The sequence below is a fragment of the Micromonospora sp. NPDC049645 genome, from assembly GCF_040675155.1.
GTDB lineage: Bacteria > Actinomycetota > Actinomycetes > Mycobacteriales > Micromonosporaceae > Micromonospora.
This window is the reverse complement of sequence record NZ_JBFAOI010000002.1, coordinates 1-57671: the sequence shown is the minus strand read 5'-3', so window position 1 is coordinate 57671 and position 57671 is coordinate 1. Positions and strand designations below refer to the sequence as shown.

Genomic DNA, 57671 nt, shown 5'->3' with positions numbered 1-57671 from the left:
GTACGGAAGCGCTCGAAGCGGCGTCGGGCCTCCTCGGCGACCCGGGTGCCCGGATGCCGCTCCACCGCCTGCCGGGTGCCGGTGACGACCTCGGGCACCGCCTGCACCAGCCACACCGGCCCCTCCAGCAACGTCCGGAGGTGAAAGCGGCGCTCCGCCCGCGCCAGCGAGTCGACCAGCAGCGAGATGGTGGTGCCCATCAGCCCGGCGAGCAACGACTCCACGCCGGTCGCCGCGTTGGTCAGGTCCAACGTCACGGAGAGCGAGACCGACAGCAGGATGCCGACCAGCGCGACCGGGTCGGTGTGTGTTAGCAGTCGGACGAAGCCGCCGGGCGACCCGGCCCGGTCAGCGCGGGGTCGGCGGAGCAAATCGGCCATCGAGGTACCTCCCGGGCGCCGGCTGACGTCAGCGTACGACGGGCCGACAACGAGGCCCCCGGTACGATCCGGCAGTGCCTGAGCTGCCCGTACCGCTGCCCGTTGTCGCGCCGGGCCACCCGGCGGCCGGCATCGCCCAATGGGTCGACGCGGACCCGCTCCGCGGCCTGGTCGCCCGTTTCGGCGGCACCTGGCCCGACGGCGACCTCACTGAGCTGCTCCGCTTCCTCGACGACTTCTCCGCCCGCCACTGGGACTTCCGGGGTGGCCGGGAACGGCCCGACGCCCGGGAGCCCGACCTCGACCCGGACACCGCCGAACTGGTGCTCGACGCGGCTGCCGCGCTCGGCCTGATCCATCCGGTGCCGCCGGCCCGGTCGGCGTACGCCCACCTGGTGGTGCTCGGCGGCCTGGCGCACGCCTGCGTGCGCCGCGTCGGGTATGCCGCGCACCTGCTCCGCGCCGGCCTACCGGTCAGCGGCGAGGTCGCCGTCCTGGGCAGCTTCCGGCAGTTGTCGGACTGGGAACGCCGCACGCTGGCCGACGCGGGCCTACCGGCCGACGACACCGAGGTGGACGTGCTGGACACGGCGGTCCGCCGGGTGTTCGGGGTGGCCGCCCCGGCGGAGCAGGATGGTGTCGACGCCGGCCACCCGCACCACTCCTGGTCGTCGCGGACCTACCGACCGGACGGGCTGCCGCCGATCCGGGTGCTGGCCGCGCCGTCGAGCGAACCGGACCGGCGGCGCGCGCACACCGCCGACACCCAGCGGTTCTGGGCCGGCCACGTCCGGCTCGCCCCGGGCGACGAGGTGCTGATGGTCACCGCGCCGATCTACGTGCCGTTCCAGCACTGCGACGCGCTACGCACCCTGGCCGTGCCGTACGGCTGCGCCATCGAGACCGTCGGGGTGGACCCGACGCTGGCCGACCTGGCGGTGCTGCCCGAGCAGACCCTCACGCCGGGGCGCTACCTCCAGGAGATCCGGTCGGCGATCCGCTCGATGCGCGCCCTGCACCACCACCGCTGAGCCCGACTCAGCCGGCGGTGTCGGCGACCGCCCGACTCAGCCGGCGGTGTCGGCGACCGCCCGACTCAGCCGGCGGTGTCGGCGACCGCCCGACTCAGCCGGCGGTGTCGGCGACCGCCTGGCTCAGCCGGCGGTGTCGGCGACCGCCTGGGCGAAGACCTCGGAGCGGTGCTCGAAGTTGCGGAACCGGCCGTAACTGGGCGCGGCCGGGGACAGCAGCACCACCCCACCGGCCGGGGTCACCTCGCGGGACAGCCGGACCGCGTCCACCAGGTCGTCGACCAGCTCGGTACGCACCTTCGGCAGGCCGGCCAGCACCTCGACGATGCGGGCGCCGCTGTCCGGGATTCCGATCACGGTCAGCTCCCGCTCGGCCAGGTGCTCGGCCAACGGCGTGTAGTCCAGACCCCGGTCGTTGCCCCCGACGATCACCGTCAACGGCCGCCCGTCGTACGCGTCGATGGCGTGCATGGCCGCGTACGGGCTGGTGGCCAGGGTGTCGTCGACGAACGTCAGCCCGGACGGGTCGATGATCTCGGTGAGCCGGTGCGCCAACCCCTGGAACTCGGCGACCGCGACGGCCAGGTGGTCCTTGTTCGCCAGCACGTCCACGCCGAGCGCGTCGAGCACGGCGAGCGCGACGCAGAGGTTGCCCTCGTTGTGCCGGCCGACCAGCGGCAGCACCGCACGCGGGAAGAGCGGCTGGTCGCCGACGTGGAACCAGAGGGTGCCGTCGGCGCCGGTGGCGACGTGGAAGGTGTCGGGGCGACCGGCCCGGACCGCCGGCAACTCACCCAATTCGTTGGCGAGCCGGGGGTCGCCGCCGTTGACCACGATCGTCTGCGGGTCGTGGGCGAGCAGGTTGAGCTTGTCCCGGTAGTACTCCCGTTCCCCACCGTGCGCGTCCAGGTGCTCCGGGAAGAGCGCCGTGACCACCGCCACCCGGGGCGAGTCGGTGAGATCGCTGCACTGGTAGCTGGACAGCTCCAGCACGTACAGCTCGGCCTCCGGCAGGTCCAGGGTCGGCACGCCGATGTTGCCGCCGAAGACGTTCGGCCGGCCCATCGCGCTGAGCAGGTGACTGATCAGGCTGGACGTGGTGCTCTTGCCCTTGCTGCCGGTGACCCCGACGGTGCGCGCGGCATGGTCGGCCATCCACAACGCGGTGCCCTGGGTCACCATGATCCCGCGGCGGCGCAGCTCGACCAGCCACGGGTGGGTCTGCGGCACGCCCGGGGAGCGGACCACCACGTCGGCGGCGGCTAGCCGTTCGAAGCCCGCCTCCCCGGTGACCAGCGGCGCCGCCTCGGCCAGCGGGCCGTCCCAGGGCAGCGACAGGAAGTTCGAGCTGTCGTCGACGGCGACCAGCTCGGCCGGGCCGTGCGCGGCGATGGCGGTCACAGCGGCCCGGCCCTCCCGACCGGTGCCCCAGACGGCGACGGTACGTCCGCGCAGGTCAGAAAGACGCACGGGGCTCTCCTCGGGGGTCAGGGCGGCGGCTGGGCGGGCCCGGTCCGGACACGGCCGGACGAACCAGGGCCTAGTATGGCGTGTGCCCAACGAGCAGCTCCGGCGGATGGACGCCTTCACCTTTCCGTCCTACTCGATCGACTTCGCCACCGGCGAGGTGTTGTTCGACTACGCCCTGACCGGTCCGGCCGGTGAGCAGCGGTTCACCGAGGTGATCACGCTTCCACTGCCGGCGGAGCCACCGTCCGACGAGACGGTGGCGACCCTCAACCGGGTGCTTGAGGTGCTGCACCTCGTCGCCGGGGTCAGCTACTACAAGGCCGCCGCGCCACCCCGGCTGGTGCTGCCGGCGCCGCTGGGCGCGGCCACCGTCGACTACGTCACGGCCGTCTACACCAAGGGCCTCGCCGAGTACGCGTACCGCAACCAGCTGCCGCACGTGCTCCAGCTGCGCCCTGAGGTGCCGGCCGGCACACCGGCGACCCCCCGGGTGTACGACGACTCGGACCGTCGCCCGCTCTCGGCGGTCGGCGGCGGTAAGGACTCGATCGTCAGCCTGGAGGCGCTGCGCCGCGCCGAGTTGGACCCGGTGCCCTTCTCGGTCAACCCGAACCACGTGATCGTCGCGGTCAACGAGGCGTCCGGGCTGGTCCCGTTGGCCGCGCGGCGGCGCATCGACCCGGTGCTGTTCGACCTGAACGCGGCCGGCGCGCTGAACGGGCACATCCCGGTGACCGCCATCAACTCCCTGATCGCGGTGGCCACCGCCGTGCTGCACGGGCTGGGCCCGGTGGTGATGTCCAACGAACGCTCGGCGTCCGACCCGAACCTGTTCTGGGACGGCCACGAGATCAACCACCAGTGGTCCAAGGGCGTCGAGGCGGAGGGGCTGTTGCGGGCGTCGCTGGCCGAGCACGCCGGCCTGACCGATCCGTACTTCTCCCTGCTGCGCTCACTGTCCGAGCTGCACATCGCCCGGCTGTTCGCCGAGTTCACCCGGTACGACGACGTGGTGACCAGCTGCAACGCCGCGTTCAAGCTGCGCGACGCGAGCGCGCGCTGGTGCCGGGACTGCCCGAAGTGCCGGTTCGTCTTCCTGGCCATGGCGCCGTTCATGCCCCGGGAGCGGGTCACCCACATCTTCGGCGGGGACCTGCTCGCCGACCCAGGGCAGATCCCCGGCTACCGCGAGCTGTTGGGCGTGGACGGGCACAAGCCGTTCGAGTGCGTGGGCGAGGTCGAGGAGTCGGTGGTGGCTCTCGGCCTGCTCGCCGAGCAGGACCAGTGGCGCGACGCACCGGTGATCCAGGCCCTGGTCGACGCCGTCCCGGAGACGGCCTGGTCGGCGGTGGCCACCTCGGACGTCTTCACCCCCGGTGGCCCCAACCACATCCCCCCCACCTACGCCAAAGCCCTAAACACCCTCACCGCCTAACCCCGCCCCCTTCCGGGGTCGATCATGGAGTTGTGGCGGGCGTTGTGCCCCTGATCGCACCTTTTGTGAGGCACCACAACTCCATGATCGACCGGGGCTCGGGGCGGGCCGGGGGCGGGGGCGGGGGCGGGTAGGGCTTTACGGGGTTCGGACTGCGTCCAGGGCCAGCAGTGCCACGTGTAGGGAGAGGGCGGCCTCTACCGAGTCGAGGTCCGCGTCGAGGATGCGGGCGATGCGGGCCAGCCGTTCGTAGAAGGCCGGTCGGGACAGGTGGGCGGCGGCAGCGGCTGCGGACTTGTTGCGCCCCTGCTCCAGGTAGGCGCGCAGGGTGTCCAGCAGCCGCTCCCTCGGGTGCCGGGCGTCGTACTCCAGCAGGGTGCCGAGTTCGCGTTCCACGAACGTCTGCAACCGGGGTTCGTCGCGCAGCAGGTGCAGCAGGCCGGCCAGCCCGACGTGCGGGAGCCGGAAGATCGGCAGGTCGCGCTGGTCCCGGCGGGCCGCCTCGGCGATCTGCCGTGCCTCGACGAGCGACCGTCGGGCCTCGCGCAGGGTGCCCACTCCGGAGCCGGCCGCCACGATCACCCCACCCGTGCCGGTAGCCCGGGACGGGTCGGCCCCGGCCGCCAGCCGGGACGGATCGACGCCGGACGGCGTCCGGCCCGAGCCGGCGTCGAGGCGTACCCGTCGAAGTGCGCCGGCGAACGCGGACAGCGCGCGGTCCTCGGCGGCCGGGTCGGGCAGGGCCAGCAGCGCGCCCACCGAGTTGTCGTCGACGGCGCTGGTCAACGCGGTCAGCTTCGCCTCCCGCAGGGCCTGGCCGACCGCCTCGGAGAGATCCCGTAGCCGGGCCTGAGCGGCCTCCGGGCCGACCTCCCCGGCGGGGTCGTCGGCGCGGTGCCGGACCATCACACCGACCAGGTGCCGCCGGTCGAGCAGCACGCCGAGCGCCTTGGCCCGCAGCGCCACCTCGTCCACCGGGCGGGAGTGGTCGAGCAGCGCGGTGAGCAGGGTGCGGTGGATCTGCCGTTCCAGGCCCTCGGCGTCGCGGCGGATCAGCCGGCCCAGCGCGAGGGTGGACGCGGCCCGCTCGATCAGGATGGTGAGCCGGGTGGGCGGGCCGGCTGTCGGTTCGACGGCCCGGGTGCTGGGCACGTCCCCGCTGGCCGGCCAGCGCAGCAGCAGTCGGCCCCAGTCCTGCCCCCGGGCGCCGACGGTGGTCACCAGCCAGCCGTTGTCCGGGTCGTACGCGGTCCGCCCGGCCGGCCGGATCCGCCGGGAGTGCTGCTCCCAGCCGTCCAGCAGCAGCTCCGCGCTCTCGCCGGCCGGGTCGTACCCGAGCACCTGCCGGGACAGGTTCTCCAGCACCACGGGGCAGCCGGACAGCTCGGCGGCCTGGCGGATCACCTCGGTGGCCTCGGCGCCCTCGACGGAGAGGTCGTTGAACCGCTGGTGGATCTCCTCGGTGGCGCGCAGCTCGGTGAGCTGCGCGTCGACGATCAGCGCGTGCACCGACTCGGTGATCCGGACGAACGGGGTGGCCCGGCGCAGCTCCACCAGCGGCAGTCCGCGCCGCTCGGCGGCGGCGGCCATCACCCGGGGCACGCCGGTGACGTACCGGCGGCCCAGCTCGACGACGAGCCCGGAGACCCCGACGTCGGCGAGGTCGCCGATGAACGCGCGCAGCCCGGCGTCGTCCGCGGGTAGGCCGATGCCGGTGGTGAGCACCAGCTCGCCGCCGCCGAGCAGGGTGGCGATGTCCGGCACCTCGGCGACGTGCACCCAGCGGACGGGCCGGTCCAGCCCTTCGTCCCCGGCGACCACGCGTGGCGCGCCGTGGCGGACCGGGTCCAGGGCGAGGACCTCACGGACGGTAGGGAACACGGCCGCCACGCTACCGTCCGTGACGTCGGATCTCGAAAAGCCCGGCGACGGCGCGGGCTCAGTCGACGCCGAACTCCATCGCGGCCCGGTCGAGCGCCGCGTCCTCGGCCGAGGCGACGCCCCGGGAGGCGATGGCTTCCGCGCCCCCCTGTGGCATCGCGCCGATGAGCCCGGTCGAGGCGGCCTGGGCGGCGCCGATCATGCGCTGCGGGGTGCCGCCGCCGACCAGACCGAGGGAGGCGTACTGCTCCAGCTTCGACCGCGAGTCGGCGATGTCCAGGTTGCGCATGGTGAGCTGGCCGATCCGGTCGGACGGGCCGAACGCCGAGTCCTCGGTGCGCTCCATCGACAGCTTGTCGGGGTGGTAGCTGAACGACGGGCCGGTGGTGTCCAGGATCGAGTAGTCCTCGCCCCGGCGCAGCCGCAACGTCACCTCGCCGGTGATCGCGGTGCCGACCCAGCGCTGCAACGACTCGCGCAGCATCAGCGCCTGCGGGTCCAGCCAGCGGCCCTCGTACATGAGTCGACCGAGGCGGCGGCCCTCGTTGTGGTAGTTCGCCAGGGTGTCCTCGTTGTGGATGGCGTTGACCAGCCGCTCGTACGCGGCGTGCAGCAGCGCCATCCCGGGCGCCTCGTAGATGCCGCGGCTCTTGGCCTCGATGATCCGGTTCTCGATCTGGTCCGACATGCCCAGGCCGTGCCGGCCGCCGATGGCGTTGGCCTCCAGCACCAGGTCGACGGCGCTGCCGAACTCCTTGCCGTTGATGGTGACCGGGCGGCCCTGGTCGAAGCCGACGGTGACGTCCTCGGTCGGGATCTCCACCGTCGGGTCCCAGAACCGGACCCCCATGATCGGGTTGACCGTCTCGATGCCGGTGTCGAGGTGCTCCAGGGTCTTCGCCTCGTGCGTGGCGCCCCAGATGTTGGCGTCGGTCGAGTACGCCTTCTCGGTGCTGTCCCGGTAGGGCAGGCCGCGCTCCAGCAGCCACTCCGACATCTCCTTGCGCCCACCCAGCTCGGTGACGAAGGCGGTGTCGAGCCACGGCTTGTAGATGCGCAGCATCGGGTTGGCCAGCAGGCCGTACCGGTAGAACCGCTCGATGTCGTTGCCCTTGAAGGTCGAGCCGTCGCCCCAGATCTGGACGTCGTCGGCGACCATCGCCCGCACCAGCAGGGTGCCGGTCACGGCCCGCCCGAGCGGCGTGGTGTTGAAGTACGCCCGCCCGCCGGTGCGGATGTGGAAGGCGCCGCAGGTCAACGCGGCCAGACCCTCCTCGACCAGGGCGGCGCGGCAGTCGACCAGGCGGGCGACCTCCGCGCCGTAGCTGAGCGCACGGCCGGGCACCGAGGCGATGTCGGGCTCGTCGTACTGGCCGATGTCGGCGGTGTACGCGCAGGGAATCGCGCCGTTGTCGCGCATCCACGCGACCGCGACCGAGGTGTCGAGGCCGCCGGAGAAGGCGATGCCGACACGTTCGCCGGTGGGCAGGGAGGTGAGAACCTTGGACACGGGGAAAATTATGCAATAGAACGCATGGCCATGCAAGCTGAAGTGGTCTACTCGCCGCCGAACGGCGGATCGTCGCGCCCCAGCTCCCAGAACGCCACCGCCGCGGCCGCGGCGACGTTCAACGAGTCGACCCCACGGCGCATCGGCACGACCACCCGCACGTCGCTCGCGGCCTGGGCCGCCGCGGTGAGGCCGGGCCCCTCGGCTCCGAGCAGCAGCGCCGCCCGCTCACGCTGCGCCGGGGTCAACCGCTGGATGGGTACGGCGTCCGGCGCCGGCGTCATGGCGAGCACGGTGAAGCCGGCGTCGCGTACCTGATCCAACCCGCCGGGCCAGCGGTCGAGCTTCGCGTACGGCATCGCGAACACCTCCCCCATGCTGACCCGGACGCTGCGCCGGTACAGCGGATCGGCGCAGGACGGCGACAGCAGCACCGCGTCGATACCGAGCGCGGCGGCGCCCCGGAAGACCGCGCCGAGGTTGGTGTGGTTGTTGACGTCCTCCAGGATCACCACCCGACGCGCGGCGGCGAGCACCTCGGCCGCCGTCGGCAGCGGCCGGCGGTGGAACGACGCCAGCACCCCCCGGTGTACGTGGAAGCCGGTGGCCCGTTGCAGCACGTCCTGTGTGGCGGCGTAGACCGGCGCGTCGCCGGTGTCCAGGTCGGCGAGCTGGTCGACCCGCTTCGCGTCGACCAGGTACGACCGGGCCGGGTAGCCCGCGCGCAGCGCCCGGCGCAGCACCAGCTCCCCCTCGGCGATGAACAGGCCGTGCGGCGGCTCCCAGCGGGTGCGCAGCTCGACGTCGGTGAGCGCCCGGTAGTCGGCGATCCGGTCGTCGTCGGGGTCAGTGATCTGGTGGACGGGCACCCGACGATTCTGCCGGACGCGGAGGATCGCGCTCCGACGCCCGCTCATCGGGGTGTTTTGTCCGAGGAAGAAGGGGAATGACCGGCGGAGCACCGGACTCGACGGGAAGGACCAGCCAGGTGAGCGCAGACCACACGGCGCCGGGCGAAACGGGCGCGCTGCCCCGGCACCCGACCGTCGCGGACCACATCGTGTCGCGTCTGTTCAGCTGGGGCGTACACCGCTACTTCGGCTACCCGGGCGACGGCATCAACGGCCTCACGTCCGCCCTGCAACGCACCGGCGGGCGAGCCCAGTTCATCCAGGTCCGCCACGAGGAGACCGCCGGCTTCGCGGCCTCCGCGCACGTCAAGTACGGCGGCGGCCCGCTGGGCTGCGCGCTTGTCACCAGCGGGCCGGGTGCCATCCACCTGCTCAACGGCCTGTACGACGCGAAGCTCGACCACCAACCGGTGATCGCCCTGGTCGGGCACACCGCGACCACCGCCGAGGGCGGCGGCTACTACCAGGAGGTCGACCTGCTCGCCCTCTACAAGGACGTGGCGGCGGCGTTCCTGGCCCAACTCGACCACCCGGCGCAGGTACGTCACCTGGTCGACCGGGCCTGCCGTACGGCGCTGGCCCGGCGTACCGTCACCGCGCTGATCCTTCCCCTGGACATCCAGGACGAGCCGGCCATCCCCGACCCGCCGCACGCGCACGGCTACTACCACACCAGCAACGCGCCGAGCAGCACGCCGACGGTGCCACCGGCGGCGGACGTACGCCGGGCGGCCGAGGTGCTGCGCGGCGGGCAGCGGGTGGCGATGCTGGTCGGGCAGGGTGCGCTCGGCGCGCGCGACGAGGTCCGCGAGATCGCCGATCGGCTCGGGGCCGGCGTGACCACCGCACTGCTCGGCTTCACCGCAGTCGACCACCGCGAACCCTGGGTGACCGGCGCGATCGGGCTGCTCGGCACCCGACCGAGCTGGCAGCTGATGAGCGGCTGCGACCGGCTGCTGATCGTGGGCAGCAACATGCCGTACTCGGAGTTCTACCCGCCACCCGGGCAGGCCCGCGCGGTCCAGATCGACCTGGACGGCACCCAGCTCGGGCTGCGCTACCCGACCGAGGTGAACCTGACCGGCGACGCCCGCCCCACCCTGCGGGCGCTGCTGGACGAGCTGGGCCCCGGCCCCGGGCCGACCGCCTGGCGGGCGGAGGTCGCCGAGGCCACCTCCGCCTGGCGTCGGGTGCAACACGACCTGGCCGCGCAGGCCGCCGACCCGGTCAACCCGCAGTTGCTCTTCCACACCCTCAACGAGCGGCTCCCCGACGACGTACTGCTCGCGGTCGACTGCGGCACCGCCACCGCCTGGTACGCCCGCCACATCCAGGTACGCCCCGGGATGCTGGCCAGCCTGTCCGGCACGCTGCTGTCCATGGGCGGCGCCATGCCGTACGCCCTGAGCGCCAAGTTCGCGCACCCGGACCGACCGCTGGTCGCGCTGATCGGCGACGGCGCCATGCAGATGAACGGCGTCAACGAGCTGATCACCGTGGCGAAGTACTGGCGCGGCTGGGCCGATCCGCGCTTCGTGGTGCTGGTGCTCAACAACCGGGACCTGGCGTTCGTCAGCTGGGAACAGCGTTCCACCGAGGGCACGCCCATGTTCCCGGACAGCCAGCAGTTGCCGGACATCGCCTACCACCAGTGGGCCGAGGTGCTCGGGCTACGCGGCGAGTTGGTCGACTCGCCGGAGCAGATCCCGGACGTGTGGGACCGGGCGCTCACCGCCGACCGGCCGGTGGTGATCAACGCCCTGGTCGACCCGGCCGAGTTGATGCTGCCCCCACACTTCACCGCCGAACAGGCCCGCAAGACCGCGGCGGCGGTGCTGCGCGGTGACACCGACTGGGCCGGAATCATCCGCCGTGGCCTGCCAGCCACCCTGGCCAGCTACCGCCCCCGCCGCCGAGACCGCTGAGCCCGCCCCTACCCCCGCCCCCGCCCCCGCCCCCGCGATCTTGCACTTTCTGTCGCGACAGAACGTGTCAAAATACGCGAATCGACAACCGAAAGTGCAAGATCGCGGGGGGATCGGGGTGGGTTAGCCTCGGCGATTCAGCCAGCGGTCCAGGGCCGAGCGGGGGTCCTCGGTGGTCGGCTGCCGCTGACGGTCCGGGATCGCCGGGCGCTCCACCGGTCGGTGGGGGTCACCGGCCAACTCGTGGCTGGGCGCGGCGAACGCCTTCTCCGGCTGGCCCTTGACCGCGGTGGCGATGACCCGGGCGACGGCGTCGATCACCTTGGTCTGCACCGCCGACCCCACCGAGTCGGCCGGGTCGTCGGGGTTGGCGGCGATGCCGGCCACCGCGACCTGCGGGGTGAAACCGACGAACGTCTCGGTGGAGTTCTGCTCCGAGCTACCCGTCTTACCCGCCACCGGTCGGCCGTCGAGGATGTCGTTCACACCGGTGGCGGTGCCGCCGTTGCACTGCCCGAACGCCGACTGCTGGCCCACCGGGCAGCGCGCGGCGTCGGTGGCGGCACGAGCGATGTCGGCGTCGAGCACCCGCTTGCAGGACGGCTGCCCGACCGGCACCTTCGTGCCGTCCGCGCCGGTCACCGAAACCACCGGCACCGGTGTGCAGTAGGTGCCCTCGGCGGCCACCGTGGCGTACGCGTTGGCCAGGTCCAGAGGGGTGGTGGCGGCCACGCCGAGGGTGAACGAACCCCAGTTCGCGGCGTCGTTCTTCGCGAAGTCGGCGTCGGAGTCGGCGCGGAAGGTGATGCCGAGCCGCTGCGCCATCTGCACCACCTTGTCCTGGCCGACCTGCTCGGCCAGCCAGACGAAGTAGGTGTTCACCGATCGGCCGAAGCCGTCCCACATCATCCGGTACCCGTCCATCCAGTCCGGGTTGGCGTTCGCCGGGCACCAGTGGCCGTCACAGCTGCCCGGACCCTCGGCGGGATACCGGGTGGGTAGCTTTGCGGGCGCGTCGAAGCCGGTGGAGAGGGTACGGCCCGACTCCAGCGCGGCGAGCATGGTGAACAGCTTGAACGTCGAACCCGCCTGGTAACCCGCGACACTGGCACCGCCGGAGATCAACGGGTTGACGGTGTTCGGGTAGTTCGCCTGCCCGGCCGGGTTGTCGGCCAGGCTGTAGTGCCGGTTGACCGCCATCGCCAGCACCCGCCCGGTACCGGGCTGAACCGCCGCGATCGGCAGGGCCCGCTTGTTGTCGTACCCGTATACCTTGGTGGCCTGCTGTTGCGCGGTGGCCTGGACCTTCGGGTCAAGCGAGGTGACCACGGTGTAGCCACCCGAGCGCAGGGCCTGCTCGCGCTCCGCGACGGTGGCGCCGAAGGCCGGCTGGGTCAGCCACCACTGGCGCAGGTAGTCGCAGAAGTAGCCCCAGTCGTCGTGGCCCTGGGCGACCGCGGTGCAGCCGTTGGGCTGCGCGGTCGGGTGCAGGCCCAGCGGCTCCGCCTTGGCCTGCGCCGCCTGCCCGGCGGTGATCGCGTTGGTGGCGACCATCGAATCCAGCACGTACGCCCGGCGGGCCAACGCGTCGTCCTTGCTCCCGTCGATCGGGCTGTACGCGTCCGGGGACTGCACCAGACCGGCGAGCAGGGCCGACTCGCTCAGGGTCAACTGCGCCGGAGGCTTGCCGAAGTACCGCTGGCTGGCCGCCGCGATCCCGTACGCGCCGGAGCCGAAGTAGGCGATGTTGAGGTACCGGTCGAGGATCTCGTCCTTGCCGAGGCTCTTGTCCAGCGCGCTCGCGTACCGGATCTCCTGGATCTTGCGGCCGACGGTGGGGTCGGTGGCGGCGGCGCGCTCCTCGGCGGTGCGGGTGGGGTCGGTCTTGAGGACGTTACGGACGTACTGCATGGTCAGCGTCGACCCGCCCTGCTCGGTGCCGCCACCCTTGACGTTGGCCACCAGTGCCCGGGCCAGGCCGCGCAGGTCCGCGCCACCGTGGTCGTAGAAGCGCCGGTCCTCGGCCGCCACGATCGCCTGCCGCATTACCGGGGCGATCTCCGCCAACGGGACGTCGGTGCGGTTCACGTCGTAGAACGTGGTGATCAGCGTCTTGCCGTCGTTGGCGTAGAGGTACGAGCGCTGCGGGGTGGCCGGGGTCTTCAGCGAGGCCGGCAGCGCGGCGTACGACCCGAGCGCGGAGCGGGCGGTGAGCCCGAGCAGCAGATTGCCCGGCAGCGCGGCGACGGCCAGGACAAGCCCGGCCAGCACGCCGGCGAGCAGCACGGTGAACAGCCGCGACAGCGGCGAGCGGGGGGCGGCCATGCAACCCAGGATTGCCACAAAAAACGCCAACCGACCACCCCCACCCCGCGATTGTCAGCAACTTCACGGCCCCCCATCAGCCAACCCCCACCCCTGATCATGGAGTTATCGCCACGACACGCCGGGGCCGAGCGCAATAACTTCGTGATCAACCGGCTAGGGGTGGGTCGCCGGCCGGGGTGGGTGGGTGGGTGGGTTAGGGGTTGGGGGTGTTTAGGCTGGCGGCGGCGGCGTCTCTGGCGGTTTCGCGGGGCATCAGGCGGCCGGATCGGTAGCCGATGCCGATGCCGGCGATCAGCACGAAGATCGCGCCGAACGTCTGCAATGAGCCGATCAGGGCGCCGCCGAGGCCGAGCAGCGGCGCGGCGATGATCAGCATGATGCCGTCGCCGAGGCTGAAGGTGCCCGAGCGGGCGACCGCCCACCCGGTGAGGAACCAGCCCACGCTGTAGAACGTGGCACCCAGCAAAACCAACGACCGCGCGGTGGCACCGAAGACCGGTGTCTGCTCTTCGAACCCGGCGAACGGCAGCATCAGCACGGTGCCGGCGATGCTGACCAGCAGCCCGGCGGCGGCCACCCGACGACTGCGGGTCGCGGCCAGCAGCCCGGTGAGAGCGAGCAACGCGAGCAGGCCGAGCCAGACCGCGGCCACCCATCCGATCAGGTACACCGCCCGGCCGTCGGCCGGATAGGGGTCGTTGCCCACCCCTCCGTCGCTGGCCATCGCCACCGCGCCGTAGAGGATGGCGTACGCGGGCAGCAGCCAGACCGCGGCCCGCGCGAACCGACGTACCGACCAGGCCCAACTGGCGTTCGTGGCGGGGGCACCCGGGGCCGGCTCGCCCACGAAGGGCAGTACGCCGAACCCGCCACCGCTGCGCCGGGAGCCCAGCGGGGCGACCGGGTCGTGCGCGCCCGGCACCGGGGCCGAGGACCACATCCGATTCGCCGGATCCTTCATGCGTCACCTCGCTCGTCGTCGAGCGGTGCACCGACGCGCCGGGGCGCCCCGATTGCCTGGTCACCACCCGTCCTAGGACCGATCGTGGCAGGCGTCGGAGCGCCCCATGAGACTTTCTCGTTTTTACCCGACGCTCCCAGGCGTCGTCCGGAATCAGCCGCGCTCGCGCCGGTCGGCCGGGTCCTCGACGAGGCTGGTCGGCGACACCGGCTCCGGTGCGGGCAGGCCCTGCGGTCCCTTGCCGCCGGTGGCCTGCGCCTCGGCGACGCGTACCTCGTCGTGGATCTGCTGGGCGGCATCCGCCGCCGCCTGCGCCGCCTCCGCGGCCTCGCGCTCGACCTGGCTCGCGTGGTCCGCGGCCTCCGGTGCGGGCATGTCCCCCACCATCTGGCTCAGCCCGCCGAGCGCGCCCCCCATCCCCTCCAGGGCCTTGGTCAGCTCGGCCGGGACGATCCAGACCTTGTTGGCGCTGCCCTGGGCGATCTGCGGCAGGGCCTGCAAGTACTGGTAGGCGAGCACCTTCTGGCTCGGGTTGGCCTGGTGGATCGCGTCGAAGACCGTCCGGATCGCCTTCGCCTGACCCTCGGCCTGCAGGATGCGGGCCTGCCGATCACCGTCGGCCCGCAGCACCGCCGACTGCTTCTCACCCTCGGCGGTGAGAATCTGCGACTGCTTGTGCCCCTCGGCGGTCAGGATCGCCGCGCGACGGTCCCGCTCGGCGCGCATCTGCTTCTCCATCGAGTCGCGGATGCTGGCCGGCGGCTCGATCGCCTTGATCTCGACCCGGGTCACCTTGATGCCCCAACGACCGGTCGTCTCGTCCAGCACACCGGAGAGGTGCCGGTTGATCTCGTCCCGGCTGGTCAGCGCCCGCTCCAGGTCGAGCGAGCCGATTACGTTCCGCAACGTGGTGACGGTCAACTGCTCGATGGCCTGGAGGAAGCTGGAGATCTCGTAGGTCGCCCGGACCGAGTCGACCACCTTGAAGTAGAGGACGGTGTCGATCGAGACCACCAGGTTGTCCGAGGTGATCACCGGCTGCGGCGGGAAGCTGACCACCTGCTCCCGCATGTCGACCTTGGTCCGGACCGCGTCGATGAACGGCACCAGCAGGTTGAGGCCGGGGCTGAGGGTGCGCTTGTACTTGCCGAGCCGTTCCACCACGTCCTGACGCTGCTGCGGCACGATCCGCACCGCCTTGGCCAGCGTTATCACGGCGATCAACGCCACCGCGATCACCAGCACCCCGATTAACGTCATCCCGTTCACCCTCTCGCTTCCGGCAGCTCGCCGGCGGAAGAAACATCGTCCTGCCACACCAGGGCGGTCGCGCCCCGGACCTTTATCACCCGAACCCGTTGACCGGGGTCGTAGACCTGCGTCGTGTCGTACGACCGGGCGCTCCACAACTCACCGTCGATCTTGACGAGGCCGTGCTCGGCGTCCACCCGTTCCAGCACCAGCGCGGTGGAGCCCTCGATCGCCTCCACACCGAACGGCTGCTCGCCGCTCTCCAGCGCGGAACGGCTGTGCCGCCGGATGACCGGTCGGACCACCACCAGACTCAACGCCGACACCACCGCGAAGACCAGCGCCTGCACCGCGACCGGCGCGCCCAGGGCGGCCGCACCGGCGGCGGCGAACGCACCGACCCCGAACATGATCAGAAATAGCGTCGTCGTGAAGATCTCCGCGACGGCCAGCAGCACACCCAACACGATCCACACCACGGCGTCCACCCCACGATCGTGACACGCAAATGCACGCGCGGCTTCCCCGCGAAGATCAGTAGGCTCGGCAACGCTCATTCCGACCACCAAACACCACGAATCGGCGGCTCGACCCGAGGAGATTCCGTTGACCCTGTCACCCGAGACCGTCCGACAGATCGACACCCGGGTCGCCCAGGCACAGGCCGACGGTCACGCCCCATCGCTGATCCTGGGCGTGGTCCGCGACGGCACACTCGCGCACCTCGCCGTCGCCGGCGAAGACCCCCGCCCGCACGCCGACCTGCAGTACCGGCTGGGCTCGATCAGCAAGACGATGACCGCCACCCTGATCATGCAGTTGCGCGACGCCGACGCACTGACCCTCGACGACCCGCTGGAGAAGCACCTGCCCGGCACCGGCGTGGGCGCGCTCACCCTGCGCCAACTGCTCGGCCACGCCAGCGGCATCCAACGCGAACCCGAGGGCGACTGGTGGGAGCGGGCCGAGGGCGTCGATCTGACCACCCTGCTCGCCCGGGTCGACGCCGACAAGATCGCTTACCCGCCGCACCGCACGTACCACTACTCCAACCTGGCGTACGGGTTGCTCGGCGGGTTGCTCGAACGAGTCACCGGGACGAGCTGGGTCGACCTGCTCGACGAACGCGTCCTCACCCCGCTGGGCCTACGCCGCACCACCTACGCGGCCACCGAGCCGTACGCCCCCGGCTACGTCGTACACCCCTGGCACGACACGTTGCGCGAGGAACCCCGTACCGACACCGGCGCCATGGCCCCCGCCGGGCAGCTCTGGTCGACGATCGAGGACCTGGGCCGCTGGGCCGCGTTCCTGGCCGACCCTGACCCGTCGGTGCTGGCCGCCGAGACCCTCACCGAGATGTGCTCACCCGTGGTGATCAGCGACCGGGACGCCTGGACCCACGGCCACGGCCTCGGGCTGGAACTCTTCCGGGACGGCAACCGGGTGTACGTCGGGCACGGCGGCTCGATGCCCGGCTACGGCGCCGCGCTGGCCGTACACCGCCCCAGCCGTACCGCCGTGGTCGGCCTGGTCAACGCGTACGCCCTGCGGGGCGTGCACCTCGGCGTCCTCGGCCGGCAACTGCTCACCCTGGTGCTGGACGCCGAACCCACGCCGGTCACCCCCTGGCGGCCGGCGGCCGCCCCACCCCCCGCCGAACTGGCCGAGCTGACCGGCCGCTGGTGGTGGATGGGCACCACGATCGAGGTGTACGCGGACACCGCCGGCAACCTGACCGCCGGCCCGGTCGGCGCACCGAACCTCCGGTTCGTCCCCGAGGGCCCGGATCGGTGGCGGGGCCGGGCCGGTGGGCAGGACGGCGAGATCCTCAGGGTCCGCCGCGACGAGCAGGGCCGGGCAGTGGCGCTGGACATCGCCACCTTCGTCTACACCCGCACCCCCGACCAGGAGCCCTGACCACTCTCCCCGCCGGCAGCGACATCAGGTTTCTCCGCCGGCAGCGACATCAGGGAAACTGCGCGGATCTTGCAAGTGGCGGGCGAGGCGCGCCGGCAGGAGCATGCGGCAACGGACGGGGCACGGCGGGCGCCCTGCGGGTGGCGGGCGAGGTCGGCGGGTGCGGCGCGGCGGCGGGTGGGGCGCGGCGGCGGGTGGGGCCGGGGGGTGGGGCGGGTCAGGCGGGTTCGGTGACGAAGTCGATGAGGCGTTCCATGGCGTTGATCAGGGGTGTCTCCACGTCGGCGAAGCTGTTCACCCGGGACAGGATGTGCCGCCACATGTCGGCCGGCTCGGCCACCCCGAGGGCCGCGCACACCCCCTCCTTCCACGGTCGCCCCGGCGGCACCACCGGCCACGCCGAGATGCCCAACGCCGTGGGTTTGACCGCCTGCCACACGTCCACGTAGGGGTGCCCGGTCACCAGCACGTACGGCGAGTTCACCCGAGCGACGATCCGGCTCTCCTTGCTGCCCGGGACCAGATGGTCGACCAGCACGCCGAGTCGTCGGGTCGGGCCGGGGCCGAACTCGCGCACGTCGGTGTCGAGGGCGTCGATGCCGTCCAGCGGCTCCACCACCACGCCCTCGATCCGTAGGTCGTCGCCCCAGATCCGCTCGACCAGCGCGGCGTCATGGATGCCCTCCACCCAGATCCGGCTGGCCTTGGCCACCTGAGCCCGGACGTTGTCCACGGCTACCGAACCGGACGCGGTGCGCCGACGGGCCGCCGGCACCGGCGCGCGGGTCGGGCGGCGCAGCGTCACCGGGCGACCGTCGAGCAGGAACGCCGCCGGCAACAGCGGGAAGTTGCGTCGGCGGCCGTGCCGGTCCTCCAACACCACCGCGCCAGCCTCTAAGCCCACCACCGCTCCGCAGAACCCGGAGTCGGCGTCCTCCACCACGAGGTCCGCTTCGGCGTCCACCTCGGGGGTGACCTTCCGCCGCCGCCAGTCGCCTGCCAACACGTCCTCGCCGTATCGCCCCGCCATGTCGATCACGCTAACCCCGCCGCGCGTCCGCCCCGACGCTCGACACACCGCCCGGCCTCGCACCAACCGCCGCACAGCGTGTCTCCAACACCCGGGATTAGGGCGAACAGGGCAGTTGGGGGCAGGCCGGGCGACCGGAGCGGCAGTCGAGACAGGGCCGGTCGCGACCACGTACCCTTTCGGCATGTCCACCCCCGCAACGGGCGCGGTGACAGTCGCGCCGCGCCGGTCGAGCCGGTTCGTTGCCTGGGTGCGCGCGTGGCGCGCCGGGTTGGTGCCGTACGACGAGGTCGCCGATGCCATCGCCGGCGACGAGGAACACCTCGTTGCGGACGCCCCCGGCACCTGGACCGACGTCCCGCTGGGCGCCGCGCTGCCCACTCTGGCCAAGCTCTCCCCAGACGAGATCCGCCTGGTGCTGCCTGCGCCCGGCGATCCCCGAGGGCTTCCCGGCCCCGGAGACTTCGCCGGTGCGGCGCTGGTCACCGGTGAGGCGGTGGTCGCCGGCGGGCTCGGGTTGATTCCCGAGGTGCGACTGCACACCTCCGGCTCGGGGGACTGCTTCGAGACGGTGCTCTGGCGGGTCTACCCGTTGCCGGCCAACGCGCCCGCCGCCTCACTCTCATTGCCCGGCGCCGCCGAGGCGGAGGCCGAGTTGGCCGCCGCGCTGGCCGAGACGACCGCCGCGCTGACCCGTCTCGACGTGGCTCAGTGGCGGCCCGAGTTGGCCGGCGCGCTTGCCGCGCTGCGCCGCCCGGACGGCGCCACCGACCTGCCGCCGGGCTTCGACCCACGGGCCCGCCGGCTCTTCGCGCGGGCCGCGGTGCTCGACCGGGTGCTGGCGTTGGCCGGGCACGCCGCGCCGGGTGGGGCGATCAACAACTACGAGGCGCAGCAACGGGACGCGGCACTGCGACCGCTCACCGCGGCCTGCCGTCAGGCGCTGGTAGCCGCCTGCAACGCCCCACTGCGCCCCTGACCGGACCATCGTCGAGACACCCGCCAACCCTGGTCGACATCGCCGTCAGCGCCGCTCACCGCCACGAACTCCACCGCGACGCTGCTCACGGCCGCTGCGGCACCGCCTCACCATCCATGATCGTGCTCGATCCAGGATGTAGTGGCCTCCGGCCGTGGGATGACCACTACATCCTGGTTATTGCACGATCATGGATGGCGCGCGGCCGAGCGACCCGGCGCGGCCGAGCGACCCCGGCGCGGCGCAGCGGCCCAAGCGGCGCAGCGGCCCAAGCGGCGCAGCGGCGCAGCGACGCAAGCGGCCGGGGCTGGTCAGACCTCGTCCAGCAGGTCCGCGACGGAGTTGACGATCCGGGACGGACGGTACGGGTAGCGCTCCGCCTCGGTGCGGCTGCTGATCCCGGTGAGCACCAGGATGGTCTCCAGCCCAGCCTCCAGGCCACACAGGATGTCGGTGTCCATCCGGTCGCCGATCATCGCGGTGCTCTCCGAGTGGGCGTTGATGGTGTTGAGCGCCGAGCGCATCATCATCGGGTTGGGCTTGCCGACGAAGTACGGCTCGACCCCGGTCGCCTTGGAGATCATGGCGGCGACGGAGCCGGCGGCGGGTAGCGCGCCCTCCACGGACGGGCCGGTCACGTCGGGGTTGGTGCAGATGAACCGGGCGCCGTCGTTGATCAGCCGAACGGCCTTGGTGATCGCCTCGAAGCTGTAGGTGCGGGTCTCGCCGAGCACCACGTAGTCGGGGGCGAAGTCGGTCAGCACGTAGCCGACGGCGTGCAGCGCCGTGGTCAGCCCGGCCTCACCGATGACGTACGCGGTGCCGCCCGGCCGCTGGTCGGCGAGGAACTGGCCGGTGGCCAGGGCGGAGGACCAGATCGACTCCTCCGGCACGTCCAGCCCCATCCGGCTGAGCCGGGCGGTCAGGTCCCGCGGGGTGTAGATCGAGTTGTTGGTCAGCACCAGAAACGGTTTGCCGGAGGCGCGCATCCGGTTGATGAACTCCGGCGCGCCGGGCACCGGCTGGCCCTCGTGCACCAGCACGCCGTCCATGTCGGTCAGCCAACTCTGCACGGGCTTGCGGTCATGCATGATGATCCTCAGAGGTCAGGGGCGACGGGTCGGCACGCAACAGACGGTGGGGCAGGTGTCCCACATGGGCAGCTCGCCCAGGCGGCGGCGCAGCTGCGCGCCGTCCGGGTCGGTCCGCTCGGTGACCAGTTCACGCACCATGGTCACGAAGCGCGGGTCGGTGCCCGGGGTGGCGGCCCGAACGAAGTCCAGGCCGAGCTGCTTGGCCGTCTCCAGCGCCTCGGTGTCCAGGTCCCACACGACCTCCAGGTGGTCGGAGACGAACCCGATCGGGCTGACCACCACGGCGGTGGTGCCACCCTGCGCGAGGGCGGTCAGGTGGTCGTTGATGTCCGGTTCCAGCCATGGCACCTGCGGCGGCCCGGAGCGGCTCTGCCAGACCAGGTCGTACGCCAGGTCGGGTGCGGCGGCTGCGGCGACGAGCCGCGCGGTCTCGTGCAGCTGCGCCTCGTACCGGCCCCCGTGCGGGCCGGCGTTGGCCGCCATCGAGCGGGGGATGGAATGGGCGGTGAAGACCAGCCGGGTGGTGTCCCGCCGCGCCGGGTCGAGCTGGTCCAGTGCCGCCCGGACCGCGTCGACGTGTGGCTCGACGAAGCCGGGGTGGTCCCAGAACTGGCGCAGCTTCTCGATCAACGGGGCGTCCGGGCCGACCGCGGCGCGGGCGGCGGCGATGTCCTCCTGGTACTGCCGGCAGGACGAGTAACCGCCGTACGCGCTGGTGACGAAGGCCAGCGCCCGGGTGACCCCGTCGTCGCGCATCCGGGTCACGGTGTCGGCGAGCATCGGGTCCCAGTTGCGGTTGCCCCAGTAGAGGGGCAGCTCGACACCGTGCGCGGCGAAGTCGGCGCGGACGGCGGCCAGCAGGTCGCGGCACTGCTGGTTGATCGGGGACACGCCACCGAAGTGCTGGTAGTGCTCGGCGACCTCGGCCAGCCGTTCGGGCGGCACACCCCGGCCCCGGGTCACGTTCTGCAGGAACGGCATCACGTCCTCGGGCCGCTCGGGCCCGCCGAAGGACACCAGCACCACCGCGTCGTACGACATGGGGTCATTCTTGCCCCTCGGCGGGGACGTCCCGGCGACGCCCCCTGGTCCCGACGCGTAGATCACGCGGACGGGCGCCAGGGGGCGTCACGGTGCGGCGTCAGGAACCGATGGCGTGGTAGCCGCCGTCGACGTGGACGATCTCGCCGGTGGTGGCCGGGAACCAGTCGGAGAGCAGCGCCAGGCAGGCCCGCGCGGCGGGCTCCTGGTCGGTGAGGCTCCAGCCCAGCGGGGCCCGCTCGGCCCAGGCGTCCTCGAACTGGTCGAAGCCGGGGATCGACTTCGCGGCGATGGTGCGCAGCGGCCCGGCGGCGACGAGGTTGCTGCGGATGCCCTGCTTGCCCAGGTGCAGCGCCAGGTAGCGGGACGCGGACTCCAGGCCGGCCTTGGCCACGCCCATCCAGTCGTAGACCGGCCACGCCTTCGTCGCGTCGAAGGTCAGGCCGACCACCGCGCCACCGGGCGACATCAGCGGCAGCGCCGCCATGGCCAGTGACTTGTACGAGAAGGTGGAGACGTGCAGGGCGGTCGCCACGTCCTCCCAGGGCGCGTCGAGGAAGCCACCGCCGAGGCAGCTCTGCGGGGCGAAGCCGATCGAGTGCACGACACCGTCGAGGCCGTCGACGTGCTCGCGTACCCGGTCGGCGAGGCCGGCCAGGTGTTCGGTGTTGGTGACGTCCACCTCGATGACCGGCGCCGGCTCGGGCAGCCGCTTGGCGATCCGCTCGACCAGGGAGAGCCGGCCGTAGCCGGTGAGCACGACCTGCGCGCCATTCTCCTGTGCGAGCTTCGCCACCGAGAAGGCGATCGAAGCGTCGGTGATGACACCGGTGACGAGCAGCCGCTTACCGGCGAGCAGTCCGGACATCGCAGATTTCCTCCGTACTCAAGAAAGGTCAGTGGCCCATGCCGAGGCCACCGTCGACCGGGATGACGGCGCCGGAGACGTACCCGGCGCTGTCCGAGGCCAGCCAGGTGACCACGGCGGCGACCTCGTCCGGGCTGGCCATCCGGCCGGCCGGGATGGACTTGAGGATCTCCGCCTTGCGGTCGTCGGTGAGGCCGGCGGTCATGTCCGTGTCGATGAAGCCGGGCGCCACCACGTTCGCGGTGATGTTGCGACTGCCCAGCTCCCGGGTGATCGAGCGGGCGACGCCGACGAGGCCGGCCTTGCTGGCGGCGTAGTTGACCTGCCCGGCGCCGCCGGCCAGGCCGACCACCGAGGAGATGAAGATCATGCGACCCCACTTGGCGCGGAGCATCTTGCCGGACGCCCGCTTCGCGACCCGGAACGCGCCGGTGAGGTTGGTGTCCAGCACGTCGGTGAACTGCTCCTCGGTCATCCGCAGCAGCAACGTGTCGGCGGTCATGCCGGCGTTGGCGACGACCACCTCGACCGGCCCGAACTCGGCCTCGACGGCGGTGAACGCGGCGTCGATCGACGCCGCGTCGGTGACGTCGGCACGGACGCCGAACAACCCGTCGGGGGCCTCGCCACTGCGGTGGGTGACCGCCACCCGGTCGCCCTGCTTGGCGAAGGCCTGCGCGATGGCCAGGCCGATCCCCCGGTTACCCCCGGTCACCAGCACGGTACGGGCCACTGTTCCCCCTTGCGAATGGTCAGCACGGACGCGTCGGAGCCTAGGCGTTACCGGCAGGTAAGCGCTAACGGGAGTCCCGTCACACCGGGGTACGACACGGGGATCAACCCCTGGTGGCACGCCCCGTGGCGGGGTCGGCCCGTAGCCTCCCGGTGGTGAACCGGCAACCGATCGCCGTGGCCCTGCGGGCCCTGCGGCAGACCCTGCTGGGCCCGGACGCCCCGGTCGAACGGCCGCTGCTGAGCCGTTGGCCCACGCTGGCCCCGTACGGCGCGCCCGTCGGGCTGCTCGCCGCGCTCGGGCTGTTCCTGATCACCCTGACGGTGGAGAGCGAGTGGGGTCTGCCGTTGCCGGTCGCGGTGCTGTTCGCGGCGATGACCGTGGCGCCGCTGCTGGCGCTACCCCGGCGTCCGCTGCTGGCCTGGCGGCTGGCGGTGCTGGCCCTGCTGATCTGCACGTTCAACGCGCCCGCCGGCCAGGCCTGGCCGTGGACGCCGCCGCTGGCGCTGGGGTCGGTCGCGGTGGTCGCGGTGGTCCTCGCGCGGATCGGCCGGCCGGTGCTGGCCTGGGTGGTGACGATCACGACGGTGCCGGTGCTGATCTCGGTCCGCCCCGATAACCGGGTGCCTGTCCTGCTGCTGCTCGGCGCGCTGGCGATCGTCGGCGACCTGATCCGGCGTAATCGGCTGTCCCGGCACGCGTTGGCCGCGCAGACCGAGCTGAGCGAGCGGGAGCAGGAGCGCCGCGGGGTGCTCGAGGAACGCACCCGGATCGCCCGGGAGCTGCACGACGTGGTGGCCCACCACATGTCGTTGATCGCGGTGCAGGCGGAGACCGCCCCGTACCGGCTGACCGACGTGCCGGCCCCGGCGGCCGAGGAGTTCGTCGCCATCGCCGCGTCGGCCCGCGACGCGCTGACCGACATGCGGCGGCTGTTGGGGGTGCTGCGCAGTGACGCGACCGGGCCGCAGACCGCCCCGCAGCCGGACCTGACCGACCTGGGCGCGATGGTGGACGCGGCCCGCCGGGCCGGGCTGCCGGTGACGCTGGACGCCGAACCGGTGGACGACGGCCGGGTGCCCGCGCCGGTCGGGCTGGCCGCGTACCGCATCGTGCAGGAGGGCCTGGCCAACGCGGCCCGGCACGCGGCCGGCGCCGCGGTGCGCGTCACGGTCCGCGTCGGTCCGTCCGCTCTGGAGGTACGCGTGCAGAACGCGCGACCCGCCGAGGCGGGCTCCCGGCCCGGCGAGGCGGGCTCCGGGCACGGGCTGACCGGCATGCGGGAGCGGGCCACCTCGCTGGGCGGTACGTTCACCGCCGGGCCGCTGCCCGACGGGGGTTACGCGGTGGCGGCCGAGTTGCCGTACGACGCGGAGGGCGGGGACCGATGATCCGGGTGCTGATCGCCGACGACCAGGCGATGGTCCGACAGGGTTTCGGCGCGCTGCTCGCCGCTCAACCGGATCTGCTGGTGGTGGGGGATGCCGCCGACGGGGCGCAGGCCGTGGCCGCCGCCCGCCGCCTCGACCCGGACGTGGTGCTGATGGACGTGCGGATGCCGGTCATGGACGGGCTGGCGGCCACCCGCAAGCTGCTCGGTGACCGGTCGGCCCAGCGGCCCCGGGTGCTCATCCTGACCACCTTCGACCTGGACGACTACGTGTACGAGGCGCTGCGCGCCGGGGCCAGCGGGTTCCTGCTCAAGGACGCCCCGGCGGCCGACCTGGTGCAGGCGGTACGGGTGGTGGCGGCCGGGGACGCGCTGCTCGCCCCGGCGGTCACCCGTCGGCTGATCGCCGAGTTCGCGGCCCGCCCGGACCGCCGTCGCCCGCGCCCCACCGACCTGGCTGGGCTCACCCCCCGCGAGACGGAGGTGCTGCGGTTGATCGCCCGGGGTCGCAACAACGCGGAGATCGCCGGTGACCTGGTGGTGGCCGAACAGACGGTGAAGACGCACGTCGGGCGGATCCTGGCCAAGCTGGGTCTGCGCGACCGGGCGCAGGCCGTGGTGCTGGCGTACGAGACGGGTCTGGTGGCCGCCGGCGAGTAGCTCCGGGGAGCCAGCGCGGGAACGGCTCTGCGGAACGACGACCGGGCTCCGCCCCTGGGCGCACTCTCCCTCCGGACGACATTCCGGAGGGAGAACGTGATGCGACGACGAGGTGCCAGCCGGGTGGCGGTGGCCGCGCTGCTCGGCGTGAACCTGGTCCTGCCGACCCGACCCGGGCCGGCCGCGGCGGCGGGGTTCGTCGAGGCGTACCCGCGGACGGCGGCGGCGATGCGCGCGGCCGGCCCCCCGTACGCGGACTGGGCGGCCGGCGGACGCCGGTTCCTGCTGTTCGACGCGCGCGGTGACGGCCGGGTGGTGGAGGTGCTCGGCGACCTGGCCGACGCGGACCGGATCGCGGTGCTGGTGCCGGGGGTCGGCAGCACGCTCGCCGACTTCGACCGGGGGTTGGGCGGGGTGGCCCGGCGGGCGCCGGCGGTGCAGGCCGGGCAGCTCTACCGGAAGTTGCGGGCGTCCGACCCGGCGGCGCGGGTCGCGGTGCTGGCCTGGCTCGGCTACGACCCGCCCGACGGGGTGTTGACCGCCGCCGGTGGCGTCAGCGCCCGGCGTGGCGCGGACGGGCTGGTCGCGCTGCTGCGGGAGCTGGCCGGGCGGCGACCGGCGGCGACGATCACGCTGGTCGGGCACAGCTACGGGGCGCTGGTGGTGTCGCTGGCGGCGGCCGACGCCCCGACGCAGGTCACCGACGTGGTCAGCCTCGGCGGTGTCGGTGCCGGGGTGCAGCGCGCCGACGAGTTGCCCGGGGGGCGGCGGTTCTGGGCAGCCGAGGCGCCGACCGACTGGATCCGTCGGGTGCCGGCGGTGCGGCTGCCCGGCCTGGGCTTCGGCCGGCGTCCCGGTGATCCGGCGTTCGGCGCCCGACCGTTGCCGGTGGCCGGGGTGACGGGGCACGACGGCTACCTCGTGCCGGGCAGCGCCGCGCTGGTCGCGCTGGCGGCGGTCGTGCTGGGCAGCGTCGACGCCGACCGGATCGGGGACGCCCGGTGACCCGGGACCGAGCGGTCGACGCGCTGCGGGCGTACGCCATCGGCGGGGTGGTGCTGGGGCACTGGCTGGTCACCGGGTTGGTGCTGGCCGGCGACGGTGGGCTGCATCAGGCCAGCCCGCTGACCGCCCTGCCCGGTCTGGCCCCGGTGACCTGGGTGTTGCAGACGCTCGGCCTGTTCTTCTTCACCGCCGGGTTCGGTTCGACCCGGTCGCTGGCCCGCCACCGGGGCGGCTCCGGCGGCTGGTTGGCCGGTCGGCTGCGTCGGCTGCTGCTGCCGGCGGTGGCGCTGCTCGGAGTGGGTGCCACCGTGCTGCTGGCGGCCACCGTCATCGGCACGTCGGACGACACGCTCGCCGTCGCGCTACGGCTCGCGGTCAGCCCGTTGTGGTTCCTGCTGCCGCTGGTGGTCCTGGTCGCGCTGACCGGCCCGCTGCGTGCCGCCGTACGCCGCTGGGGGGTGGCGCGTTGCGTGGCACCGGCGGTGGCCGTGGTCGCCGCGGCCGACCTGACCGTCCGCCTGCTGCCGGCGGGCACCGACCTGCCCCCGGTCACCGTGCTGGCGGCCTGGTCGGTGCCGTACCTGCTGGGGGTGGCGCACGCCGACGGGCGGCTGACCGGCCGCCGGGCGGGCGGCGTGCTGGCGGCCGGTGGTGCGGTCGCGCTGGCGGCGCTGCTGGCGCTGGGCTACCCGGTGAGCGCGGTCGGCGTGCCCGGGGCCGGGGTGTCCAACCTGAACCCGCCGTCGCTGCTGGTCGTGGCGCTGGCGGTCGCACAGGTCGGGCTGGGGCTGCTCGCGCGGCCGGCGCTGCGACGGCTGCTGACCCGGCCGGTGCCGGGCCGGGCGGTGACCGAGGTGAACCGGTCCGCGGTCCGGATCTACCTGTGGCACCAGCCGGTCCTGGTGGCGGTGACCGCGCTCACCGCCCGCAGCGGGCTGATCCTGCCCGGGTTGCACACCACCCCGGACGGCCCGGGTTGGGTGCTGGCGCGGCTCTGCTGGCTGCCGTTGCTCGCCGTGGTGCTGGTCACGGTCGTGCGGGTGGGCCAGCCGAGGACGCACCTCCGCCGGGGCGTACGGGCCGGTGGTGAGCGGCCGCGCCAACCGGGTGGTGGAGGGGTCGCCGACCGGTCGGCCGAGTGCGGCACGTCGGCACCGCAGGTGTACGATCATCGACGTTCCGGCCCGCCCGACTTGCAGGAGGTGATCGCTGTGCGAGATAGCGATCCTCCCAGTCGTGGCCGGGCCGATGGTCAGTCCCGCTGAGCCACGACTCAGTCTGGTGAGCTGACCCCGCTCCGCTCCCCCGCCGCTTTGGCACCCGCCGAGGTGAGTGTGCCGCGCCGCCCGATCACGGGCGGTCGCCGGGAGCCGCCCGGTCACGACTTCGTGTGCGCGTCCCCACCCCCTGCGGTCCGCCCCCCGCACGCGGACCGTCCAGCCGCCACCCGGAGCCGTCCATGAGCCGCTACGTCGCCCCGCTGGGCTTCACCCTCGCCGCCGTCTGGGTGGCCATCGTCTTCGTCCTCGCCGGCGGCGGTCACTGACCGCCGCCGGCCCATCGGCTACAGCATCCGGGACGACCAGAGCAGACTGAACGCGCCCGCGCAGAGCGCCAGCAGCAACGCCACCCCGGCGTACCACTGGGTCACCTCACGCGGCTCGGTGCGGAACCCGATCGAGCTGCCCATGTCCTGGTAGACCTGCTTCAGCTCGCTCACCGACGCCGCCTCGTAGAAGTAACCCTCGGTGGTCTCGGCGAGCTCGGCCAACGCCAACCGGTCCACCGGCACCCGCTGCAACTGCCCGCCGATGTCGACCTGGCCGGTGTCGGTGCCGAAGGCAATGGTGGAGACCGGCACGTTGGCGGCCTGCGCGGCCGCCGCCGCCTCCTCCACCGCCCGACCGGAGGTGCGGAAACCGTCCGAGAGCAGCACGATCCGGGCCGGCGGAATGCCCGCCGCGCCGTCGGCGGGCACCGACCGGATCGCCTCCAGGCAGGTGAACACCGCCTCGCCGGTCGCGGTCGCCTCGGCCAGCACCAGCCCGTCGATGGCGCTGGTCACCGTGTCCCGGTCCTTGCCCGGCGGCACCAGCACGTTGGCCGCCTTGGCGAACGACACCAGGCCCAGGTTGTAGCTCTCCGGCAGCTCACTGACGAACTGCTTGGCCGCCTCCTGAGCCGCCTCCAGCCGGTTCGGCGCCACGTCGTCGGCCTGCATCGACAACGACACGTCGATGGCGAGCATCACGGTGGCCCGCTCCAGCGGCTCCTTGGTGTCCACCGCGGGCCGGGCCAGCGCGGTGGCCAGCACCAGCAGGCAGAGCAGGAACGCGGTCGCCGGGACGTGCCGACGCCAGCCCAGGCCCTTCGGCGCCACCGTACGCAGCAGGTCCACATTGGTGAACCGCATCGCGTACGCCCGGCGGTGCAACTGCCGCCAGACGTAGAACGCGGCGAGGGCGAACACCGGCAGCACGGCCAGCAGCCACCACGGTTGCAGAAAACGGATCATCGTGTCGTCCCCCGGGTACGCGCGTGCCGCTGCGCGGCCACGAATCGCACCATGTCCAGCAGCCAGTCTCGGTCGGTACGCAGACGCAGGTGGGCCGCGCCGGCGCCGCGCAGGGCGGCGGCGATCGTGGCCCGTTGGGCGGCGGCGGCGTCGGCGTAGCGCTGCCGCAGCCGTGGGTCGGCGGTCTGCACCTCGTGCAGCTCCCCGCTCTCCGGGTCGACCACCGGCAACACGCCGACGTCGGGCAGCTCCAGCTCGCGCGGGTCGACCACCTCGATCGCCAGCACGTCGTGGCGGACGCGCAGCTTGCGCATCGGCCGCGCCCACTGTTCGGCCGGCGCGAGGAAGTCCGAGACCACCACGGCCACCCCGCGACGGCGCGGCGGCCGGTTCAGCATCTCGATCAGGGCGCCCAGATCACCACGGCCGGGCTGGATGGCGGTGCCGGCGACGGCACGCAGCAGGCCCTGCGCCTCCTTGCGACCGGAGCGGGCCGGCAGCCGGGTGAGCACCCCGGGCCCGGCCGGCGGTGGTCCGCCGCGAAAGCGTCGGGTCGGCGCGGACACCCCGCCGCCGGTGCCGATCACGGCGCCGATCCGGTTGCCGCCGCGCACGGTCAGGTGGGTGATGGCGGCCGCGGCGGCCACCACGACCTCCCGCTTGAGCCACTGCCCGGTACCGAAGTCCAGGCTGGCGGAGAGGTCCAGCGCGAGCCAGGTCTCCAGCTCCCGGTCGGCGACCGTACGCCGCACGTGCGGTGTCGTGGTCCGTGCCGTCACCGGCCAGTCCATCCGGCGCACGTCGTCGCCGGGCCGGTACTCCCGGGACTCCCCCGCCTCGCTGCCCGGTCCGGGCAGCAGGCCGGCGTAGTCGCCCTGGAGCAGGCCGTCGAGCTTGCGGGTGACGAGGAGCTGAAGCCGGGACAGCACGGCCTCGCTCCGGTCGGCGAGGGGGGCGGGACGAGGGGTGGGTGAGGTCACGGCCGCTGCCCGGGCCAACCCGCGCCCGGCGGCGGCGTCATCGACGACGGGGTGGCCTGCTGCCGGGGAGCGACCGCCGGAAGCGGGATCGTCGACATCACCCGCTGCACGATGTGGTCGGCGGGCACGTCGTCGGCGAGCGCGTCGTAACTGAGCACCAACCGGTGCCGCAGGATGTCCGGCGCGATGTCCTGCACGTCCTGCGGCAGCGCGTAGTCACGCCCGCGCAGCAGCGCCAGCGCGCGGGTCGCCCGGACCAGGCCCAGCGAGGCGCGCGGGCTGGCCCCGTACTGGATCAGCTGCGCGACGTCGGGCATGCCGTGCTCGGCCGGGGCGCGGGTGGCCAGCACCAACCGGACCGCGTAGTCGACCAGGGCGTTGTGCACGAAGACCTGGTCCGCCTTGCGTTGCAGGGCGATCAGCTCGGGGGTGTCGAACACCGCGGTCGGCTCGGGCGCGGCCACGCCCATCCGGTAGACGATCTCCCGTTCCTCCGCGTCGGTCGGGTACCCCACCACGATTTTCATGAGGAACCGGTCCCGCTGCGCCTCCGGGAGCGGGTAGACACCCTCCTGCTCGATCGGGTTCTGGGTGGCCATCACCAGGAACGGGTCGGGCACCCGGTGGCTCTCCCCGCCGATCGACACCTGCCGCTCGCTCATCACCTCCAGCAGCGCGGACTGCACCTTCGCCGGAGCCCGGTTGATCTCGTCGGCGAGCAGGAAGTTGACGAAGACCGGGCCCAACTCCACGTCGAACTTCTCACTCGACTGCCGGTAGATCCGGGTGCCCATGATGTCGGCCGGCACCAGATCCGGGGTGAACTGCACCCGGGCGAACGACCCGCCGACGACCTTGGCCAGGGTCTCCACCGCCAGCGTCTTGGCGACCCCGGGCACGCCCTCGATCAGGCAGTGACCACGGGCGAGCAGCGCGACGAACATCCGCTCCACCATCCGGTCCTGCCCGACGATCACACGTTTGATCTCGAACAGCGCCTTCTCCAACAGGGTGGCGTCCTGCGCGGGTGTCGTCACCGGCGCGGGTGCCGCTCCGTTCGGCGTCGGAGCGTCGGGCATGGTCGGCTGGGCCACCGGTCCTCCACAGCGTTGGTTGGTCGTCGCGGCTCGTGCGGTATCAAGACTCGCACGCCTTGCTGAGTGTCGAGGTGGGGAGAAGCCGATTTTCGCCGCGCCGTCCCCAGCAGCCGAATCGCGCATCGTGGGTGTGCACATACCGGCCCACCGCGTGTACGATTCACCCCGTCGCCGGGCGGCTCCCCCCGTGGTCGCCCGGCGCTCAAGCTTCCCGTCCCGCCGCCCTACACTGGCCGGGATGAACACCCCCTCCCCCGCCGACGAGGCCCTGGTCTGTTCGGCCCGGGGCTGCCGATCCGCCGCCGTCTGGGCCCTGGAGTGGAACAATCCCCGGCTGCACGACGCCGATCGGCGCAAGACCTGGTTGGCCTGCGCCGACCATCGGGGCAGCCTCGGTGACTTCCTGGAGGTTCGAGGCTTCCTGCGTGCCGTCACTCCGGTGCCCGGATCGCCTACGCTCGACCTGTGAGCGGCGACCCTCCGGCTTCCCCCGGCCCCACCTCCCCGTCCTGGCCGCCCACCCCGGCCACCGCACCCCCCGGCGTCGAGCCGCCGCCCGGCGCGTTCCCGACGCCCGGCACGCTCGGCCCGGAGCCGGCCGCGCCGGACGTGTCGTCGCCCGCCCCGCTGCCGCCCGGCGCGCTGCCACCCGGTCACCGACCGACGCCCACCGACCAGCGCGCGCCCGACCTCCCGCCACCCGGTCTCCTGCCACCCGATCCCGCCGCGTCCGGCCCGCTGCTGACGGCCCCACCCGACGGCCCGGGGCCGCTGGAGCCCTGGCCGGACACGGTCCACTGGCAGTCGATCTCCACCGACCTGATCTGGGTGGAGCTGATCCGGCTGGCGATCGTGGTCGCCATCGGGCTGGCGGTGACGGCGGTCGGCTGGGCGCTCAGCGGCCACTGGTTGTTCGGGCTCGCCGTCGCCGTCGTGCTGGTGCTCGGCGCGTGGCGGGCCGTCGCGATCGTCCGCGCGGTCCGGGCCTGGGGGTACGCCGAGCGGGAGAACGACCTGCTGGTCCGCCACGGGCTACTGGTGCGCCGGCTCTCCATCGTGCCGTACTCGCGGATGCAGTTCGTCGACGTGAGCGCCGGGCCGCTGGAGCGCGCCTTCGACCTGGCCACCGTCCAGTTGCACACCGCGGCGGCGGCGAGTGACGCCCGGGTGCCCGGGCTACGCCCGGCGGAGGCGTCCCGGCTGCGCGATCGACTCACCGCGCTCGGCGAGGACCGGGCGGAGGGGCTGTGAGCGCCCGGGTGGGCAGCCGCCGACCGTACCGAAGGCCGGGCCGATGAGCGACGGCCCCGCCGAGCCGAGCACCGTGCCACCGGGGGTGCCCGCGCCGTGGCCGCCCGCACCGGGCGCCGGCGACGGCGAACCCCGGCAACGACTGCATCCGCTCAGCCCGGTGTTACACGGCGCCAAGTCCCTGGTCGTGGTGATCGCCGGGTTGTCCTGGTCGACGCTGTCCCGGGTGGGCTTCGGCTGGTTCGCCGCCATGGTGGCGGTGCTGGCGCTCGGCGCGACAGTGCTGTCGGTGATCAGCTGGTACAACACCGGCTATCACGTGGTGGGCCGAGAGCTACGGGTGTACGAGGGGCTGCTCTGGCGGCGTACCCGGGCCATCCCGCTGGAACGGTTGCAGGCCGTGGAGGTGGTCCGGCCGCTGCTCGCCCAGCTCACCGGCCTGGCCGAGCTGCGTCTCGAGGTGGTCGGCGGGGGCAAGACCGAGGCGCCGCTGGCGTACCTCGGGGTGGGCGACGCGGTCCTGCTCCGCGAACGTCTGCTGGCGCTGGCCGGGCGGGTGGCGCAGCTGCCCGCGCCCGGTGACGCGGCGGCCCCGGTGGCACCGGGTGCGGCGACGCCGGCGGCCGTGCCGGGCCGGCCACTGCACGCGGTACGCAACCAGAACCTGCTGATCAGCCAACTGCTCACCCCGCAGGCGTTCCTGCTTCCGTTCGGTGTGGCCTTCGTCGTGGTGCAGTTCCTCACCGCCGGGTCGTGGTCGTTCGTCGCGGTGGCGAGCACGCTGACCGCGATGGCGGGTGTGCTGCTGCAACCGATCCGCCGGGTGCTCGACGACTGGAACTTCCGGCTGGCCCGCGACGCCGGCACGCTGCGGGTGCGCAACGGCCTGCTGGAGACGCGGGCACAGACCGTACCGCTGGAGCGGGTGCAGACCGTGCGGGCCACCTGGCCGCTGTTGTGGCGGGTGAAGGGCTGGCTGCGGCTACGCCTGGAGGTGGCCGGTTTCTCCGTCGCGGAGGCCGACGACCGCAACCGCCCCGACCGACTGCTGCCGGTCGGCGACCTGCCGACGGCGACGATGATCGTCGCCGAGGTGCTGCCCGGGGTACGCCTCGACGCGCTCACACTGAGCCCACCGCCGCCGCGGACCCGCTGGCTGCACCCACTGGGCCGTGCCGCGCTCGGCGCGGGGCTGTTCGAGCGGGTGTTCGCCACCCGGTCCGGGCGGGTCACCCGGCAGTTGGTGATCGTGCCGTACGCCCGGATCCAGAGCGTGCGGGTGGTGCAGGGGCCGATCCAGCGCCGTCTGGGGTTGGCCTCCGTGCACGCCGACACCGCGGGCGGCTCCGGCGCCACCGCCCAGGACCGCGACCTGGCGGAGGCCTGGGCACTGGCAGCCGACCTGACCACAAGAGCCCACCACGCCCGCACCAACCCCTGACCCCCCTCCCCCTCACCCCCGCGCCCTTCAGCGTCGATCAAGGAGTTGTGGTGCCCCGCAAAAGGGGCTTAGCCACACAAGTTGCCCACCACAACTCCATGATCGTCGTGTCCGGGGGTGGGGGTGAGGGGTGGGGGTGGGGTGGGGTGTTAGCGGTCGGCGGGGATCGGGGGGTGGTCGGTGGTGGTGTCTGGTTCGCGGGGGGTTGGGGGGTCTGGCTGGTCGGCCGGAGCGGCGGGGGCGGGGGCGGGGGCGGGGGCGGGGGGTTGTTGCGGCTTGGCCTTTGGGTGGCGGGTGCGCCACGCCGTCCAGCCGCGCTCGGCCAGACCGACCACCAGGAAGGTCAGCCCCACGTACGCCCAGCCGACCAGCACGTCGATCACGTAGTGCTCACCCGAGTAGACCAGGGTGAAGGTCATCGCCAGCGGGTACGCGAGCAACAGCGGCCACCACCGGCGGCGGGTGGCGGTCAGGAAGAACAGCACCACGAACAACGCCCACGCGGTGTGCAGCGACGGCATCGCGGCGACCGGGTTGGAGGCGATCTGGCCGGCGTTGAGGACGTTGCCGGCGCCGTGCATGCCGAACGCCTTCCAGCCCCGCGTCGAGATCCGGGCGACCTCCGTGAGCAGGCCGTTCTGCGCCGCCCACCAGGGCGGTGCGGCCGGGTAGGCGAAGTAGGTGACCAGTCCGGCCGCGCAGAGGAAACCCCAGCGCCGCATGTACGCCGCCCAGCGGCGCCGGTCGCGCAGCCAGAGCACCGCGGCGGCGGTCAGCGCGACCACGAAGTGCGAGAAGTAGACCCAGCTCGCCGCGACATCCCACCAGTGCACCTGCGGGTGGTAGAGGTGCTGCTGCAACCAGACGGTGGGCACCTCCCCGCCGGTGGCCCAGCCGAACATGAACCGGTCGGCGACGATCAACTCCATGGCGTGCGGGGTGGCGCCGTTGTCGGCGAAGCCGCGCGAGAGGTTGTAGACCACGAACAGCAGCACCACCGGCACCCAGTCCCGGGCGAAGCGCAGATGACTGCGCCACGGCCGTTCGCTGTTCCAGGCGATGGTCGCGGCCCAGATCCAGACGAAGGCGTACGCGGGGTCGGTGGGCAACCCGATGGCCAGCCACGCGGCGACGAAGGTCACCGCCCAGACGGTCATGGCGACGACGCGCCGACGACCCCCGTCCGGGGACGCGGGCGGGTCGGTCCGGGCGGGGGGCTGGGGGTCAGTCACGACGGCCATCGGGGTCAAGGTTAACGACGGGGGTGGCATTGACCGACGGGGACCACCCGGCACGGCCGTGCACAGGTGGCAGGGCGGGCCGCGCCGGATCCCCGGCCGCGTGCTCGGTGGGCTCGGCGAGCACCTAGGCTGACCACCATGCAGGAGCAGCCCGAGCCGGCCTTCGCGCCGGGTCTGACCGCCCAGATCGAGTTGACCGTCACCGACGCGGACACCGCCCAGGCGGTCGGTTCCGGGGACGTACCGGTGCTGGGCACTCCCCGGGTGCTGGCGCTGGCGGAGGCCGCCACCGTCGCGGCGACGGCGACCGGGATGCCGCCCGGTTCGACGACCGTGGGCACCCGGGTCGAGCTGGAGCACCTGGCGCCGACCGTGGTCGGCCGGACGGTGCGGGCGCAGGCGCTGCTGGCGACCGTCGACGGTCGCCGGCTGTCGTTCGAGGTCACGGTCAGCGACGGTGACCAGACGGTCGCCCGGGGCCGGGTGGACCGGATCATGGTCGACCGGCAACGCTTCGTCGAGCGCGCCGGGCGGGCGTCGTGAACGCCGCTTTCGTCGAGGTCGCCGACCGGGTGCACGTGCTGGTCGAGCCGCTGCTACGGGTCAACGTCACCCTGGTCGTCGGCGACGACGAGGCGCTCCTGGTGGACACACTCTCGTCGGCCGCCCAGGCCAGCGCGCTCGCCGCGGCCGTCCGGGCGGTCACCGACCGTCCGTTGACGGTGGTCAACACCCACCACCACTACGACCACTGCTTCGGCAACGCCGTCCTGGCCGGCGACCCGCCCCGACCGGTGTACGCGCACGAGCTGGCCGCCACGGCGCTGCGCGAGGAGCCGGAGCGGCTGCGCCGGGAGGCGTACGAGGAGTTGCGCGCGGAGCATCCGATGCTCGCCGCCGAGCTGGCCGACACCCCACTGCTCGCCCCGACGCACACCGTGCACGTCGAGACGGCCCTCGACCTGGGCGGCCGACGGGTGCTGCTGCGGCACCCGGGGCGCGGGCACACCGAGGCCGACCTGGTGGTGCACGTGCCGGACGCCGACGTGTTGGTCGCCGGGGATCTGGTGGAGCAGAGCGGCCCGCCCGCCTTCGAGGACTCGTACCCCCTGCAGTGGCCGGACGCGGTCGCGGACCTGCTGCGGCTGACCACCGCCCGCACGGTGGTGATCCCGGGCCACGGCGACCCGGTGGACGTCGACTTCGTCCGGGCCCAGCACGCGGACCTGGCAAAACTGGCCTGGCTGATCCGGGCGGCGCACACCGGCAGCGCCCCGCCGGAGCGGGTGGCCGCCGAGGCTCCCTTCGGTGCCCGTCCCGCCCTGGTCGCCGCCCACCGCGCCTACCTCCAGCTGAACGGCGACGCCTGACCGCAGCTCCACCCCGTCACCCGTACCCGTACCCCGCGCCCCGGGGTCACCCCCGCACTCCCCCGCGATCTTGCACTTTGTGTTGCCCCGAACATGGGCAAGGTGCGCAAATCGTCAACAGAAAGTGCAAGATCGGTGGGGTGGGGTGGGGTGGGGCCTGGGGGTGGGTCAGGGGTTGAAGCGGTTTTGCACGGCGGCGCGGGTGGGCATGGCGGTGGCGCCGCCGGGAGATTCGCAGACCAGGCCGGCTACCCGCAGCGCGAAGGCGACCCGCTCGGTCCACCCGCGCGGGTCCTCGGGCTCGCCGTCGACGAGCAGGTCGGCGATCAGCGCGGCCATCACCGAGTCACCGGCGCCGGTGGCGTCGATCGCGTTGACCTTGGGAGCCGGCACCCGGACCGGGTCGGCGCCGGCGGCGGCCAGCACCGCACCGGCCGCGCCGAGCGTCACCACCACCGTGGCCGCCCCCAACTCCCGCAGGTACGCCGCCACCCCCTCGACCGGCTCGCCGGGATAGAGCAGCACCGCGTCGGCGGCGCTCAGCTTGACCAGGTGCGCGCCGGCGGCGAACTCCGCCACCACCTCACGCAGCCCTTCCAGCGCGGCCGGCCCGTTCAGCAGCCGGGGACGTACGTTCGGGTCGAAGACCCGCAGGCCGGGGGCGAGCGACCAGGCACGTCGGGCCGCGGCCAGCGTGCCGGGTTGCAGCAGCACGATCGAGCCGCAGTAGAGCACGTCCGCGCCCTCCAGCAGCGCCAGCTCCAGGTCGTCGGGGCCGAGCAGTCCGTAGGAGGGCGGCTCCCCGTAGAACCGGAAGTCCGGCTCCGGCCCGGCGTAGGTGACCACCGCGAGGGTGGTCGGCGCCGGCACCGTGACCGCACCCGCCACCCCGACGTCGGCCGCGGTGAGGAAGGCGCGGATCCGGCCGCCCAGCGCGTCGTCACCGAGCGAGCCGACGAACTGTGCCGCGCCGCCGAGTCGGGCCACCCCGACGGCGACGTTGAGCGGACCGCCGCCGATGGCCTGCCGATAGACCCGCTCCCCGTCGAGCTCGCCGTCGAGCAGGTCGACGAGCGCCTCGCCGAGCACCACCGCGTATCCCATGCCGATCCTCTCGTCGTCGCCACCGGCCGCCGCCCGCCGGGCCGAGCGCCGTGGCACCAGGCTGGCACAGCGCGCGGCCCGATGGGCGCGGAAGGCCGCGCACCGACGTGCGCGCTACCCCGCCTGGTGGATCGGCCCGTCCAGCGCGGCGAGGGGGCGGCCGGTGCCGCCCCACCGGGCCGCGACGATCTGCGCGGCCACGCTCACCGCGGTCTCCTCAGGGGTACGACCACCGAGGTCCAACCCGATCGGGGAGGCGAGCCGGGCGAGCTGCGCCGGGCTGAGTCCCCGCTCGCTCAGCAGCTTGTGCCGCTCGTCGTGGGTGCGCCGTGAGCCCATCGCGCCGACGTACGCCAGCGGGTGGCGCAACGCCAGCTCCAGCAGCGGCACGTCGAACTTCGGGTCGTGGGTGAGCACGCACACCACCGTGCGCTCGTCGAGCCGACCGGCCACCAACTCCGTACGCAGGTAGCGGTGCGGCCACCGCACCACCACCTCGTCCGCCTCGGGAAAACGCCGGGCGGTGGCGAAGACCGGCCGGGCGTCGCAGACGGTGACCCGGTAACCGAGGAACGCGCCGATCCGGGCCACCGCGGCGGCGAAGTCGATCGCCCCGAACACGATCATCCGGGGCGGGATGGCGTACGCGGTCACGAAGAGGCTGACGCCGTCGCCCCGGCGCTGCCCGTGGTAGCCGTACCGGAGCATCCCGCTGCGCCCGGCGGCGAGCAGCCCGAGAGCGTCGGCGCTGGCGGCGTCGTCGAGCCGGTCGTCGCCGAGCGAGCCGACGGACCCCTGCCCGGTCAGCACCAACCGCCGGCCCAGCCGCCGGGCCGGGTCGGTAGCCGGATCGGAATTCAAGTCGGCCGGCGCGGCGTCGGCCGGCGCGGCGTCGGTGTCGGCTTCGGCCGGCGCGGGTCCGGCGTAGGCGGCCACGCAGGTGACGATCGCTGCCGGGTGGCCGCCGTGACGGGCCGCGGCAACCGCGTCCAGCTCCGGGAGGGCGCTGGGATCGACCCGTTCCACGAAGACGTCGAGGATGCCGCCACAGGTCAGGCCCACGGCGTACGCGTCGTCGTCGCTGATCCCGTAGCGGCGCAGCTCGGGTTGGCCGGTGTCGAGCACGCGGCGGGCCCGTTCGTACAGATCGGCCTCGACGCAGCCGCCGGAGACGCTGCCGACGACCGTGCCGTCTGCCCCGACCGCCATGGCGGCGCCGGGCGGTTGCGGGGCGGAGTGCCAGGTGGCCACGACGGTGGCCAGCGCGACCGGCTCGCCGTCGCGGCAGCGGCGGTGCACCTCGTCGAACACGTCCGGCACCGGCGGCAGCCTCTCCGTCTCCTCTCCCCGTAGGCAGGATATGGCGTGCGCGAGCGGCCGGTGGCTCTTCTCATTCATCGAGGAACGACTATTGCGTTGCGCCACCCGACGTGGTGGGATGACGCGTACCGGGCGGTGCGAGGGCTGCGGCGCCGCCGGTTGCCGGGTTGGTTAGACGCGAGGGCACCGGTCCACGACAGGACCGTCGACGGCGCACGTCCACTGGCTGTTTTCCGCTGGAGCACGTCGCTGTGATCGTCGCACCGCTCATGTCAGCGGGGCGATCAGGCCCACATCCCACCCGATTGCGGCGGGGCGGCTCAGGCAGCGCGCCTCGCGAGTCAGGAGAACCCGTGAATCGTTCCCGTACGGCCGCGTTACTGACCGCGGCCGTGACCGTGGCGCTGGGCGCTGTCGCCCTGGCGTCCAATCCGCAGCCGGCCGCCGCGCACGGCGCGGCGATGACGCCGGGCAGCCGCACCTACCTGTGCTGGCAGGACGGCCGCAGCCAGACCGGTGAGATCAGGCCGAACAACCCCGCGTGCTCCGCCGCGGTGGCGCAGAGCGGGGCGAACTCGCTGTACAACTGGTTCAGCGTGTTGCGCTCCGACGCGGGCGGCCGGACCACCGGCTTCATTCCGGACGGGCAGTTGTGCAGCGGCGGCAACACCGGTTTCCGTGGCTACGACCTGCCGCGCACCGACTGGCCGCTGACCCACCTGACCGCCGGCGCGCGGTTGGACTTCAAGTACAGCAACTGGGCGCACCACCCCGGCACGTTCTACTTCTACGTCACGAAGAACAGCTGGAGCCCGACCCGGGCGCTGGCCTGGAGTGACCTGGAGGAGCCGTTCCTCACGGTGACCAACCCGCCGCAGCGCGGCAGCGTCGGCAGCAACGATGGTCACTACTACTTCAGCGGCAACCTGCCGTCGGGCAAGAGTGGCCGGCACATCATCTACTCCCGTTGGGTCCGCTCGGACTCGCAGGAGAACTTCTTCGGCTGCTCCGACGTGACCTTCGACGGCGGCAGCGGCCAGGTCACCGGCGTGGGTCCGGGTGGTACGCCGACCGACCCGCCGACCACCACCCCGCCGCCCACCGACCCGCCGACCACCACCCCGCCACCGACCGACCCGCCGACCACCACGCCGCCGCCGTCCGGTGGTGACTGCATGGCCGCCTACAAGGTGAGCAGCACCTGGCAGGGTGGTTTCCAGGGCGAGGTCACGATCATGAATCACGGCAGTACGCCGTTCTCCGGTTGGACCGCCAGCTGGACCTGGCCCAACGGGCAGTCGATCAGTCAGATCTGGGGCGCCACCCAAACGTCGTCCGGCTCGTCGGTGACAGCGACGAACGTCGCCTACAACGGCACCGTCGCACCGGAGGGCACCACGACGTTCGGCTTCCTGGCCAGCAGCACCGGAACGAACGGACTTCCCACGGTCACCTGCGCCCGCCGGTAACCACCACCTGAAATGATCAAGAGGTTTGCGTCACCGGAACCGCTCCGGATGACGCAAACCTCTTGATCAACAGGGTGGGGCAGGGTCAGCGGACCATCGAGCCGACCACCGGCTTCGTGAGCAGCGCGGACTGGTTGCGCTGGATGCCCGGGTCGAGCGTCTTGGCCACGAAGATGGCGTGCCAGATGCAGAAGATCAGCACCGTCCACACCTTGCGGGAGTGGTCGGCCTCCTCCCGCTTGTGCTCGTCGAGCAGCCGCAGCGCGTACGACAGGTCGAGCAGGTCGCCCGCGCCCGAGGTGCTGAGCACGTGCCGGGCCCACTCGTACATCTCACCGCGCAACCAGACCCGGGTGGGGGTCGGGAAGCCCAGCTTCTTGCGGTTGACGATGGCCGGCGGCACGACCCCCTGCAACGCCTGACGCATCGCGTACTTGGTGGCGTCGGAGCGGGGCGGCAGCTTGAGGTCGACCGGGATCCTCGCCGCGACGTCGAAGACCTCACGGTCGAGGAACGGCACCCGCACCTCCAGTGAGTGCGACATCGAGATGCGGTCGGCCTTGACCAGGATGTCGCCGCGCAGCCAGGTGTAGAGGTCGACGTACTGCATCTTGGTGACGTCGTCCAGCTCCGTGCACTCGGCGTAGATCGGGGCGGTGACGTCGGTGTAGCGCACCGAGGGGTCGTAGCGGCGCATCAGCTGCTGCTTCTCCTCCTCGGTGAACATCCGGGCGTTGCCGTAGTAACGCTCCTCGATCGGGGTGGTGCCGCGCTCCAGGAAACTCTTACCCTTGACCCCCTGCGGGATCGCCTTGGAGACCGCGCGCAGCCCCTTCTGCACACCGCCGGGCAGACCGTTGACGGTGCCCAGCGAGAGCGGCTCCCGGTAGATCGTGTAGCCGCCGAAGAACTCGTCCGCGCCCTCACCGGAGAGCACCACCGTGACGTGTTCGGCGGCCTTCTTGGCCACGAAGTAGAGCGGCACCAGCGCCGGGTCGGCCACCGGGTCGTCCAGGTGCCAGACGATCTTCGGTAGCGCGTCGATCATGTCCTGCGGACCGATCTTGGTGGGGATGGTGGTGACGTCGAGGTGCCGGGCCGAGTCCTGGGCGACGTCGATCTCCGAATATCCGGGCACGTCGTAGCCGACGGTGAAGGTCAGGATGTTCGGGTTGAACTCGCGCGCGAGCGCGACCACCGCCGTGGAGTCGATGCCACTGGACAGGAACGAGCCGACCGGCACGTCGGAGCGCATGTGCATGCGCACGCTCTCCCGCAGCGTCTCCCGGATCTCGTGGTACAGCTTCTGCTCGTCGTCGACCGGCGCGGGCCGGAACACCGGCCGGTACCACCGGCGTACGTCGATCCGGCCGCCCGGGGTCCAGTTCAGGTACTCCCCGGAGCCGATCCGGCTGATGCCCTTGTGCAGGGTGCCGGGCTCGGGGACGTACTGCAGGGTCAGGTAGTGGCTGAGGTTGGCCGTGTCGACGCCCGCGTCGCCCTGGTAGTTGCTGTGCGCGAACGGCAACAGCGCCTTCTTCTCCGAGGCCAGGTAGAGGCCGTCGGCGGTCTCCAGGTAGTGCATCGGCTTGATGCCGAAGTAGTCGCGGGCACCGAACGCCCGACGTTCCTGCCGGTCCCAGATGACGAAGGCGAACATCCCCCGCAGCCGGGTGAGCACCTGCTCGCCCCAGAAGTGGTAGCCCGCGACGATCACCTCGCCGTCGCCGGCGGTGGCGAACTGGGCGCCGAAGTTCCTGATCAACTCCTCGCGCAGCTCGATGTAGTTGTAGATCTCGCCGTTGAAGGTGAGCAGGTAACGGCCGTTCGCGTAGGGCAGTGGCTCGTGGCTCGACGCGACGTCGATGATGGCCAGCCGCTTGTGGGCGAACACGCCGTCCGCGTACCGGCCGGAGGCGTCGCCGACCACCTCGACCCCGGTCTCGTCGGGGCCGCGGTGGTGCAGGCATTCCAACGCTCCGGCGATGTGGTCGCGATGCGCGGCGGCGTTGCCGTTCGCGCTGAAGAAGGCCAGAAGTCCGCACATGGTGGCCATCTTTCCACGCGCCCTGTCGGCCCTCGCAGCCGTCCGTCGATCCACCCGACTCCCGGGGGGCGACGCCGCCAATCGGAGGCGCGGTACCGTCGGGACCAGCAACGAAGCGGAGGGAGCGGCGCAATGACCGAGGGACGCACCGACGGTACGCCGACGGACGGTACGGAATCGCACGATCCGGACTTCCCGGAGGCGTTCCTGTCCTTCATGCGGCAGGGCTGGCGCGACACCGCGCTCCCCGTGACACCCCGCCCGGAGACGCCCAACTACGCCAAGCGGCGGGCGGCGCTCTCGGCAGCGTTCCCCGGCGAGACGCTGGTGATTCCCACCGGCACCGACAAGGTGCGGGCCAACGACACCGACTACCCGTTCCGGCCCGGCAGTGACTTCGCCTACCTGACCGGCGACCACGACGCCGACAGCGTGCTGGTGCTGCGCCCGAACGGCTCGGGGCACGACGCGACGCTGTACATGCGCCCCCGGTCCTCCCGGGAGACCGACGAGTTCTTCCGCAGCCGCAACGGCGAGCTGTGGGTGGGCCGGCGGCACACCCTCGGTGAGAAGTCGACCGAGCTGGGCCTGCCCACCGCCGACCTGACCGGCCTGGAGGCGACGCTCGCCGACCTGGCTCCGGGGCGTACCCGGGTGTTGCGCGGTTTCGACGCCCAGGTGGACGCGGCCGTCCGCCCCTACGACGGACCCCGCGCCGAGGGGCAGCCGGCCCGGGACCGGGAGCTGGCCATCGCCATCTCGGAGATGAAGCTGGTCAAGGACGAGTGGGAGATCGGTCAACTCCAGGACGCGATCGACGCGACGGTGCGCGGCTTCGAGGACGTGGCGCGGATTCTGCCGGCCGACCGGGCGGTCTCCGAGCGGCTGCTGGAGGGTGTCTTCGCGCTGCGGGCCCGCCACGACGGCAACGACGTCGGGTACGGCTCGATCGTCGGTGCCGGCGAGCACGCCACGATCCTGCACTGGGTGCACAATCACGGTGCCAGCCGACCGGGTGACCTGCTGCTGATGGACATGGGTGTCGAGGGCCGCAACCTCTACACCGCCGACGTGACCCGGGTGCTGCCGGTCAGCGGCCGGTTCACCGCGCTACAGCGCCAGGTCTACGACATCGTGTACGCCTCGCAGCAGGCCGGCATCGAGGCCATCCGCCCCGGGGTGAAGTTCAAGGACGTCCACCTGACCTGCATGCGGGTCCTCGCCGAGGGTCTGGCCGAGCTGGGCCTGCTGCCGGTGAGCGTGGACGAGGCGATGGACGAGAAGTCGACGGTCTACCGGCGGTGGACGCTGCACGGCTTCGGCCACATGCTCGGCATCGACGTGCACGACTGCTCGAACGCCCGCAAGGAGACGTACCGCGACGGCGCGCTGGGCGAGGGCTACGTGCTCACCGTCGAGCCGGGGCTGTACTTCCAGCCCGAAGACGAGCTGGTCCCCGCCGAGCTGCGCGGTATCGGCATCCGGATCGAGGACGACGTGCTGGTCACCGCGACCGGCGCGGTGAACCTGTCCGCCGGGCTGCCGCGCACCTCCGACGAGGTGGAGACCTGGCTGGCCGAGCAGCGCGAAGCCGGCCCCCGCCTGCCCGGCTGACCTCCCCCTGGGGGCTGACCGGTTGAGCCCCACCCCGTGATCCACTCGGTTTCCTTGATGTCGCGCTGTCCCGTCGCGCAGACACCGCGATACCAGCAAAACCGAGTGGATCACGGGGTGGGGCAACGTACGCACCGCCGGCCGGCCTCCCCGCAGGCCGACCTCCCCGCAGGCCGACCTCCGCGCCGTCTCCCGCCCGCCGCCCCCGGCCCGCTGTCCCGCGGCCCGCCGCCCCCGGCCCGCCCCGACCCCGGCCCGCTGTCCCCCAGCCCGCCCGACCCCGGCCCGCCGTCCCCCGGCCCCGGCCCGGCCCCGCCCGGCCCCCACTTGGACTGGCGACCAGGCGTCCCGGGCCTTGATCCACTCGGTTTCCTTGATGTCGCGCTGTCCCGTCGCACGGACACCGCGATTTCAGCGAAACCGAGTGGATCACGCTCGTGCGAGTGGCCACAGACGTGCTGACGATCGTTTGCCGAGCGTCATCCGTCGCAGTTCGTGCTGCTCAGAACTAGTACAGCGGGAAAGCCCGGACTGCCCGCCGTCACCCGACCTGAGTTGAATGCGTGGTTATTTCAGATAAGTCCGCATCGCGAAGATGCCTCTCATACGGTGGACATCAGTGGCTACAACCCGTTTGTAGCTGGTCGTGGCGCCTCGGGCGGTGCGATCCCGTCTGGTAGCAGGAAAGGGCGGAAGGCTCTGATGTCCAACGACGTAACGAGTACCGACGGCGGGGCCTCGACAGCTCCGCCGACACGACGAAGGCGGGCGCTCTGGGTCGCCGGCGTGGCCGGGCTGACCGGCGTGGTCGGCCTGGCCGCCCTCGGCGGCATCGCCGCCCGGGACGACAAACCCAAGTCCGACCAGGTGTCCGACGCGCAGCCGTCGACCAACCGGCAGAACGTCAGCGACGACGCCGGCGCGGGCAGGAACGGCGCCGCGGAAGACGGTCAGGACGACGAGTGGGGCGGCGACGACTGGAGCGGCTTCGACGACCGGTCCGGCGAGGACAGCAAAGACAGCAAAGACGGCAAGGACGGCAAGGACGGCAAGGACGAAAAGGACCGCACCAAGCAGGTCCCGTGCGACAGCGACAAGCTGATCCAGGCGATCACGTTCGCCAACAACGAGGACGGGGGTGTGCTGGAGCTGGCTCGGGGCTGCACCTACACCCTGACCCGCAACCAGGAGGGCAACGGCCTTCCGGTGATCACCGAGAACATCGTCCTCAAGGGTGAGCACACCACCATCGGCCGTGCGGCCACGGCCGACTACTTCCGCATCCTCAATGTCGGCCCGGGCGGGCACCTCACGCTCAAGGGTCTGAGCATCAAGGGTGGCCAGACGCTCGCGTCGCCGATGACCGCAGACCCGGCGACGGTCTGGGCGCCGTACTCGGCGGTGGTCCGATCCACCGTGTCCAAGCCCACGGCCGCGACCGCCAAGCCCACGGCGGCAACCGCCAAGCCTGCGGCGGCAACCGCCAAGCCTGCGGCCGCGACCGCCAAGCCCACGGCGGCGAAGCCGGCAGCGACCGCAGCCAAGCCCGCAGCCAAGCCGACGGCAGCGAAGGCTGCCGCCGCCAAGGCTCCGGCGGCAGCCACCAAGCCCCCAGCGAAGGCCACCAAGGCCCCGGCGAAGGCTTCCAAGGCTGCCGCGGTCGCCAAGCCGCTCGCCACAGCCGCCAAGCCGGCCGCCACGACGGCCGTCAAGCCAACCGCCAAGCCAGCCGTCAAGCCGGTAGTGGCTGCCGGGCCGGCGGTGGCGCCACTGGTCGAGCAGCCCGAGTTCACCGACGGCGCCGGGGTGCTCGTGCAGCCCGGCGGTCGCGCGGAGATCCTGGACAGCGAGTTGCTCTACAACCAGGCGGGCGGCAACGGCGGCGGGCTGGCCAATTTTGGCAGCACCAGGCTCAGCAAGACGACGGTCGCGCACAACACCGCCTTCTTCTTCGGCGGCGGCATCTTCAATGCCGGCGTGCTCCAGGTCGACGAGTCGAAGATCAAGGACAACACCGGGATCATCGGTGGCGGCGGCGTCTCCAACGGTGCCGCGGAGATCCTCACTGAGGACGTCGACGGCGGCTCGGCCTGGCTCTACAAGAGCGAGATCACCGACAACGAGACGCTGGGCTTCGGCGGTGGCGTCCTGGACGTCGAGGGCACCACCACGTTGCACGAGACGACGGTCAGCGACAACACCGCGGGGCTCGACGGTGGCGGCGTCGCGGTGGCCGACAGTCAGCTCACCCTCAAGGACGCCACGGTGGTCAAGAACAGCGCCGCTCGCTCGGGTGGCGGTGTGGCCGTGACCTTCGACAGCGTTGCGACGATCGAGAACAGCAGGATCAACGACAACACCGCGGGCTCCTCCGGCGCCGGCCTCTTCAACGAGGAGAGCGTCACCACGCTGCGCGACAGCGAGGTGTTGGGCAACCGGGCAGTCGGTCCGTTCGCCCGCGGCGGCGGCATCCTCAACACCGAGGGCGGCGAGGTCACGCTCCACCGGACGAAGGTGGCGCACAACTTCTCCACCCTTGAGCCGGGGGGCATCTTCAACAGCCTCGGCGGCACCGTGAGGCTTGACGACGAGTCCGCCGTCACTGCCAACCGCCCGACCAACTGCTTCAACGTTTTGGACTGCTTCGCCTGATCGGGTGGGGCCGAACCATATAGAACGCCCCTCCGAGCCGCTACCGGCTCGGAGGGGCGTACCTGTTTGGGCAGGTCACGGGCTTGCCGGCCGGCTTGGGCAGTGGTGTGCCGTCCGGACCCCGCTGGGGGCAACATGAACCGAATGTGGGGTTCTCTCGGATAAGCCCACGAGGCGAGGAACCTTCTCATACGGTGTTTTTGGGAGCTACAACCGATTTGTAGCAGGGGACGCCCGTCTGACGGCGGCGACCCTGTCTGGTACGAGGAGAGGGCAGAGAGCTCCGATGTCCAACTACCTAACGAACAACGAAGCCTCCGGGCGGGCGACGGCCAAGCGCCGCCGCAAGCTCTGGCTCGCCAGTGGCGTGGCCGGTTTGACGGGCGTGATCAGTCTCGCGGCGGTGGGCGTCGCGGGCAGCGCCGGAGCAGTCGGCCTCAACTGGAACACCGCCCAGGTCAGCAAGGACGGCGACCAGCGGGGTGACGAGGCGCGCGACTGGGACAAGGACCAGGACCAGAACAAGGACCGGGACAAGGACAAGGACCGGGACAAGGACAAGGACCGCGAGCGCGGGAAGGAGGTGCCCTGCGACACCGACAAGCTGATCCAGGCGATCGTGTTCGCCAACAACAAGCACGGCGGTGTGTTGGAGCTGGCCAAGGGCTGCACCTACAACCTGACCCGCAACGACTACGAGGGCAACGGCCTCCCGGTGATCACCGAGCGGATCACGCTCAAGGGTGAGCACACCACGATCTCCCGGGAAGCCACCGCGGACTACTTCCGCATCCTCAACGTCGGCGCTGGTGGGCACCTCACCATCAAGGGCCTGACCATCAAGGGTGGCCAGACCCTCGAACGGTATGAGCCCATCGAGCCGGCGGCTGTCTGGGGTGCCTACTCGGACTCCGAGGCGCTCGCCGCGCAGGTGAAGGCGGGCACCCCGTTGGCCCAGGCGCTCACCGCGCGGCAGGCCAACCCGAAGGCGGGCCTCAAGGCCGCGCCGAAGGTCACCCCGAAGGCCACGCCGGGCGTCGTCACGCCGCTCGTCGAGCAGCCGGACGAGAACGACGGTGCCGGCATCCTGGTTCAGCCGGGTGGCACCGCCGAGATCCTGGAGTCCGAGGTCGTCCTGAACCAGTCGGGCGGCAACGGTGGCGGTGTGGCCAACTTCGGCACCACGAAGATCTGGCACAGCACCATCACCCGTAACACCGCCTTCTTCTTCGGCGGCGGCGTCTTCAACGCCGGCCTCCTCAAGGTCGAGGAGTCGAAGATCAAGGACAACACCGCCGTCATCGGTGGTGGCGGTATCTCCAACGGCGCTGCGGAGATCTTCACCGAGGACGTCGACGGCGGTACGGTCGAGCTCAAGAAGGCCGAGATCACCGACAACGAGACGCTGGGCTTCGGCGGCGGCTACCTCGACATCGAGGGCAACACCACGGCGTACGAGAGCAAGTTCGTCTCGAACACCGCGGTCCTCGCCGGTGGCGGTATCGCTGCGGCGGACAGCCAGCTGAACCTGCACAACGTCACGGTGGAGCGCAACAGCACCGCCGGTGTCGGTGGCGGTGTGGCCATCGCCTTCGACAGCGTGGCCACGTTCGAGAAGAGCAGCATCAAGGACAACACCGCCGGCTTCTTCGGCGGCGGGCTCTTCAACGCCGACAGCGTCACCACGCTGCGCGACAGCGAGGTCGTCGGCAACCGGGCCGTGGGCCCGATCGGGGTCGGCGGCGGCATCTTCAACATCTTCGGCGAGGTCAACCTGTCGAAGACGAAGGTCGCCCAGAACTTCTCCACCTTCGAGCCGGGCGGTGTCTTCAGCTTCTTCGGAGAGGTGAACGTGGACGACAAGTCCGCCATCACCGCGAACCGTCCGACCAACTGCCTGGCCATCCCGGGCGGCACCATCGAGAACTGCTTCGCCTGATCACCTCCCTTCGGGTGACGAGCCAGCAGAGCACCCTTCGGGTGACGAGATAGCAGAGCACCAACGGGCCGGCCCCCTTCCGCGAGACGCGGAAGGGGGCCGGTCTTACGTCAACTCTGCACGAACACCCCCACGCTGCGCGCCGGTACGGTGAACGCGCCGGCCGCCCGGTCGAACGAGGCGGTACGCAGCACCGGGTCGGCCGAGTCGACCAGCACAGGGTGCAGTGCCACGTCCGCTCCGCGCAGTCCGGTCACCGTCTGCGTGGCCGCCGACGGTGTGCTGTTGAAGACGACGGTCAGCGACTTCCACGGCCCGCCCAGCCCGCGGGCGTCCAGGGTCATGGTCAGCACGCCCGGCGTCTCCTGCGCACCGGACAGCGGGAACGCGACCCGCCGCTGCACCTGCTCTGCGGTGGCCAGCCCGAACACCGGCGACGAGGCCCGGACGCGCAGCAACTCGGCGTACCGGGCGTCGGTGGTGGTGATCGCCGCGCAGTCCGGCACCAGCTTCGGGTCGGCCAGCAGCGGCTTCGCGTACGACCACTTGTCCTCGTTGTCCGGCGCGGGCGGCAGACCGGCGCCGAACCCGTTGCCCTGGGCGCAGTCCCACCGGATCTGGTTGAACCAGTCACCGGAGTTGTACGAGTTACGGTCCAGCGACTTCGACCGCAGCCGTTCGGTGCCGGCGGTGACGAAGCCGGTGCCCTGTCCCAGAACCACGGTGCCCAGCGCCAGCACCTGCATCCGGGAGCGGTCCGCAGCAGTGGTGGCCTGCGGCAGTTTGTACGCCAACGCGTCGTACAGGATCTCGTTGTCGTGTGCGTCGGCGTAGGTGACGGCCTCCCCCGGCGCCGCGGTGTAGCCGGCCGGGGAGCCGTTGTAGTCGACCTGCGCCCCGGTGACCTGCCGTCCGGCGGTGTCGGTGAACCGGTAGTCACGCAGGTTGCCGGTGAGCCCCACCTTGATCAGGTCATGGGCGTGCAGCAGCCGGGCCTTCTGCTCGGCCGGTGACCCGTTGACCGCGTCGCCGTTCGGGTCGGTGTAGAGCCCGGAGGCGAAACCCTGCACCCGGGGGTTGGCGTCGAACGGCCCGCCGCCGCGCACCGCGTCGCGCAGCCGGTCGTTGAAGGTGCCGATGCCGGTTCCGGCCATGTTGGCCTGGGTGGCCTGGACGAACCGGGCGTCGTTGGCGACCTCGCCGAAGTTCCAACCCTCGCCGTAGAGCAGGATCGACCGGCCGTCCACGCCGTCGCGAGCGACGGTCAACCGGTCCAGTGCCCTGCGGACGGCCAGGATGTTCGCCTTCGGGTGGTGACCCATCAGGTCGAAGCGGAAGCCGTCCACCTTGTACTGCCTGGCCCAGGTGACCAGCGAGTCGACCACCAGCTTGCCCATCATGGCGTGCTCGGGCGCGGTGTTGGCGCAGCAGGTGGAGTTGGCCACCGTGCCGTCCTCCAGCAGCCGGTGGTAGTAGCCGGGCACGATCTGGTCGAGCACCGACTTCGCGTCGGTGCCGGCCGCCGAGGTGTGGTTGTAGACCACGTCCATGACCACCCGCAGGCCGGCGTCGTTCACCCCGGCGACCATCCGCCGGAACTCGGTGGTGCGCGCCGCGCCGACCGGGTCGACGGCGTAGCCGCCCTCGGGCACGGTGTAGTGCAGCGGGTCGTACCCCCAGTTGTAGCCGTCGGTCTCGGCGACCGCCGCCACGCACTCCTGCTGCTCCGGCGAATCCGGCGCAAGCGCCGCCAGGTCGCAGGCCGGCTGGCGCTGGTCGGCCCGTTTCTCCGGGATCGTCGCGAAGTCGAACGCCGGCAGCAGGTGCAGGTGGGTGACCCCGGCGTCGCCGAGCGCCCGCAGGTGGGTCATGCCGGCGGTCTTCGGGTCGGTGAACGCGAGGAACGTCCCCCGCCGCTCGGCCGGCACGGTGTCGTCGGCGATGGAGAAGTCCCGCACGGACAGCTCGGTGATCTGCGCCTTGGCCGGCGGCACCGGCGCCGGTTTGCGCAGCGTGCGCCACCCGGGAGGGGCCAGGGCCGCGTCGTTCAGGTCGACGAGTTGGCTGTGCGTGGAGTCCGCGGCGAGGGCCACCGAGTAGGGGTCGGTGACCGACGCGGTGACCACCTGCTGCGCGGCCGGCTGCCAGGCCCGCACCTCGTACCGGTAGAACCTGCCGGTCCAGGTGTGGTCGCCGCGCACCGACCACACGCCGGTGCGGTCGTCGCGGCGCATGGGCACCGTCCTCGGCGCGGCGGTGGGCGAGTCGAACAGTTGCAGCGCCACGCTCCGAGCGGTCGGCGCCCACAGCGCGAGGCTCGGCGTCCGGCCCGCGAACGTGGGCCCGAGGGTGGCGTCGGTCGCCCGGGAGTACACGTCGTCGAGCACGCCGGGGATCTGCACGCCGGTCGCGGCGAGCAGCGCACCGTCGGCGTCGCGCTCGGTGACCAGCAGCTGCCCCCGCAGCGCCGCCGGGACCTTGGCCAGGTCCGCCCGGTCCAGGGCGAAGCTACGGTACGACCACAGGTGCGGGAACCTGTCGCGCTGGGCCTCGGTGAGCCCGTTGCGCTGCGCCCGCAAGGGCAACGTGGTGTACGTCCCGGTCAGCTCGCCGTCGACCACGCTGACCCCGCCGGTCGGCGCGGCGACCAGCGCGTACGTCTTGCCGTCGGTCGGGGGTGTCTGCCACGCCACGGTGGACCGGTCGATCCAGTGCGCCTTCTGCTTGCTGATGTCGGTGTCTCCGCTGGCGGTGGTGGCCATCGACGGCAGCAGGCGGCCCGGCGTGGCGGCGAGCAACCACACCTCCCGGCCGGCGCTGGCGAAGTCGAGCCGCTGGTCGTCGGGCAGGTCCTTGGTGTCGCCGTTGTGGATGATGTAGTTCAACCCGGTGGCCCCGGCCGCCAGCGGCACCCGGAACACCGCCCCGAACGCGTCAGTCCGTTCCGGCTTCAACGGCGCGGACCACTCGGTCGGGTTGGCCGCGCCGTCCCACAGGTGCAGGCCCCAACCGTCGTAGTTGCCGTCGGCCCGCCGATAGTGGAGCACGGCGGTGCCCTCCTCGACCGGTGGGTCCGGCTCACCGGTGGCCGCCTGCCTGCTCGGGTAGACCGCCGGGTCGCCCTGCTTGAGCCAGACCTCGCCGGTCCGGGTGACGTCGATGCTGCGGTCCTGGGCCACGTCCTTGTTGCCGCCCGCGTCGACCACCAGGAAGTTCACCGACGTGGCGCCCGGCTTGAGCTTCACCCAGGCGAACCGGCCGTAGGAGTCCTCCCCGGCGAACGGTTGCCCCTTCGGCCACTCGGTGACGTACGCCGGGTCGACGTCGCCCCAGGCGTACAACCCCCAGTCGTCGTAGCCCCCGGCGGGGCGTTGGTAGTGCACGACCGCCCACTCGCGGGAGCTGCCCTGGGCCGGCGTGCCCACCACGGCGGTGGACCGGGCGGTGGCGACCCGGCCCCGGCCGTCGCGGGTCACCGCCTTGTACTCGATCCGGGTGCCGCCGGCCAGGCCGGTCAGGTCGTGCTGCACGGTGTACGGGGCGTGGTCGGCGCTGCCCAGCAACGTCCACCGGCCGCCGGCCACCCGGGCCGCGACGGTGACGGTGGCCAGTGGGTCACCGGTCACCCGGGCGGTGACCGCCGCCCGGGTGGCGACCGACGCGCCCGGAAGCGGGCTGGTGATGGTGACTGTGGGTTTGTCGGCCGCCTGCGCGATGGGTGCGCCGGCCTGGTAGACCGCCGCCGACAGCGGCGGCACGGTGAGGGTCAGCTCGCCCTCGCCGCTGGCCCGCGCTTCGCCGGCCGGTGCGCCGCCCGAGCCGCCGTAGATGCCGGTGAAGGTGGCGTCGGGCGACCAGGTGTCCACGGTGACAGTCTGCGCGGTGTCGGCGTTGTTCACCGCCACCACGTACTCGGTGCGGTCGGCCGGGGCGATCCGGGAGGCGGCGAAGACGCCCGGCCCGTCGGCCGCGTACCGGGTGATCTGCACGCCGTCGCGCAGCGCCGGGTGCGTCTGGCGCAGTCGGCCCAGTTCGGCGATCGTCCGATAGAGCGGGTGCGCCGGGTCGAACTGGTCGCTGGCGTGGGTGCGGTCGGTGCCGAGCAGATCGTCGTCGAGGTAGTCGGGGACCTTCGAGGCGAACATGTCCTGGCGGGCGTCCTTGTCCCCGCCGGGGCCGGTGAAGCCCTGTTCGTCGCCGGAGTAGATCACCGGCTGGCCGCGGGTCAGGAACATCAGCTGGTGCGCGAGCTGGTCGCGACGCAGGTGGCTGGCCGGGTCGGTGCCACCACCGGCGATGAACGACCCGATCCGACCCATGTCGTGGTTGCCGAGGAAGGTGGTCGACCGGCCCGCGTCGGTGTTTCGGGCCGCGTAGAGGTCGTCGCGGGCGTACACGTCGGCGAGCGCCTTCGCGGAGCCGGCGCCGGCGGTGAAGCCCCGTGCGGCCTCCTGGAAGGCGAAGTCGAGGGTGGCCGGCAGCCCACCCTGCCGGACGTAGCTGGAGCTGATCTCCGGGTCGGCGCTGTACACCTCGCCGAACATGAAGAAGTCCTTCTTGCCGGCCTTCTCGGCGGCCCGCTCGATGCCCCGGCTGAACTGCGGCCAGAAGTCCATGTTGACGTGCTTCACGGTGTCCAACCGGAACCCGTCGACGCCGGTCGCGCCGATCCAGTCCCCGTACGCCTTGGTCAGCCCCTGCACCACCTCGGGGCGCTCGGTCCACAGATCGTCGAGGCCGAAGAAGTCGCCGTACTCGCTGTTCTCGCCGGCGAAGGTGGAGTCGCCCCGGTTGTGGTACATGGTGACGTCGTTCAGCCAGGCCGGGACCTTGACGCTCGCGTCCTTCGGTTCGGCGAACGTCGGCGTGTACGGGAAGGACTCGTTGTCGACGGGCGGGAACGCGCGGCTGCCATCGGCGTAGTTGCGGTCCTCGAACGCCCGGCCTCGCGCGTCGGTGTACGGCGAGGTCGCCTTGTCCACGTAGGCGTACTTGCCTTCGGCGTACTTGATGACGTCGGCGGTGTGATTGACGATCACGTCAAGGTAGATCTTGATGCCGCGCCGGTGGGCGAGCGTGACCAGTCGCTTCATCTCCTCGTTCGTGCCGAAGTGCGGGTCGACCTGGGTGAAGTCGGTGATCCAGTAGCCGTGGTAGCCGGCCGAGATGTCGTTGCCGGAACCCTGCACCGGCCGGTTCTTGAAGATCGGTGCGAGCCAGATGGCCGTGGTGCCCAGGCCCTGGATGTAGTCCAGCTTGTCGATGACGCCCTTGAGGTCGCCGCCGTGGTAGAAGCCCTTGTCGGTGGGGTCGAGGCCGGTACGCAGCCGGTCGCCGGTGAGGCCGCCCCGGTCGTTGCGGGGGTCACCGTTGGCGAACCGGTCGGGCAGGACGAAGTAGAACTGCTCGGCTCGGGCGGAGTTGTCCCCGGCCTTGAGCAGCGCCTCGGCGGTGGGCTCGGTCCGCCACTGGGCCGCGCCGCCGGGCGCGGGCGGGACGCCCTCGGACGGTCGGGGGGCCGCGGCGGCGGGGTGGACGGCGACCGGAGTGCCGACGAGCGTGATGGTGAGCAGGGAGGCAAGGGCCAGCAGAGCGGTGCGGGGTATCGGCGGGGGTTTCATCGACGCCTTCCTCTGGTCGCTGATTGGCCGCACGCTAACCCTTGCCGAAACATTCTGCAATACCTTGCAAACATGGTCGCAACACAGCAGCCACCTTGCGGAAGAGCCGCTCACAACCCGTCGCAGCGCACCCCGTCGACCGTGCAGTCGCGCGGCGTGCCGGGCGCCCGCTCCATGTGGAACCGCAACGACACCGAACCGCCGGGCGACACGTCAACCCCGCTGACGTACGTGAAACCGTCGTCGGTCTGTCGGACCGTCCCCTGTGGCACGCCCTCCACCCAGGCGGTCACCAGCCGCCCACCGGTGAACTCCAACCGCACCGTCCACCCACGGCTCTGGGCCGACGCGTTGACCATCGACACCTCGCCGATGAAACCCCCGTCGAAGCTCTGCACCACCCGGTACCGCCCGCTCATCGCCGGCTGTCCCTGCGCCGCGCGGCTCGGCGACCGGGTCGTCGTCGGCCTCCCGGTCGGACCGACAGTCGGGTCGGCCGACGGTGAACCCGACCCGGCCGCGGCGCTCGGCGGCAGGCCACTCCCCCGCCCGGACAGCCCCGGCTGGACCGGCACCGGCGACAGCACCGGCGCGGGCGAGCTTGTCACGACCACCGCCGACGGCAGCGGGAGCGCCGGCGGCAGCGCGCCGTCCGGCGCGGGGCTGCGTCCCCGGTACGCGCCCAGCGCCACGACGAGCAGAACCACCATCACGACGACACCGGCGCCCACCACGATCCAGGGCGACGTCGCGATCGCGACCGGACCGCGCGATGGGCGCGAAGCACGGCGTATGCCGGACATGTACCTCCCTCAGCGGACCGTCCGGGCAGCGTAGCGATCGGCGACCCGGGCCGGAAAGCCTCGGCAGCCCGACGCCGTACCGCCGACCCGGCTCCAGCTCAGCCGATGCGGCAGTCGACCCCGTTGATCGTGCACCTGAGTGGACGCTCCGCCGACCTACCCCAGCCCACGCGCAACCGCAGCGTCCGGGAGTCACCCGCCTTCAGGGAACGGGTGCCGCTCAACACGAACTCCCCGTGCCCGCGCCCCCGCACCGAGACGCCCGAGTCGTCACCCACGCGCAGCGCCCACGTGTCGTCGTCGAACGCCAACTCCACCTGCCAGTCCACCGACTGACCCGACTCGTTCGCGATCGACAGCACCGCCGCGTCCCCGTCCCGGCCATTCGTACCGACCTGGTACCGGGCGCTGACCGGGTCCTCCATTGGCGCCGCCGGCGCCACCAGGGCGCTCGTCCGGTCCGACGTCGGCGAGCCGGTCACAGTGGCCCGCGGCGACGGTGTCCGACTGCTCCGCGACGGCCGCGGCGACACCGAACGTCGCTCCACACCGGCCGGGGTCGGCCCACCGGTTGCCGACGCGGCGGCCGGCACGGTCGGCAGGAAAACCGGAGGCGCGGCCTGCGGCGCGGCGTCGCGCTCCCTGGTCCGGAAGGACAGCAGCGCGACCACCAGGAGCACCACCAGCGCACACACACCGAGCAGCACCACGATCCACGGCACCGACGCCAACACCCTCGCCGCCCGCGAACCTGCCGCACCGTCCGGCCCCACCGCCACCAGGTCTCCCCTCGTCCCCCACCGACGCGACAGCGTAGCCAGCACCGCGCCGACCGAAAACCGGGCGGGTACGGATCAGGCCGACCGGCCGACCCGCCACGGAAAACGGCTCGACCCGGCGGACGGTCCCGGTCGGTCAGGCCGTCCGGACGACAGTGCAGATGAGCGGTCCGTCATCCGAGGTACGCAGCAGGTAGCGGTAGCGCTCCCCCGGCACCGCCTGCCCTCGACTGTCCAGGAACTCCCACTCCACCGCCACCATCGTCAACAGCGCTGACAGCGGCTGCACGTCCTCGATCCGGGCATGCGCCGCGACCAACTCCCGATCCTGGTAGTCGGGTGCGGCGCCCACGAACGACAGCGCCACCGCCGCCGCCGTGGTGAACGAGAAGCTGTAGGTGTCGGCCACCACCAACCCCGGCAGGGCGTAATAGCCGGCGATGGCCGGCAGGTCACCGGAGGTCAACGCCACGCCGTACCGGTCGAAGAAGTCGGCCAACGTGTCAAGGTCCGTGGAGGCGTTCACGGCCACAGCAATTGCCGCTCACCGCCCAGGTCAAACCTCAACGAGGCGGCACCCGTACCTCGATCTCCGAGCCCAACCGGGCGTCGGCGGCCAGGCCGAGGTCGTCTCCACTCCAGAACCGCCCCGGGTCGTACCAGTTCGGACGCCGGCCCGCCGGCAGCAACCCCATGGCCTCGTAGGTCACCGCCACCACCTCGGCGCAGTACGCCGTCTCCAGCGCCCGGTCCCGCTCACCCGCCGATCCGGCGGGGCTGCCCGGGTCGGCCGGCTTCGGTCGGGGTGTGGGCCGGCCGGGCAGCGGCAGCGTCGGCACCCGACCCCGCACCCAGCGCCACGCCAGCTGAGCGGTCGACGGGAACGGCGTACCGTCCAATCGCGCGATCGTCCGCAGCACCGCCCGCTCCATCTCCCCGTCGGCCGGCGGATCGAGCTGCCGCAGCCACGCCCGCTGGCCGTACCGGTTGGCCCAGACGCAGACCGCGTCCCGCAGGTCGTGCAACTGGACGCCACGCTGGTGGGTGCCCGACCACAGGTCCGGCAGGGACCTGCCCAGCTCCGCGTGCCACATCAGCGGCGGCATGTCGTCGAGCACCACCGCCATTCCGACGTGGTTCACCGGGCTGTTGGTGGTGAACTGGATCGCCCGGTCCGGCACGCTGCGACCCCGGAACACCCACACGTCACCGGTGCGGGTCAACTCGACGGCCTCATCCAGGCTGATGCTCATGAGGGTCTAGCCTAGGCCGATGCGGCAACGAATGCGGTGGTGGAAAGTCCTCGGGCTGGCCGGCCTCGCCGGCGTCGCGGCCTCCGGCGTGGTCATCGCGCGGGCCGAACGGCGCCGGCGCGCGTACACCCCGGAGGAGATCCGGCAGCGGCTCCTGGAGCGGCACGCCCAGGCCGGCGACGCCGCGCAGCCCGGCGATCCGGCCTGACCCGCTGTCCCTTGTAGATCGTCTTGGGACAGCTGGGCAGGTTGATGATCGTTACGATGAGGTCATGACGACGCCCGTCGCACAACGGCCCTTCGTCCTGTCCACCCCGACCGCGCCGGTCGAACGACACGGCAACGTCGACCTGCACCTGCCCGCCCACAGCGGTCCCGCGCCCGCCGTCGTGGTGGTGCACGGCGCTCCACTGCCACCCGACGCGCCCGACCCCCGCGACTGGCTGCTCTACCGCGGCTACGGCGCGCTGCTCGCCGCGAGCGGCGTGGTCACCGCGCTGGTCAGCTACCAGGTGTCCGACCTGTCGGCGCTGCCCGCCGCCGCTGACGAGATCGCCGCGATGGTCGAACAGGTTCGCGCCGATCCGCGGGTCGACCCCGAGCGGGTGGTGCTGTGGTTCTTCTCCGGCGGCGGCCTCTTCGCAGCCGACTGGCTCCGCCTCCCACCGCCCTGGCTACGCGGGATCGCACTGACGTACCCGCTGCTCATCCCGTTCCCCGGCTGGGAGGTCGACGCTCGGTTCCTGCCGGTCGAAGCCCTCAGCTCCGGTCCGGGCGTGCCGCTGGTGCTGACCCGGGCCGGTCAGGACATCCCACCGGTCCTCGCCGGCATCCACGCGTTCCTCCCCGCGGCGACCGCACAGGGCTGGCCGATGCGGGTGATCGAGGTGCCGGACGGGCAGCACTCCTTCGACATCCTCGACCCCGGCCCGCAATCCGAGGCAGCCGTACTGGCCGCCCGCGACGCCGTCCTGGAGCTACTCAAGGCAACCTGACCGTCCTGGCCGGGCCTAGACGCACCCGTGTCGATCATGGGGTTGTGGTGCCTCATCAATCGGGCATCGGGGAATATTGCGCCCACCACGACTCCTTGATCGACGCCGGGGGGGCGGTCGGGACAGCCCCGTCTGGTGGCGCTGGCGTCCCCCGTTGGGGTGGCTTGTCGGGTTTGGTCGGTGGTGTCGGGTGGTCGGGGCCACCCCGGGGGCGGAATCGTCGGCCGGTCGGGGTCGTTATACCTGGCAGACCACCGCGACCATCGGGTGGTGGTGAGCGGACCCCGGGAACATCCGGCCGGCCGCCCCGGTTACACCGTGTCCCGACGTCGACCCCGCACGGGTCGCCGGGGCGCCCCTCTTCGAACTTCCCCCGC

The 57671-nt window shown here is 72.2% G+C and carries 47 protein-coding genes (1 of these 47 running past the window's edge); 21 read left to right on the top strand and 26 right to left on the bottom strand.

The window, feature by feature from the left end; translation table 11 throughout:
- Positions 1–380 carry the beginning of a hypothetical protein gene (locus AB0J33_RS05855; protein WP_363610354.1) on the bottom strand. Its footprint begins 490 nt before the window's first position, so the window shows 380 of its 870 coding nt (coding positions 1–380); it begins with the start codon at positions 378–380; its stop codon lies beyond the left edge, outside the window.
- Between the two features lie 74 nt (positions 381–454).
- Here AB0J33_RS05855 and AB0J33_RS05850 point away from each other — a divergent pair, with 74 nt between their 5' ends.
- On the top strand, positions 455–1411 hold the full coding sequence (locus tag AB0J33_RS05850; RefSeq protein WP_363610352.1) for a hypothetical protein: 957 nt from the start codon (positions 455–457) through the stop codon (positions 1409–1411).
- Positions 1412–1534: 123 nt separating this feature from the next.
- Here the strand turns inward: AB0J33_RS05850 and murD are convergent, their stop codons facing one another.
- Positions 1535–2881: a UDP-N-acetylmuramoyl-L-alanine--D-glutamate ligase gene (gene murD / locus AB0J33_RS05845; protein ID WP_363610350.1), complete on the bottom strand. Its 1347-nt coding sequence runs from the start codon at positions 2879–2881 to the stop codon at positions 1535–1537.
- A gap of 82 nt (positions 2882–2963) precedes the next feature.
- Here murD and AB0J33_RS05840 point away from each other — a divergent pair, with 82 nt between their 5' ends.
- Entirely contained in the window at positions 2964–4316 is a 1353-nt protein-coding gene (locus AB0J33_RS05840; RefSeq protein ID WP_363610348.1) for a hypothetical protein, read from the top strand.
- A gap of 138 nt (positions 4317–4454) precedes the next feature.
- Here the strand turns inward: AB0J33_RS05840 and AB0J33_RS05835 are convergent, their stop codons facing one another.
- Genes AB0J33_RS05835 through AB0J33_RS05825 form a run of 3 tightly spaced genes read right to left on the bottom strand, consistent with a single transcriptional unit; the run spans position 4455 to position 8624 of the window.
- Entirely contained in the window at positions 4455–6206 is a 1752-nt protein-coding gene (locus AB0J33_RS05835) for a PucR family transcriptional regulator (protein WP_363610346.1), read from the bottom strand.
- Between the two features lie 49 nt (positions 6207–6255).
- On the bottom strand, positions 6256–7707 hold the full coding sequence (argG, locus tag AB0J33_RS05830; RefSeq protein ID WP_363610344.1) for an argininosuccinate synthase: 1452 nt from the start codon (positions 7705–7707) through the stop codon (positions 6256–6258).
- 47 nt (positions 7708–7754) lie between these two features.
- A complete protein-coding gene (locus AB0J33_RS05825) occupies positions 7755–8624 on the bottom strand; it encodes an RNA methyltransferase (protein ID WP_363610342.1) in 870 nt (289 codons plus the stop codon).
- A 71-nt stretch (positions 8625–8695) separates the two neighbouring features.
- On the opposite strand from AB0J33_RS05825, the gene AB0J33_RS05820 reads away from it, so the two are divergent.
- Positions 8696–10543: a thiamine pyrophosphate-requiring protein gene (locus AB0J33_RS05820; protein ID WP_363610340.1), complete on the top strand. Its 1848-nt coding sequence runs from the start codon at positions 8696–8698 to the stop codon at positions 10541–10543.
- Positions 10544–10666: 123 nt separating this feature from the next.
- On the opposite strand, the gene AB0J33_RS05815 is transcribed toward AB0J33_RS05820, so the two are convergent.
- From AB0J33_RS05815 to AB0J33_RS05800, 4 genes are all read right to left on the bottom strand, one after another.
- On the bottom strand, positions 10667–12868 hold the full coding sequence (locus AB0J33_RS05815) for a transglycosylase domain-containing protein (RefSeq protein ID WP_363610338.1): 2202 nt from the start codon (positions 12866–12868) through the stop codon (positions 10667–10669).
- Positions 12869–13064: 196 nt separating this feature from the next.
- A complete protein-coding gene (locus tag AB0J33_RS05810; RefSeq protein ID WP_363610336.1) occupies positions 13065–13832 on the bottom strand; it encodes a hypothetical protein in 768 nt (255 codons plus the stop codon).
- A gap of 153 nt (positions 13833–13985) precedes the next feature.
- Entirely contained in the window at positions 13986–15092 is a 1107-nt protein-coding gene (locus AB0J33_RS05805; protein WP_363610334.1) for an SPFH domain-containing protein, read from the bottom strand.
- A 5-nt stretch (positions 15093–15097) separates the two neighbouring features.
- The gene (locus AB0J33_RS05800) at positions 15098–15571 is read right to left on the bottom strand and encodes an NfeD family protein (protein WP_363610332.1); all 474 of its coding nucleotides are present in this window, start codon (positions 15569–15571) and stop codon (positions 15098–15100) included.
- Between the two features lie 118 nt (positions 15572–15689).
- Here AB0J33_RS05800 and AB0J33_RS05795 point away from each other — a divergent pair, with 118 nt between their 5' ends.
- Entirely contained in the window at positions 15690–17003 is a 1314-nt protein-coding gene (locus tag AB0J33_RS05795) for a serine hydrolase domain-containing protein (RefSeq protein WP_363610330.1), read from the top strand.
- Between the two features lie 217 nt (positions 17004–17220).
- Here the strand turns inward: AB0J33_RS05795 and AB0J33_RS05790 are convergent, their stop codons facing one another.
- Positions 17221–18033: a DUF3097 domain-containing protein gene (locus tag AB0J33_RS05790; RefSeq protein ID WP_363610328.1), complete on the bottom strand. Its 813-nt coding sequence runs from the start codon at positions 18031–18033 to the stop codon at positions 17221–17223.
- Between the two features lie 184 nt (positions 18034–18217).
- On the opposite strand from AB0J33_RS05790, the gene AB0J33_RS05785 reads away from it, so the two are divergent.
- The gene (locus AB0J33_RS05785; RefSeq protein ID WP_363610326.1) at positions 18218–19012 is read left to right on the top strand and encodes a hypothetical protein; all 795 of its coding nucleotides are present in this window, start codon (positions 18218–18220) and stop codon (positions 19010–19012) included.
- 311 nt (positions 19013–19323) lie between these two features.
- On the opposite strand, the gene AB0J33_RS05780 is transcribed toward AB0J33_RS05785, so the two are convergent.
- From AB0J33_RS05780 to fabG, 4 genes are all read right to left on the bottom strand, one after another.
- Complete coding sequence (locus tag AB0J33_RS05780; protein ID WP_238657188.1) at positions 19324–20103, bottom strand: HAD-IIA family hydrolase; 780 nt, start codon at positions 20101–20103, stop codon at positions 19324–19326.
- A gap of 15 nt (positions 20104–20118) precedes the next feature.
- Complete coding sequence (locus AB0J33_RS05775; RefSeq protein ID WP_363610324.1) at positions 20119–21147, bottom strand: ferrochelatase; 1029 nt, start codon at positions 21145–21147, stop codon at positions 20119–20121.
- A gap of 100 nt (positions 21148–21247) precedes the next feature.
- Entirely contained in the window at positions 21248–22015 is a 768-nt protein-coding gene (gene fabI, locus AB0J33_RS05770; RefSeq protein ID WP_091403861.1) for an enoyl-ACP reductase FabI, read from the bottom strand.
- Positions 22016–22043: 28 nt separating this feature from the next.
- Positions 22044–22748 (bottom strand): 3-oxoacyl-ACP reductase FabG, encoded by a 705-nt coding sequence (gene fabG / locus AB0J33_RS05765; RefSeq protein ID WP_363610321.1) that lies wholly within the window; start codon positions 22746–22748, stop codon positions 22044–22046.
- 155 nt (positions 22749–22903) lie between these two features.
- Here fabG and AB0J33_RS05760 point away from each other — a divergent pair, with 155 nt between their 5' ends.
- From AB0J33_RS05760 to AB0J33_RS05740, 5 genes are all read left to right on the top strand, one after another.
- Positions 22904–24139: a histidine kinase gene (locus tag AB0J33_RS05760; protein WP_363610319.1), complete on the top strand. Its 1236-nt coding sequence runs from the start codon at positions 22904–22906 to the stop codon at positions 24137–24139.
- On the top strand, positions 24136–24798 hold the full coding sequence (locus tag AB0J33_RS05755; protein WP_363610317.1) for a response regulator transcription factor: 663 nt from the start codon (positions 24136–24138) through the stop codon (positions 24796–24798). The genes AB0J33_RS05760 and AB0J33_RS05755 overlap by 4 nt, the downstream gene beginning before the upstream one ends.
- Positions 24799–24897: 99 nt before the next feature.
- The gene (locus AB0J33_RS05750) at positions 24898–25803 is read left to right on the top strand and encodes an alpha/beta hydrolase (RefSeq protein ID WP_363610315.1); all 906 of its coding nucleotides are present in this window, start codon (positions 24898–24900) and stop codon (positions 25801–25803) included.
- Positions 25800–27068 (top strand): acyltransferase family protein, encoded by a 1269-nt coding sequence (locus AB0J33_RS05745; RefSeq protein WP_363610313.1) that lies wholly within the window; start codon positions 25800–25802, stop codon positions 27066–27068. The genes AB0J33_RS05750 and AB0J33_RS05745 overlap by 4 nt, the downstream gene beginning before the upstream one ends.
- A gap of 125 nt (positions 27069–27193) precedes the next feature.
- On the top strand, positions 27194–27349 hold the full coding sequence (locus tag AB0J33_RS05740; RefSeq protein WP_357355384.1) for a hypothetical protein: 156 nt from the start codon (positions 27194–27196) through the stop codon (positions 27347–27349).
- 18 nt (positions 27350–27367) lie between these two features.
- Here the strand turns inward: AB0J33_RS05740 and AB0J33_RS05735 are convergent, their stop codons facing one another.
- The 3 genes from AB0J33_RS05735 to AB0J33_RS05725 are packed head-to-tail and all read right to left on the bottom strand — an operon-like array spanning position 27368 to position 30392.
- Complete coding sequence (locus AB0J33_RS05735) at positions 27368–28318, bottom strand: VWA domain-containing protein (protein ID WP_363610311.1); 951 nt, start codon at positions 28316–28318, stop codon at positions 27368–27370.
- On the bottom strand, positions 28315–29316 hold the full coding sequence (locus tag AB0J33_RS05730; RefSeq protein WP_363610309.1) for a DUF58 domain-containing protein: 1002 nt from the start codon (positions 29314–29316) through the stop codon (positions 28315–28317). Before AB0J33_RS05730 ends, AB0J33_RS05735 begins: the two co-directional genes overlap by 4 nt.
- Complete coding sequence (locus AB0J33_RS05725; RefSeq protein ID WP_363610307.1) at positions 29295–30392, bottom strand: MoxR family ATPase; 1098 nt, start codon at positions 30390–30392, stop codon at positions 29295–29297. The genes AB0J33_RS05730 and AB0J33_RS05725 overlap by 22 nt, the downstream gene beginning before the upstream one ends.
- A 241-nt stretch (positions 30393–30633) precedes the next feature.
- Here AB0J33_RS05725 and AB0J33_RS05720 point away from each other — a divergent pair, with 241 nt between their 5' ends.
- The 3 genes from AB0J33_RS05720 (at position 30634) to AB0J33_RS05710 (ending at position 33087) form a co-directional block, all read left to right on the top strand.
- Entirely contained in the window at positions 30634–30864 is a 231-nt protein-coding gene (locus AB0J33_RS05720; protein WP_363610304.1) for a hypothetical protein, read from the top strand.
- Between the two features lie 272 nt (positions 30865–31136).
- A complete protein-coding gene (locus AB0J33_RS05715) occupies positions 31137–31646 on the top strand; it encodes a PH domain-containing protein (RefSeq protein WP_363611333.1) in 510 nt (169 codons plus the stop codon).
- A 43-nt stretch (positions 31647–31689) separates the two neighbouring features.
- Positions 31690–33087: a PH domain-containing protein gene (locus AB0J33_RS05710; RefSeq protein ID WP_363610302.1), complete on the top strand. Its 1398-nt coding sequence runs from the start codon at positions 31690–31692 to the stop codon at positions 33085–33087.
- 149 nt (positions 33088–33236) lie between these two features.
- Here AB0J33_RS05710 and AB0J33_RS05705 read toward each other — a convergent pair whose 3' ends face one another.
- Entirely contained in the window at positions 33237–34328 is a 1092-nt protein-coding gene (locus AB0J33_RS05705) for a phosphatase PAP2 family protein (RefSeq protein WP_363610300.1), read from the bottom strand.
- Between the two features lie 138 nt (positions 34329–34466).
- Here AB0J33_RS05705 and AB0J33_RS05700 point away from each other — a divergent pair, with 138 nt between their 5' ends.
- Together AB0J33_RS05700 and AB0J33_RS05695 are read left to right on the top strand one after the other, a co-directional pair.
- Positions 34467–34871 (top strand): hotdog domain-containing protein, encoded by a 405-nt coding sequence (locus AB0J33_RS05700; protein ID WP_363610298.1) that lies wholly within the window; start codon positions 34467–34469, stop codon positions 34869–34871.
- Positions 34868–35698 carry an MBL fold metallo-hydrolase gene (locus AB0J33_RS05695; RefSeq protein WP_363610296.1) on the top strand — a complete coding sequence of 277 codons (831 nt, stop codon included), beginning with the start codon at positions 34868–34870 and terminating at the stop codon, positions 35696–35698. Before AB0J33_RS05700 ends, AB0J33_RS05695 begins: the two co-directional genes overlap by 4 nt.
- A gap of 168 nt (positions 35699–35866) precedes the next feature.
- Here the strand turns inward: AB0J33_RS05695 and AB0J33_RS05690 are convergent, their stop codons facing one another.
- Complete coding sequence (locus tag AB0J33_RS05690) at positions 35867–36802, bottom strand: carbohydrate kinase (RefSeq protein WP_363610294.1); 936 nt, start codon at positions 36800–36802, stop codon at positions 35867–35869.
- A gap of 114 nt (positions 36803–36916) precedes the next feature.
- Complete coding sequence (locus AB0J33_RS05685) at positions 36917–38200, bottom strand: XdhC/CoxI family protein (protein ID WP_363610292.1); 1284 nt, start codon at positions 38198–38200, stop codon at positions 36917–36919.
- 275 nt (positions 38201–38475) lie between these two features.
- Between AB0J33_RS05685 and AB0J33_RS05680 the strand changes: the two genes are divergently transcribed.
- On the top strand, positions 38476–39591 hold the full coding sequence (locus AB0J33_RS05680; protein ID WP_363610290.1) for a lytic polysaccharide monooxygenase: 1116 nt from the start codon (positions 38476–38478) through the stop codon (positions 39589–39591).
- An 85-nt stretch (positions 39592–39676) separates the two neighbouring features.
- Here AB0J33_RS05680 and asnB read toward each other — a convergent pair whose 3' ends face one another.
- Positions 39677–41638 carry an asparagine synthase (glutamine-hydrolyzing) gene (gene asnB / locus AB0J33_RS05675; RefSeq protein ID WP_363610288.1) on the bottom strand — a complete coding sequence of 654 codons (1962 nt, stop codon included), beginning with the start codon at positions 41636–41638 and terminating at the stop codon, positions 39677–39679.
- A gap of 132 nt (positions 41639–41770) precedes the next feature.
- On the opposite strand from asnB, the gene AB0J33_RS05670 reads away from it, so the two are divergent.
- The 3 genes from AB0J33_RS05670 (at position 41771) to AB0J33_RS05660 (ending at position 47843) form a co-directional block, all read left to right on the top strand.
- Entirely contained in the window at positions 41771–43252 is a 1482-nt protein-coding gene (locus AB0J33_RS05670; RefSeq protein ID WP_363610286.1) for an aminopeptidase P family protein, read from the top strand.
- A gap of 495 nt (positions 43253–43747) precedes the next feature.
- Complete coding sequence (locus AB0J33_RS05665) at positions 43748–45904, top strand: right-handed parallel beta-helix repeat-containing protein (RefSeq protein ID WP_363610284.1); 2157 nt, start codon at positions 43748–43750, stop codon at positions 45902–45904.
- 286 nt (positions 45905–46190) lie between these two features.
- The gene (locus tag AB0J33_RS05660; protein WP_363610282.1) at positions 46191–47843 is read left to right on the top strand and encodes a hypothetical protein; all 1653 of its coding nucleotides are present in this window, start codon (positions 46191–46193) and stop codon (positions 47841–47843) included.
- A gap of 110 nt (positions 47844–47953) precedes the next feature.
- On the opposite strand, the gene pulA is transcribed toward AB0J33_RS05660, so the two are convergent.
- From pulA to AB0J33_RS05635, 5 genes are all read right to left on the bottom strand, one after another.
- The gene (gene pulA / locus AB0J33_RS05655) at positions 47954–53464 is read right to left on the bottom strand and encodes a pullulanase-type alpha-1,6-glucosidase (protein WP_363610280.1); all 5511 of its coding nucleotides are present in this window, start codon (positions 53462–53464) and stop codon (positions 47954–47956) included.
- Between the two features lie 110 nt (positions 53465–53574).
- Positions 53575–54267 (bottom strand): cellulose binding domain-containing protein, encoded by a 693-nt coding sequence (locus tag AB0J33_RS05650; RefSeq protein ID WP_363610278.1) that lies wholly within the window; start codon positions 54265–54267, stop codon positions 53575–53577.
- 98 nt (positions 54268–54365) lie between these two features.
- Complete coding sequence (locus tag AB0J33_RS05645) at positions 54366–55046, bottom strand: hypothetical protein (protein ID WP_363610276.1); 681 nt, start codon at positions 55044–55046, stop codon at positions 54366–54368.
- A gap of 136 nt (positions 55047–55182) precedes the next feature.
- Positions 55183–55572: a hypothetical protein gene (locus tag AB0J33_RS05640; protein ID WP_363610274.1), complete on the bottom strand. Its 390-nt coding sequence runs from the start codon at positions 55570–55572 to the stop codon at positions 55183–55185.
- Positions 55573–55609: 37 nt separating this feature from the next.
- The gene (locus AB0J33_RS05635) at positions 55610–56299 is read right to left on the bottom strand and encodes a hypothetical protein (protein ID WP_363610272.1); all 690 of its coding nucleotides are present in this window, start codon (positions 56297–56299) and stop codon (positions 55610–55612) included.
- A 19-nt stretch (positions 56300–56318) separates the two neighbouring features.
- Between AB0J33_RS05635 and AB0J33_RS05630 the strand changes: the two genes are divergently transcribed.
- Positions 56319–56507, top strand: a complete 189-nt coding sequence (locus AB0J33_RS05630) for a hypothetical protein (RefSeq protein WP_363611386.1) — start codon at positions 56319–56321, stop codon at positions 56505–56507.
- 64 nt (positions 56508–56571) lie between these two features.
- Positions 56572–57294, top strand: a complete 723-nt coding sequence (locus tag AB0J33_RS05625) for a hypothetical protein (RefSeq protein ID WP_363610270.1) — start codon at positions 56572–56574, stop codon at positions 57292–57294.
- Positions 57295–57671 lie beyond the last annotated feature (377 nt).

Coding starts and splice junctions, on each gene's coding strand:
- AB0J33_RS05825 (WP_363610342.1), bottom strand. CDS start 8,624: ATGAGCGGGCGTCGGAGCGCGATCCTCCGCGTCCGGCAGAATCGTCGG.
- AB0J33_RS05815 (WP_363610338.1), bottom strand. CDS start 12,868: ATGGCCGCCCCCCGCTCGCCGCTGTCGCGGCTGTTCACCGTGCTGCTC.
- AB0J33_RS05810 (WP_363610336.1), bottom strand. CDS start 13,832: ATGAAGGATCCGGCGAATCGGATGTGGTCCTCGGCCCCGGTGCCGGGC.
- AB0J33_RS05805 (WP_363610334.1), bottom strand. CDS start 15,092: ATGACGTTAATCGGGGTGCTGGTGATCGCGGTGGCGTTGATCGCCGTG.
- AB0J33_RS05790 (WP_363610328.1), bottom strand. CDS start 18,033: ATGGCGGGGCGATACGGCGAGGACGTGTTGGCAGGCGACTGGCGGCGG.
- AB0J33_RS05785 (WP_363610326.1), top strand. CDS start 18,218: ATGTCCACCCCCGCAACGGGCGCGGTGACAGTCGCGCCGCGCCGGTCG.
- AB0J33_RS05780 (WP_238657188.1), bottom strand. CDS start 20,103: ATGCATGACCGCAAGCCCGTGCAGAGTTGGCTGACCGACATGGACGGC.
- AB0J33_RS05775 (WP_363610324.1), bottom strand. CDS start 21,147: ATGTCGTACGACGCGGTGGTGCTGGTGTCCTTCGGCGGGCCCGAGCGG.
- fabI (WP_091403861.1), bottom strand. CDS start 22,015: ATGTCCGGACTGCTCGCCGGTAAGCGGCTGCTCGTCACCGGTGTCATC.
- AB0J33_RS05755 (WP_363610317.1), top strand. CDS start 24,136: ATGATCCGGGTGCTGATCGCCGACGACCAGGCGATGGTCCGACAGGGT.
- AB0J33_RS05750 (WP_363610315.1), top strand. CDS start 24,898: ATGCGACGACGAGGTGCCAGCCGGGTGGCGGTGGCCGCGCTGCTCGGC.
- AB0J33_RS05735 (WP_363610311.1), bottom strand. CDS start 28,318: ATGATCCGTTTTCTGCAACCGTGGTGGCTGCTGGCCGTGCTGCCGGTG.
- AB0J33_RS05720 (WP_363610304.1), top strand. CDS start 30,634: ATGAACACCCCCTCCCCCGCCGACGAGGCCCTGGTCTGTTCGGCCCGG.
- AB0J33_RS05710 (WP_363610302.1), top strand. CDS start 31,690: ATGAGCGACGGCCCCGCCGAGCCGAGCACCGTGCCACCGGGGGTGCCC.
- AB0J33_RS05705 (WP_363610300.1), bottom strand. CDS start 34,328: ATGGCCGTCGTGACTGACCCCCAGCCCCCCGCCCGGACCGACCCGCCC.
- AB0J33_RS05700 (WP_363610298.1), top strand. CDS start 34,467: ATGCAGGAGCAGCCCGAGCCGGCCTTCGCGCCGGGTCTGACCGCCCAG.
- AB0J33_RS05690 (WP_363610294.1), bottom strand. CDS start 36,802: ATGGGATACGCGGTGGTGCTCGGCGAGGCGCTCGTCGACCTGCTCGAC.
- AB0J33_RS05685 (WP_363610292.1), bottom strand. CDS start 38,200: ATGAATGAGAAGAGCCACCGGCCGCTCGCGCACGCCATATCCTGCCTA.
- asnB (WP_363610288.1), bottom strand. CDS start 41,638: ATGTGCGGACTTCTGGCCTTCTTCAGCGCGAACGGCAACGCCGCCGCG.
- AB0J33_RS05670 (WP_363610286.1), top strand. CDS start 41,771: ATGACCGAGGGACGCACCGACGGTACGCCGACGGACGGTACGGAATCG.
- AB0J33_RS05660 (WP_363610282.1), top strand. CDS start 46,191: ATGTCCAACTACCTAACGAACAACGAAGCCTCCGGGCGGGCGACGGCC.
- pulA (WP_363610280.1), bottom strand. CDS start 53,464: ATGAAACCCCCGCCGATACCCCGCACCGCTCTGCTGGCCCTTGCCTCC.
- AB0J33_RS05650 (WP_363610278.1), bottom strand. CDS start 54,267: ATGTCCGGCATACGCCGTGCTTCGCGCCCATCGCGCGGTCCGGTCGCG.
- AB0J33_RS05635 (WP_363610272.1), bottom strand. CDS start 56,299: ATGAGCATCAGCCTGGATGAGGCCGTCGAGTTGACCCGCACCGGTGAC.
- AB0J33_RS05630 (WP_363611386.1), top strand. CDS start 56,319: ATGCGGCAACGAATGCGGTGGTGGAAAGTCCTCGGGCTGGCCGGCCTC.
- AB0J33_RS05625 (WP_363610270.1), top strand. CDS start 56,572: ATGACGACGCCCGTCGCACAACGGCCCTTCGTCCTGTCCACCCCGACC.